This is a genomic window from Luteimicrobium album, from assembly GCF_030161555.1.
GTDB lineage: Bacteria > Actinomycetota > Actinomycetes > Actinomycetales > Cellulomonadaceae > Luteimicrobium > Luteimicrobium album.
This window is the reverse complement of sequence record NZ_BSUK01000001.1, coordinates 337,383-394,599: the sequence shown is the minus strand read 5'-3', so window position 1 is coordinate 394,599 and position 57,217 is coordinate 337,383. Positions and strand designations below refer to the sequence as shown.

The window sequence follows — 57,217 nt, the reverse complement described above, 5'->3', positions numbered from 1 at the left end:
GCCCTCCGGATGCGGGCCATCACCGTGATGATGGTCGTCGGCATGTCCGGGTTCATCCTCGGCCCGCTGCTCGGTGGCACCGCGCTCGCGCACGTCTCGTGGCAGTGGCTGCTCCTCGTCAACTTCCCGATCGCGCTGATCGCCTGGATCGGCGTCCGGCTCGGTGTCGCCGCCGACGCCAAGGACGGCCTGACCGACGACAGGCTCGACCTGCCCGGCGCCGCCTTCAGCATCGCGACGATCGGCCTCGCGTGCTACGCCCTCACGAGCGGCGTGCAGCACGGCTGGACCTCCGCGATCACGCTCGGCTGCGTCGTCGGCGCCGTCCTCGCCGCGGTGCTCTTCGTGCGGCACGAGCGCCGCTCCAAGGCGCCGATGCTCGACCTCAAGCTCTTCTCGAACGGCACCGTGCGCGGCGCGTCGATCGCGCAGATCGGCACCGCCGTCGCGATGGCGGGCGTCATGTTCGGCCTCATCCTGCACTTCCAGTACGCGTGGGGCTGGAGCCCCGTGAAGGCCGGGCTGGCGAACCTCCCGATGATCATCACGATGCTCGGCGCGACGCCCTTCTCGGAGTGGCTCGTCACGCGGTTCGGGCACCGGGTCGCCTGCCTCGTCGGCTCGGGCTTCCTCGCCGCGGGCGTCGGAGGTCTCGCGTGGGGCGTCGAGCACGGCTACGTCGCGATCGCCCTCGCGATGGTCGTCATGACCGTCGGCCTGCGCACGGTGATGACCGTGTGCGCCGTGGCCCTCGTGGACGAGATGCCCGCCAACCGCACCTCGATGGGCACCGCGCTGAACGACACCGCCCAGGAGGTCGGGACGAGCGTCGGCACCGCCGTCGTCGGGACGCTCATCGCGACCCTGGTCGCGAGCCAGCTCCCCGCCGGCACGTGGAGCAACGAGCTGGTCGCCTCGTTCTTCCACGGTGAGCGGGTCACCTACATCGTGCTGGCCGTGGTCGTGGGGATCGTCGCGGCGTTCGGCGCCTCGACGCTGACGAACTCGCGCTCGACCGAGGAGCACACCGACGACGAGGAGGCCACCGAGCCCGAGCGCGAGACGGTCTCCGCCTGACGGTCTGCTCAGCGTGGCTTGCGGGCCACGACGAGGTCGCGCTGGATCGCCTGGTCGACGCGGTGCTCGAACCCCTGCCAGGGGTCGGGCGCCGCGTCGTCGCGTCCCCCGCCGAGCACCTCGAGGCCGGCGTCGGTGAGCGCGTCGACGAGGTCGCGACGTGGCGCAACCTTGACGTTCCACGCGATCCCGACGGTGCCGCCCCGGCGCAGCAGGCGGACCCACCCGGGCAGCGCCCGGGAGAGGAGCGGGACCGGGGAGCGGGTCAGCTCGTCCCGGGACGTGGACCGGCCGTCGCGCCCGCGCGTGCCCGACGCCCGGTTGCCGTGCTGGACCCCGTACGGCGCGTCGGTGACGATCGCGTCGAAGTGCCCGGCGGGGAACAGCTCCGCGGCGCGGACCGTGTCCGCGTTGACCAGCTCGACGCCGATGGTCTCGCCGGCGCGGTACTCCGCGGGCGTCGCGCCGACGGTCGCGGCGAAGCGACGCCCGAGGCTCTTCCCGTCGCGGTGCTGTGTCTGGAGGGACGCGCCGTGCTTGAGCCGGTGGTTCTTGAGCCACGTGCGCAGGAAGACGGCGTACGCCTCGACGTCCTTGGCGTCGACGTCGATCCCCGCGGCGTCCCAGCCGCGCACGAGCGCCTGGTTGAGCGTGGTGCCGCGCCCCGCCATCGGGTCGAGGACCCGGAGCCGACGTCGGGCGCCGTCGGGCCGCGTGGTCCACGGGCCGGCGAGGTCGCGCGGCCGGTCCGTCGCCGCGACGGTGACGTTCACGAGCAGGCGCGTGAAGTCCTCGTTCGTCTTCCCGGCGTACTTCTGCACGGTCAGCAGGTCCGAGTCGAACAGATCGACGCCGGCCCGCGCGACGGGCCGGAGCACGGCTTCGCCGGCGTCGTCCCGGCCGCCCTCGACCCGGAAGAGCGCATAGACGGACGACAGCGTGGACACCAGCGCGAGGTCCGTGGCTTCGACGGTCGCTGCGTCGGGCCCGGCGGGGGCGTCGTCGAGCGCGAACGTCACGTACGGCAGCCCGCCGAGCGTCGTCGTGCCGACGTCGGTGAGCCGTCCGTCGAACGCACGCTCCGCGACCGCGCTCAGCTCCGCGAGGGCGAGCCGCGGCGCGGCCTGCGCGTACACGCGGTTGTGCGACGGCGAGACGAGGAAGGCGTACCGGGTCACGCGCGCCATTCTCCCGCCTGATCACGAGTGAGCGACGCGAGCGGCGAGGGAACGGACGAGGGCTGGTGGGCGGGGAGGTGTCGAAGGACGTCAAAGAGTCCGCACGGCCCCCGGGCCGCAGGACGACAGTCCGAGACACCTCGCCGCCCACCAGCTCGGCGGTGAGTCAGACGACGACCGGCACGATCACTCGTGCTGCCACGAGTGCCACAGCCGCGCGTAGTCCCCGCCCGCGGCCACGAGGTCGTCGTGCGGCCCGATCTCGGTGATCCGCCCCCGTCGACGACGGCGACGCGGTCCGCGTCGTGCGCCGTGTGGAGGCGGTGCGCGATCGCGACGACGGTGCGGCCCTCGAGCACGCCGTTGAGCGAGCGTTCGAGGTGCCGGGCGGCCCGCGGGTCGAGCAGGGACGTCGCCTCGTCGAGCACGAGCGTGTGCGGGTCGAGCAGGACGAGCCGGGCGAGCGCGATCTGCTGCGCCTGAGCCGCGGTCAGCGCGTGCCCGCCGGAGCCGACGTCGGTCCGGAGCCCGTCCGGAAGCGCCTCGGCCCAGGTGCGGGCGTCGACGGCCTCGAGCGCGTCGAGGAGCTGCTCGTCCGTGGCGTCGGTGTCGGCGAGGCGCAGGTTGTCGGCGAGCGTCCCGACGAAGACGTGGTGCTCCTGGGTGACGAGCGCGACGTGCCGGCGCAGGTCCTCGAGCGGCAGCTCGACGAGCGGCACGTCGCCGACGGTCACCGACCCGCCCGTGGGCGGGTGGATTCCCGCGAGCATGCGGCCGAGCGTCGACTTGCCGGCGCCCGACGGCCCGACGATGGCGAGGCGCTCGCCGACGCGGAGGTCGAGGTCGACGTCGTGGAGGACGTCGTGGCCCTCGCGGTACGCGTAGCGGACCTTCGTCCCGACGACGTGCTCGTCGGTGGGGACCGCGGTGCCGGCCTCACGGTCCTGGTCGACGAGCCGGACGCCGATCACGCGGGACAGCGAGACGCCGGCGACCTGGAGCTCGTCGAGCCAGAAGATGAGGTCGAACACGGGCCCGCCGAGCTGCATGCCGAACGCCATGACGCTCGTGACCGCACCGACGGACGTGTAGCCCTGCGAGAGCAGCCAGCCGCCCCACAGCAGCACGGCGACGGGCGCGAACGAGAACGCCGCGTCGACCGACGGGATGAGCACGCTGCGCAGCCGCAGCGTGTACCGCTCGGCCTCGAAGGCCTCGCGGAGGTTGCGGTCGACGCGGCGCCGCAGCCGGGCGCCGAGGTGCAGCGCGTCGGTGGTGCGGGCCCCCTCGACGGCCTCGGTGATGGTGCCGTTGACGGTCGCGTAGGCCGCGGACTCGCGCAGGTAGCCGGGGTCGCACGCGCCAGGTACCAGCGCGTCGTGACGACGATCGCGGGCACGCCGACGAGCAGCCCGATCGACACGAGCGGCGCGATGACGAACGACGCGGCGAGCGTGAGGACGATCGTCACGACGCACACCATGATGCGCGGCACCCCGAAGCGGACGGCGTGCTGGAGCCGGTTCACGTCGTTGGTCGTGCGGGCGACGAGGTCGCCCGTCCCGGCGCGCTCGACGGTCGACAGCGGCAGCCGCGTCACCGTGTCCATGAACTCCTCGCGGAGCTCGGCGAAGACCTGCTCGCCGAGCACCATCGAGGCCTGCTGGGCGAACCGGATGACGACGGCCTGCAGGAGCACGGCACCGAGGAGCACCGCGACCATCCGGTCGACCGCGGCGTCGGTAGTGCCCCCGTGACGTCGTTGACGATGCGCCCGAGCAGCCACGGGCCGACGAGCCCGGCGACGGCGGCCACGGTGTGCAGCACGACGACGCGCGTGAGCGCACGCCGGTGGGCGCGCAGCAGCGACACGGTCGCGCGGCGGGTCGTGGGTCCGTCCGCGATGGGCAGGACGGTGGCGGTCATCGGGTTCCTCCGGTGGTCTGCAGTCGGGCGGGCTCGTCCGGTTCCTGCTCGTCGTCGCCCATCCCGCGGCCGACGACGTCGCGGTAGCGCGTGGCGGCCGCATCGGTGCGCGCGAGCAGGTCGGCGTGGCGGCCGTGCGTGGTGACGAGGCCGTCCTCGAGGAGCACGACCTCGTCGACGTGGTCGAGCACGAGCGGGCTCGCGGTGACGACGAGCGTGGTGCGCCCGCGGCGGACCTCGGCGACGCGCTCGGCGATGCGGGCCTCGGTGTGCGCGTCGACGGCGCTGGTCGGCTCGACGAGCACGAGGATCTCGGGGTCGGTGAGCAGCGCGCGCGCGAGCGCGACGCGCTGGCGCTGGCCGCCGGACAGTGACCGGCCCTTCTCGGGCAGCTCGCCGGTCAGGCCGCCGGGCACGGAGTCGAGGACGTCCTGCGCGTCGGCCGCCATCATGGCGCCGAGCAGGTCCTCCTCGGTGGCCCGGCCGCGCGCGTCGAGCTCCTCGCCGAGGACGCCCGAGAACAGGTGGGTCGTCGCCTCGGACACGACGATGCGGTGGCGCAGCGCGTCCTTGTCGAGGTCGGCGAGCCGCACCCCGCCCAGGCGGACGGGGGTGTCGGCCTCGTCCTCGTCGTCGAACCGGCCGAGGCGCGTGGCGACGCGCGCCGCCTCGTCGGGGTCGGCGCTCACGAGCCCGACGACGCGACCCGGCTCGAGGCGCAGCCCGCTGGCGTCGTCGACGAGCTCGACGCCCGCGACCGGGGCCTCGGCGAGCGCCGCGTCGTCGGCGGTCTCGGTCGCGGACCGCGTGCCGAGGACGGCCTGGACCTTGCCGGCGGCGATGAGGCCGCGCGTCGTGATCTGGAGCATCTGGGTGGCGAGCTGGAGCGGCCACGACAGGAACGCCGCGTAGGCGTAGAAGGTCACGAGCTCGCCCGGGGTGATCTCGCCGGCGACCGCGGCGTGCGCACCGAGCCACAGCACGAGCGCGACCAGCAGGCCGGGCAGGAGGACCTGGAGCCCGTCGAACACGGACTGGACGGTCGCGACCCGGACGCCCTCGTGGCGCACCTTCTGCGACTGCTCGACGTAGCGGCCCGTGAAGACCTCCTCGCCGCCGATCCCGCGCAGGATGCGCAGGCCGGAGACGGTGTCGGCGCCGAGCGCGGTCAGGTGGCCCTGGGCCTCGCGCTGCGTCGCCTGGCGGGACTGCAGCGGCTTGACGAGCAGCGCCATGATGCCCGCCACGACCGGCAGCCCGACCACGACGACGAGCCCCAGCTTGAGCGACTGCGTGCACATGACGACGGCGACCGTCACGTAGGCGAGCACGCCGCCGACGAACCGGCCGGTCATGGCGAACACGTCGCCGATGCGCAGCGCGTCGTTGGCGACCGCGGACACGACCTCACCGGTCGGGAGCTTCTGGGTGATGCGGTGGCCGGTGCGCGAGGCCTTGTAGCCGACCATTTGCGAGAACGAGAACGAGGCGCGCAGCCAGTTCTGCACGTCGAAGCGGTGGCTGAACAGGCCGCCGGCCACCATGACGAGGCCGTTGAGCAGCATGATCAGGCACCAGCGCACCAGGTCGGCGCCAAACCCGTGGGTCAGCCCGTCGTCGATGGCGCGGCCGATGAACAGCGGCGTCAGGGCCTGCGACACCATGGTCGCGGTGCCCGCGACGAGCGACGCGAGCAGGATGCCGCGCTGGCGCCACGCCTGCCACCACAGGGCGCGGGCGGGCGATCCGAGCGGGGGTGTGCCCGGGTCGGGAAGGGGAGGGTTCGCACCTCGTAACATTAGGTCGGGCCGCCCACACGAAGCCCATGGTTTTTCCCACAGCGCACGTTCAGCCGCGCACCGTCGTGCGTGACACGAAGCCCGAGGCAGGCACCGCATGACCACCCCCACGACCCCCGTCGACAAGAACGCCGCCGACCCGTCGGCCGACGCCGCCCGCACCGCGATCCGCAAGGCGCGTGGCGCCCTGGCGCGGTATCGCGTCATGGCCATCGTCACCGGTGTCATGCTCCTGCTGCTGTGCGTCGAGCTGATCCTGAACTATGTCGTGAAGGTGTCCTGGGAGGACGCGATCCGCTGGATCCCCTTCGCGCACGGCTGGATCTACGTGATCTACCTGGTGACCGTCGTCGACCTGTGGTCCAAGATGAGGTGGACGTTCGGCCGGCTCGTCGCCCAGGTGCTCGCGGGCGTCGTCCCGGTCATGAGCTTCATCGTGGAGAAGCGGGTCCATCGCGACGCCGAGGCCAAGCTGCAGGCGCTCGCCGACCAGTACGGCGTCTGACGGTCCGCGGCCGGCGGGGAAGCCGGAAAGGGGAGAGCATGGCGACCGAGACCGACCTGACGCCCGACGAGCTCGCCCGCTACGCGCGCCAGCTCGCGCTCCCGGGCGTCGGGCTCGAGGGCCAGGAGCGCCTGCGCGACGCGCGCGTGCTCGTCGTGGGCGCGGGCGGCCTCGGCAGCCCGGTCCTGCTCTACCTGGCCGCGGCGGGCGTCGGGACGCTCGGCATCGTCGACGACGACGTCGTCGACACCTCCAACCTCCACCGCCAGGTGATCCACGGCGACGCGCAGGTGGGACACGCCAAGGTGGGGTCCGCCCGCGACGCCGTCGCCCGCGTCAACCCGCACGTCCACGTGGAGGAGCACGACCTCCGACTGGACGCGACGAACGCCCTCGACCTGCTCGCCCGGTACGACGTCGTCGTCGACGGGACCGACTCGTTCGAGGCCCGCTACCTCGTGTCCGACGCCGCCGAGCTCGTCGGCGTGCCCGCCGTCTGGGGTGCGATCCACCAGTACTCCGGCCAGGTCGCGGTGTTCTCCGCCGCCGGCCTGCCCGCGTCCGACGACGGCTCGCGCGCCGCGCTGCCCGGCGTCACCTACCGCGACGTGTTCCCCGAGCCTCCGCCGCCCGGCACCGTGCCCGACTGCGCGACCGCCGGCGTGTTCGGCGTCGTCTGCGGCACCGTCGGCACCGCGATGGCGACCGAGGTGGTCAAGCTCATCACCGGCGTCGGGCGGACGCTGCTCGGCCGTCTCGCCGTGTACGACGCGCTGGACGCGGAGTGGCGCTACCTGACCGTCCGGGCCGACCCCGCCCGCGAGCCCGTCACCGCGCTGGCCGACCCCGAGCCCGTCGTGTGCGCGGTGCCCGCCCCCGAACCCGCCACCACCCCCGACCGCATGGACGCCGACGAGCTCGCCGACCGGCTCGGGCGCGGCGACGTCGTCGTGCTCGACGTGCGCGAGGACTGGGAGCTCGCGGCCGAGCCCTTCGACCCCGGCGCCGACGCCGACGTCCGGCACCTGCCGTTCGGGCGGGTCGCCGCGGGAGACGCGCGGGCCGCGCTCGCGGACCTCCCGCGCGACGTCGTCGTCGCAGTGCTGTGCAAGGCCGGCCACCGCGCCGAGCGCGTGGCCGAGGTCGCCCGGGCCGAGGGCGTCGACGCCCGCACCGTCGACGGCGGGATGCTCGCCTGGCGCGCCCGCCCCGTCCCCGCGAAGTAGTACGGCGGCCTTACTGCTTCGCGGTCAGAGGGCGAGGTCGAGATTGCCCGCGCGCACGACGCCGTCCACGGGCGACGACGCGAGCGCCTGCTCCCGCCGCGGCACGCGACCCGCGTGGGCGGCGTCGTACCCGGCCTGGACCGCGAGGCGCATGGCGCGCGCCATCCGCACGGGGTCGGTCGCGCGCGTGACGGCCGTCGCCAGCAGCACGCCGTCGCACCCGAGCTCCATCGCGAGCGCCGCGTCCGACGCCGTCCCGACGCCCGCGTCGAGGATCACGGGCACGCCCGCGCGGGCCGCGATCGCCTCGATGTTGCGCGGGTTCGCGACCCCGAGCCCCGACCCGATCGGGGAGCCGAGCGGCATGACGGCCGCGCAGCCGACGTCCTCGAGCCGGCGCGCCAGGACCGGGTCGTCGTTGGTGTAGGGCAGGACGACGAAGCCCTCCCGCACGAGCGTCTCCGCCGCCTCGACCAGGCCGAGCGGGTCGGGCAGGAGCGTGACGTCGTCGGCGATCACCTCGAGCTTGACCCAGTCGGTGCCGCACGCCTCGCGCCCGAGCCGGGCGGTCAGGACGGCGTCGCGCGCGGTGAAGCAGCCGGCCGTGTTGGGCAGGGCGCGGATGCCGAGCCGCTCGAGGAGCGCCCAGACGCCGTGGTCGCCCGTCGCGGTCCCGGGGAGAACCGCCGCAGCGCGACCGTCGTGAGCTCGGTGCCGGACGCGACGAGCGCGTCCTCGAGCGCGAGCAGGCTCGATGCGCCGCCCGTCCCCATCACCAGGCGCGAGCGCAGCGGCACCCCGGCGATCGTCAGGTCAGCCACCCTGCACCGCCCCGACGATCTCGACCCGGTCGCCCGGCAGGACGGCGGTGCTCGCCCAGGCGCTGCGCGGCACGACGGCGTCGTTGACGGCGACCGCGATCCCGCGCGCCGTGCGGTCGGCCGCGAAGGCGGGCACGAGGTCGGCGACCAGCGCGTCGACGGGCAGCGGCGCGTCCAGGCGGCGTGGAGCGCCGTTGACGAGCGTCTCGAGGGTGGTCATGCGGTCCTCCGGTGGTCAGGGGCGGTGAGGCGGTCCGGGTTCGTGGCGGCGAGCGCACGGCCGAGGACGCCGCTCGGCAGCCCGGGCGTGACGGCTCCGAGCGCGTCCGCGAGCGCGACCCCCGTGAGCGGCGCGAGCAGGACGCCGCCCCGCCCGTGCCCGGTCGCGAGCCACAGCCCGGGCAGGCCGGACGGCCCGACGAGCGGGCGCCCGTCGGGCGTGGTGGGCCGGGCGCGCTGCGTGACGTCGACGAGCGTGGTCTCGTCGAGGCCCGGCACGAGGGCGCGGGCGTCACGCAGGAGGGCGAACGTCCCTCCGGCGCGCGGGCGCCTGGCGTCGGTCGTCTCCTCGCTCGTCGCCCCGACCACGACCTCGCGCGTCCCGTCCGGCCCCGGCGCCCGCGGCACCATGTACACGGGCCGGCCCTGCACCTGGCCGCGGAGGGTCCGGGTGAGCGGCAGATCCGGCCCGGCGGCGAGGCGGAGCGTCTGCCCGACGACGTCGCGCACCGGGACCGCCGGTGCGCCCGCGTCTGCGGCGAGGGTCCGCGACGGGGTGCCGGCCGCGAGGACGGTGAGGCCCGCGAGGTGCACGTGACCGGTGTCGTCGACCGCGCCGACGACGCGTGGGCCCTCGCGCACGAGGCGCACCGCCGACGCGGGGACCCGTCGCACCCCCGCCGCCCGGACGGCGTCGAGCAGCGCACGGTGCGTGGCGCGGGGGTCGGCGCGGTGGTCGTCGGGGGCGAGCGCCGCGCCGGCGACGGGCCCGAGAGCGGGTTCCTCCCGGCGCGCGTCGGCGACCGTGAGCGCGACGGACCGCAGCCCGGCGGCGGCGTGCTGGTCGAGGCGTCGGAGCAGGTCCGTGCGGTCCCCGGCGTCGTAGGCGAGCAGCAGCGACCCCGCCGGCTCGAAGCCCGGGTCCCGGCCCGACGACGCCCGCAGCTCGGCCGCGAAGCCCGGCCACAGCGCGGCCCCGGCGAGGTGCAGGGCGGTGGCGGCGCCGTCGTCGGGCTCGGCCTCGCCCACGGGCGCGAGCATGCCCGCGGCGGCGTGGGTGGCGCCGTCGCCGGGAGACCGGTCGAGGACCGTCACGTGGGCGCCGGACCGGGCGGCGTACCAGGCGCACGTCAGCCCGACGACACCGCCCCCGACCACAAGGACGTCGGGGACGCGCGAACGCGGCAGGGGGACGGCGGGCACGAGTATGCTCCCTTCGCTGGCATGACCCAGAGCAGGTTCGACGGTCGACGCCTTCGCCGGCGTCCTCTCAGCCCCGGCCCCGGACGGCGTCGGAGTTCCGACGACCGGGCGGGAGGGGCTCCCGTGCACGCGTCACACTACACTCGCGCCGCATGGCCGCCTCCTCCTCACCAGCGCGTCGGACGGTCGCCGACGCCCTCCTCTACCTGTGCACCGACGCGAGGCCGGGCGGCCGGGACCTCGGTGAGCTCGAGGCGTTCCTGGACGCCGCGCTGCGCGGGGAGTGGACGTCGTCCAGCTCCGCGACCGGTCGATCGACACCCGCGAGGAGCTCGAGCTGTGCGGGCTGGTCGCCGACGTGGCGGCGCGGCACGGCGCGCTCTGGGCCGTCAACGACCGCGCCGACGTCGCGATGCTCACCGCGGCTCCGGTGTTCCACACCGGCCAGGACGACCTGCCCGTGGCCGCCGCGCGCTCGCTCGTCGGGCCGGGGGTCGTGCTCGGCCGTTCCACGCACGACGACGCCCAGGCCGCAGCCGCGGACGCCGACCCCGACGTGGACTACTTCTGCGTCGGGCCCGTCTGGGCGACGCCGACCAAGCCCGGCCGGCCCGGCGTCGGGCTCGACCTCGTCCGCCGGGTCGCCGCGTCGCGGCCGTCGACGCCGTGGTTCGCCATCGGCGGCATCGACGCGGAGACGGTCGAGGAGGTCGTGGCCGCCGGGGCCACGCGCGTCGTCGTCGTCCGCGCCATCACCGCCGCCGACGACCCCGAGGCCGCCGCACGGACCCTGCGCACCGCCCTGGGATGACGTCGCGGCGTGGCGGACGCCCGGTCCGGCAGACGGCCGGCCCCCGTAGACTTGGTACGTGACCGAAGCCTCCGCCGCCCCGCTCGCCACCCCCACCGCCGAGGCCGCCGGGCCCGCGACGCCGCGCCCCGTGCTCGTCGTCGACTTCGGCGCCCAGTACGCGCAGCTCATCGCGCGTCGCGTGCGCGAGGCCAAGGTCTACTCCGAGATCGTGCCGCACACCTTCACCGTCGAGCAGATGCTCGCGAAGGACCCGGCCGCGATCATCCTCTCCGGCGGGCCGTCGTCCGTGTACGCGCAGGGGGCCCCGTTCGTCGACCCGGCGCTCTTCGACGCCGGCGTCCCCGTGATGGGCATCTGCTACGGGTTCCAGGCCATGGCCCAGGCGCTCGGCGGCGAGGTCGCCCAGACCGGCCTGCGCGAGTACGGCGGCACCGAGGTCGAGGTCTGCGAGGCCGGCGTCCTGCTCACGGGCACCCCGGGCCACCAGACCACCTGGATGAGCCACGGCGACGCCGTCCACCGCGCGCCCGACGGCTTCGAGGTGCTCGCCACCTCGTCCGGCTCGCCCGTCGCCGCCTTCGAGGACCGCAGCCGTCGCCTCTACGGCGTCCAGTGGCACCCCGAGGTCAAGCACTCCGCGCACGGCCAGACCGTCCTCGAGCACTTCCTGTACGACGGCGCAGGCCTCGCCCCCGACTGGACGCCCGGCAACGTCATCGCCGACCAGGTCGCCGCCATCCGCGCCCAGGTCGGCGACGCCCGCGTCATCTGCGGACTGTCCGGCGGCGTCGACTCGTCCGTCGCCGCGGCGCTCGTCCAGAAGGCCGTCGGAGACCAGCTCACCTGCGTGTTCGTCGACCACGGGCTCCTGCGCGAGGGCGAGGTCGAGCAGGTCGAGCGCGACTTCGTCGACGCCACCGGCGTGAACCTCGTGATCCGCGACGAGAAGGAGCGCTTCCTCACCGCGCTCGCCGGGCACACGGACCCCGAGACCAAGCGCAAGATCATCGGGCGCGAGTTCATCCGCGCGTTCGAGGACGCCGCGCGCGAGATCGTCGAGTCGGCCGGGGAGGCCGGCGGCGAGGTCAAGTTCCTCGTCCAAGGCACGCTCTACCCCGACGTCGTCGAGTCCGGCGGCGGCGAGGGCGCCGCCAACATCAAGTCCCACCACAACGTCGGCGGCCTGCCCGACGACCTCCAGTTCGAGCTCGTCGAACCCCTCCGCACCCTCTTCAAGGACGAGGTCCGCGCCGTCGGGCTCGAGCTCGGCGTCCCCGAGGTCATCGTCTGGCGCCAGCCGTTCCCCGGCCCCGGCCTCGGCATCCGCATCATCGGCGAGGTCACCGCCGAACGCCTCGACACCCTCCGCGCCGCCGACGCCATCGCCCGCGAGGAGCTCACGAAGGCCGGCCTCGACCGCGAGATCTGGCAGTGCCCCGTCGTGCTCCTCGCCGACGTCCGCTCCGTCGGCGTCCAGGGCGACGGCCGCACCTACGGGCACCCCGTCGTGCTGCGGCCCGTGTCTTCCGAGGACGCCATGACGGCCGACTGGACGCGCCTGCCCTACGACGTCCTCGCCACCATCTCCACCCGCATCACCAACGAGGTGGCCGACGTCAACCGCGTCACCCTCGACGTCACCAGCAAGCCGCCGGCGACGATCGAGTGGGAGTGAGCGGGTGGTCGTGACGGGGCTTCGGGGAGGTGGTGCCGGTCTACCATCCGCCTCCACTCGTTCCTCGCTCCGGCTCCCGCCAGCCCCGCCACGACCCGCACCACCTCCCCGAAGCCCCGCCTCGACCACAGGTCCGCAGGCGGCGCCCTTCATGCCCGCGTGGTTCGGCGGGTGCGCCGGTGGCTCCCGGTGCACGACGGCGTCGCGAGCAGTGACGCGGTGAAGGTGCCCCGGGTCTGACCGTGCTCGAGGAGCACGGCATGGACGACGCCCTCGTCACAGAGCACCCCGTCCCGCCCGGGACGCCGTTCGTCGACCGGCTCGAAGAGCTGCTGCCGGGCTCCACGCTCAAGCTGCTCGTGCGATCCGGGACGGTGCGCCCCGACCTGCACGCCGTCCTCACCGACGCGTTCGGGGCCCTCGCGACCGTGGCCGACTCCGGTGCCGCGGACCTCGGCGAGGTCTCACGCCCCGACGTCAGCAAGGCGTCCACGCTCGCGACCTGGCTCGCGTCGCGCGGGATCGGCGCCGAGGAGGTCTGGGCGTGCGGCGACGCCCCGAACGACCTGCCGATGCTGCGTTGGGCCGGGCGGTCGTTCGCGGTCGCCAACGCGCGCAGGTCCGTGCAGGACGCGGTCCACGAGGTGTGCCCCGCCAACACCGACGACGGCGTCGCCCAGGTCCTCGAGCGCGCCGTCGCCCTCGCCGGAGCGACCGCGCGTTGAGCCCGAGGTCGCCGGGCGTCAGAGCGCGACGACATCCTCCGGGGGCGGCACCAGCCACTCGACGACCTCGGGCCAGGCCGGGCCGAAGCCGTCCGACGGAGACAGGTGGCCACCCCCGGCGACCGTCACGACCTCCACGCCCAACGACGACGCGTACTCGTCCCACGGTCCGTCGGGGCTGAACCGGTCGCCCTCCCCGGTCACGATGAGCGCCGACCCGGCGCCCGTCGTCGTCGGAGGTACCGCCACGAACGGCGCGACCACCGTCGAGGCGAGGACGGTCGACGCCGGCGGCGAGACGAGGAGCACCCGCTCGACGGCGGGTACCCGCCGGTCGGTCACGGCCCGCAGCCACAACGGGACGGCGAGGCTGTGGCAGACCACGGTCGTGGCGGCCGGGTCGAGGAGCGTCAGCTCGGCCACGAGGGCGTCGAGCCACGCGTCCAGGTCGGGCCCGTCGGCATCCGGGAGCTGCGGGTACCGCACCTCGTGACCACGGGCGGCGAGCTCGACCGCGAGCCAGTGCTGCCAGTGCTCGGGCGGCCGGTGGTTTCCCCAGCCGTGCAGGACCAGGAAGCTGCGCGTCATGGCGTGAGCCTACGACGGGAGGTTCCCGCACCGGCCCGGGCGGCGGCAAGGCCCGGACCGGTGCGTCGCCGGTGGTCAGCGCACCGAGCACGCCTTCCCGTCCAGGCGGAACAGCATCGGCTGGTCGCCGGGCGCCTTCGGGGCCGTTCCCGTCAGCACGAACGCCGTCGTGGCGCCCGGCCGCAGCGCGAGGGTGGGCAGTACGGGCGAGGCCGTGACGTCGTCGTCGGACTGGTGCACGCGCGCGCCCAGGGGGAGCGCGACCTTCTGCCCGTCGGTGTACGACCACGTGAGCTGCCAGTCGCGCAGGGCCGACGTCCCCGTGTTCCGGAGCGACACCGTCCCGGCCCAGGCGCGTGACGTGACCTTCGTCGCACGGTAGGTGACCTGGCAGGTCGGCGCTGCGAACGACGGCGAGGCGAGGGACACGAGCTCGCGCGCCTGCTGCGCGAACCACGCGCCCGCGGCCGGGTCGGCGTTGCCGCCGCGCGCCGGGTCCGTCGACCGGCCGGCCGCGTCGGTGTCGCCGGTGCCGCGGTCGCACTGCCCGTCGGACTCGCCGGGCACCTTGATCCACAGGGAGGCGTCGACCAGCGGGACGCCGGGGTCGAGCGTCGGGCGCGCTCCGGCACCGCGGTCGGGCGGGTTGCACCACACCTGGGCGTCGGGCCAGCCGTTGTCCGCGGGCGGCGTCCACGGCCCGACGCCGTTGCGGCTCGTGTCGATGACGAAGTGCGCCTGGTGCGCGGGGTCGGGAGCGAGGCCGGTGGACGCGAAGTCGTCCGCGTACGTCTGGTCGGTGAGGGCCCAGGTCGAGAAGTCGCCGGGACTGGCCGGGTAGTACTGGCTGCCGCAGTAGCTCGGCTGGTACCAGGACGAGCGGGTGGACAGCTCGATGCAGTCGCTGATCCACGTGCCGTACTTCACCAGGTGATCGGTCGACTCGTAGTTCGAGGCGTTGAGGAAGAAGCCGTCGGCCCGCTCGACGCCCGCCTTGATCAGGCGGTCCGCGATGTCGCCCGCACCGAGCCAGCCGCTGTGCGTGCCGTCGAGGTAGACCTTGGTCTGCGTGCCGCCCTTGAGGGCGTCGACCGCATGGTTGAGCTGTGCGTACCGGTCGCTGACGGCCGTGGCCCGGTCGACGTCGGCGGGCTGGCACCACTCGGCGTTGCCGCTCAGGTCCGTGTTCCAGGGGATGACGCCGAGCCCGTCGGGCTCGAGGACGACGATCGCAGGCCGGTCGCCGATCCCTGCGGCGACGCCGTCGACGAACGCCTCGTACGCCGCGGTGTCCTGGGCGCCGCCCGCCGAGTACTGCGCGCAGTCCCGGTACGGGATGTCGTAGACGACGATCGTCGGAACGGCGTGGTCCCCTGCCGCTGCGGTCGTGATCCGTCGGGCCTCCGCCCTCGCCTGCGCGGGCGTGCCGGACGTGATCCAGCTCGCCGAGGCGAACGAGCCGAGGAGGACGGCGTCGTCCCGGGCCTGTCCGGTGAGCGTGCGCGCCGCCTGGACGGTGGTGCTGTCCGGATCGACCCAGAGGGTCGTCGGCGGGGACGCCTCGTGGGGCGTCGCAGCGGTCGCCGGCGGGCCGGTGAGGGCGGCGACGGCGAGCGCGCCGGTCAGCGCGGCGGCCGTGGTCCCGAGGAGGCGGCGCCGCCCACGCCGGGCGAGGTGAGGAGTGGTGCTCTGCAGGGTGCCGTTCGTCATGGAAGCGCTCCCACACTCGTGGAAGTCCGGGACGTCGTTGTCTCGGACTGCACGCCCGCAGGACGTGCGGCATGTGCCGCAGGTCACACGAGCGAGCGACGCCACGGTAGGCCGTCGCCGCTCGCCGGGTCAAGCCGACCCCTTTCAAGCCGTGTGGGCATCCGTCGGGCTGTTTCCGGGCGTTGGAAACAGCCGAACGGATGCCCACACGGAGCGTCAGGCGCGGTCGCGGCGCCGCACGCCCGTGACGATCGAGCCGAGGACGAGCGCGACGCCCGCCCCGCCGAGGATCGCGATCGCGACCGTGCCGCCGTCGATGCTCGCGCCCCTGGCCGCGGCGAGCGCGAGGACCCCGCACGCGACGACCACGAGACCCCAGACGACGGTCCCGACCCGGACCGAGCGGCGTCGGCTGCGCGTGGGCTCGGGCGCGGCCGCCTCGGGCGCCGACACCCCGGGCGTCGAGGACGGCGCGAGCGGCGGTCTCGCGAATGCCGGCTGCGGCGCGGCGGGCGACGGCGCCGCCTCCGGTGACCCCAGGTCCCACAGGGAATCGACGCCCGACGGTTGCGCGTCGGCGGGCAGGACGCGCGTCTCGCCGTCCTGCGCCTCGTTGGGAGGCAGCTTCTCGAGCCGCACGGTGTCGAGCCGCACGGTGTCGTCCTCAGCGGCGTCGGCCGCTGCCAGCGGGGCCGTCGGAGGCTCCTGCGGCGCGGTGGGCTCCGCGACCGGATCGAGGCGCTGCGTGTCGTCGTCGCCCGCGCGGTCGGGACGCTCCGGCTCGCTGCCGGGCTCGTGGATGGTCATCACTTCTCCTCGATGGTGACGGTGCCCGCGGCGCCGGTGACGTCCAGCACGAGCTGTGGTGTGCCGCCCGCGGCGACGGCCGGGGTCTCGTAGGTGATCGAGCCGGTGCGGGCGTCGTGGTCCGACCGGTACTGGTCCTCGCTGCCGACGTGCCAGTACACGTCGCCCGCCCACAGGTGCACGACGGCGCGGACCTCCGCGCCGTGCGGCACCTGGATGACCGTCTCCCCGGCGCCCAGACGGACGGGCACCTTCACCGGGTCGGCGCCGGCCGCAGGCAGCGGGAGCGACGTGAGGTCCAGGGTGAGGTCGCCGACCGAGTACGTGTAGCCGTCCTCGGCGGTGGCCACGTCGGTCGCGACGACCGTGGTGTCCGGGGCGATCGCCCGGACGTCGCCGTCGAACGCGCCGGTGTGGTCCAGCGCCGCGACCGGCAGCACGACGACACCCAGCAGGATCGCGAGCGTCGTCAGCCCGCCCGCCCCCGGCCACGGAGGCCAGCCACGACGATACCGAGGCCGAGGAGCACCAGGCTCACCCCGCCCCACACGAGCCACGGGGAGTCGACGTGGCCGGCCCGGTCCAGACCGAACACGATCGCGCCCGCGACCAGGCACAGCCCGACGACGGCGCTCGCCACCGCGCCCGACCGCCTGCCGTCACGGGGGCGGCCCTGCTTCGCGTCGCCGTGGTGCTTGGTGGCGACGGGCGACGGGATCGGCGGCGTGGGTGCCGGGGCGGCGTACGACGGCGCGGCGTACGCAGGTGCGGGCGGCACCGGCGCGGTGGGGTAGGGAGCCGGAGCGGTGAACGCGGCGGTCGGCGCGCCGGGCGTCGCGGCGGCAGGGACGTCGCCGGACGGCGTCGGTGCAGGCGGGAAGGGCTGGCTCGGGTACTGCTGGCCCGGGTACGGCTGCTGCGGGCCGGGGTAGGGCTGGCCCGGGTACGGCTGCCCCTGCTGCTGCGCGCCCTGAGTGCCGTTCCTGCCGCGCGACCCGAGGACGGCGGCCACGGCGACGGCGACGCCGGCGAACAGGCAGAGCCAGAAGATGCCGGCGACCCAGTCGTCGCCGCGCCACCAGCTCCACGCACCGAACCGCCAGTTCGCCCCGAGGACGAAGGCGATGATCGCGCCGACGAGCTCACCGCGGAACCGGCCGTGGACGGCGTCCTGGACGAGGCTGCGGCCGTCGCGGTCGTCCGGCAGGAGCGCCCAGCCGATCGCGTAGAGGATCAGGCCGACACCGCCGACGAGGCAGAGCACGAACCAGAGGCCGCGCACGATCAAGGGGTCGACGCCCAGCCGACGGGCGACGCCGCCCGCTGTACCGGAGAGCCAGCGCTCGTCGGTGCGGCGCAGGCCGAGACGGTCGATCCACTCGAAGAACGATTCGGTGCCGTTCCGTGGCCCGCCCGCGGGCGGCGTGCCGTCCGGCAGGGGAACCTGCCCCTGCGTCGCGCCCCCGGGCTCGCCGCCCGTCGGGGTGCCAGTCGTCGTGTCCATGGCCCCATCGTCGTCGGGCGGGGGTACGAGGGACCATGCGGTGGAGCCCTGATCTGACCCTGACCGGGTGCCGGAGGAGCGGGGCGGAGCCCTGATTTCGAGCCCGGGGGCGCCTCCGGATGCCCGCGCGCGCCGCCTCCCGTGCCACGATCGAGGCATGACCTCCCCGCCCGGACCGCCGCCTGCGCCGTCGCCGGCCGCCACGTCGGGCGCAGGCTCCGCCACGGTCGACCGGGCGCGTCCGCCGCTCCTGCGGCCCGAGGCCGGGCGACGCGTCGGCGGTGTCTGCGCGGGGGTCGCGGCACACGTCGGCATCCCGGTGCGGACGGTGCGGCTCGCGATGATCCTCGCCGGCCTGTCGGGCGTCGGGATCGTTCTCTACGTGTTCTGGTGGATCACCATCCCGGTCGGAGACCCGCACGTCGCGGCCGAGGAGTCCCGGCCCGCCGAGCTGCAGCGGCTCGCGCGCCGCCTCCGGAGCGAACGGCGCACCTTCCCGGTCCGCGACGTGCTCGCCGGGGCGATCCTCCTGGCAGCGGCCGGCGTGCTGGTGGGCGAGCGGCTCGGCTGGCACCTCGACGCGGGCTGGGCGCTCCCCGTCCTCGTGCTCCTCGCGGGCCTCGCGCTCGCCTGGAGCCAGCTCGACGCGGCGCAGCGCGGCCGCATGCTCTCACAGGCCGGCGGGCGCACCCCGGGATCCGTCCTGCGCCTCGGCGGCGGGCTGCTGCTCGTGCTCGTCGGGGTGCTGCTGCTGGTGGGGCGGACGTCGTCGACGGCCGACATGGCGCGTGCGTGGGTCGCGGCCGTCGCGGTGCTCGCGGGGGCCGCGCTCGTGCTCGCGCCGTGGTGGCTCCGGCTCGCCCGGGCGCTGGGGGACGAGCGGGCCGCCCGCGCGCGCGAGGCCGAGCGCGCCGACATCGCCGCGCACCTGCACGACTCGGTGCTCCAGACGCTCGCGCTGATCCGCGCGTCGGCGGACGACGCCGACCAGGTCGCCCGCCTCGCCCGCGCGCAGGAACGCGAGCTGCGCGAGTGGTTGTACACCGACCGTGCCGTCAGTGGTACATCGCTCGCCGCGGACGTCCGCGAGCTCGTCGGGCAGGTCGAGGACGCGCACGGCGTGCCCGTCGAGGTCGTCGTCGTGGGGGACTGCGTGCCCGACGACGGCACGTCCGCCCTGCTCCGCGCAGCCCGGGAGGCGCTGCTCAACGCGGTCCGTCACGGCGCGCCGCCGGTGTCGCTCTACCTCGAGGTCAGCGACCGCGCCGTCGAGGTTTTCGTCCGCGACCGCGGCGACGGCTTCGACCTCGACGACGTCCCGCACGACCGCTTCGGCGTGCGGGAGTCGATCGTGGGCCGGGTGCAGCGGCGCGGCGGGCGCGCCGTCGTCGAGAGCGGTTCCGGCTGGGGCACCGAGGTCCATCTCGAGATGCCCCGCGCGCCCCAGGCCGGATCGAACGGGCCCGCCGCGCGGGCGCCCGAGCAGCACGACGCGAACGAGGAGACGACCGCGTGACCACCACCGACACCCCCACGACCGAGCCCGTCGACGTGCTCATCGTCGACGACCACCTCATGTTCCGCGCCGGCGTGCGCGCCAGCCTCGACGAGCGGGTCCGGGTCGTCGGGGAGGCCGCGGACGTCGACGCCGCGGTCGAGGCGGCGCACGCGCTGCGCCCAGCCGTGGTGCTCCTCGACGTGCACCTGCCCGGCGGTCTCGGGGGCGGCGGCGCGGAGGTGGCCCGCCGGTGCGCGGACCTCGCGCCCGGCACGCGGTTCCTCGCGCTGTCGGTGTCGGACGCCGCCGAGGACGTCGTCGCCGTGATCCGCGCCGGGGCGCGCGGCTACGTCACCAAGGCGATCACGGGCCCCGAGCTGTCGGGCGCGGCGCAGCGCGTCGCGGCCGGCGACGCGGTCTTCTCGCCCCGGCTCGCGGGCTTCGTCCTCGACGCGTTCGGCACGGGCATGGGCGACGTCGCGATCGCCGACGACGAGCTCGACCGGCTGTCCGCCCGCGAGCAGGAGGTCATGCGGCTCATCGCGCGGGGCTACACGTACCGCGAGGTGGCGAGCAAGCTGTTCATCTCCGTCAAGACGGTCGAGACGCACGTCTCGGCTGTGCTGCGCAAGCTCCAGCTCTCGTCGCGCCACGAGCTGACGCGGTGGGCTGCGGCGCGGCGCATCCTCTGACTCCGCATCGGGGGACCCTCGGCACGCCTGCTCGCCGGCGGTGACGTCGTGTTCGCCGACGGTGACGTTGCGTTCGCCGACGGTGACGCTCGCGTGGTCGGGGCGGGTGGGGTGGGTGGGGTGCGGGGTGCGCGCGGTCTTCCATCCGCCTCGCTCGTTCCTCGCTTCGGCTCCCGCCAGACCCGCCACGACCGCGCGCACCCCACCCGCCCCACCCTTCGCCGTCGGGTCACGTCCACGACCGGTCGCCCACCCACGCCCCGCCGGCACGAGACTCTGCGTCGGCGACACCCAGTTCCCCGCTTCCAAGCGCCGCCGACCATGCGATCAGCCACCCCCGGGATCGCCGACCATGGGAACAGGCACCCTCCCGATGCCGAGCAGGGGTGTGCTCGCATGTTCGGCGCGGGCGACGGTGGCAGATCGCATGCTCGGCGGGCGGACCTGCACCGACGACGGCGTGGCCCGGGCTCGAGAGGTCAGGATCGGCAGCCTCGGAGCGGGCCCGATGCCGGTCTTGACCGGCTCACGGGCGGCGCCGAGGGCATCAGGTGTCGCCGAGTCAGCGCGAATCACCTGAGTCAGCGTGAACTTCGCGCTGACTGGGGGAAACGCGCTGACTCGCGGTGAAGGTGAGACGACGGCCGCGCGGGCCGGCGCGGCGCACGTGAGCAGGGGCGGGCGCAGGGAGGTGGGACGACGACCGCGCGGATGCCGGGACACGGGGAAAGTGAGCGGACGGCCGAGCGGGTGGGTGCGGGGAGGTGGTGAAGGGCGTCAAGGAGTGCGCACGGCCCCCGGGGCCGAAGCACGACAGCCCGAACCACCTCGCCGTGCCCACCCGCGACCCGACCACGTCACCGTCACCGTCACCGTCGGCGTCGGCGTCGGCGAACGCAACGTCGCCGTCGGCGAAGGGACAGCCCCGCCGCCGCGCGACCCTCCGGGCCCGGTCTACTTTGGTGTCAGGGCAGGTCAGACGCCCGCCCAGCACTGGCACGTGAGTGACCCACCACACGAGGGGAACGGAAATGTCCAGCAGCGTCACTGTCCGGCCCGTGCGCGGAGTGCGCGGGATCGGCCTCTTCGCGATCATCGTCGGGATCATCATGATCCTCGCCGGCGGCACGACGTACGGGATGGTCACGTCCCAGCTCCGCGACGAGAACATCACCGTGTCCGACGACGCGCAGTTCCTGGCCGGTTGGCGGGTCCAGGACCCGCTGACCGCCTACTCCCAGGCTGAGGTCATCAACAAGCACGCGCTCGCGATGACCGACGGGCAGACCTACGCCCAGCTCCCGCAGGACGACCCGCGCCGCGCGACCGTCATGAACGCGTCGTTCCTCCGGGCGTCGCTGTTCACGTCGGTCGTGGCGTTCGGCGTCGCGGTCCTCGTGGTCGTGCTGGGTGTCCTGTTCCTGCTCGTCGGGATCGCGCTGAGGCGGCTGGGCAAGGGCGAGGTGAGCGTGCTCGACGTCGTCCCGGCGAGCCAGGCCGCGTCCGCCGGGCCGGTCGCTCCCGCGGCGCCCGTCGTGCCCGCGCAGCCCGTGACGCCGGCCCGTCCGACCGAGACGGTGGCGCGGGTCGTCCCGCCCGAGCGGACGTCCTCGCGCCACGCTGCTCCCGCGGAGGCCGTCGCGCCGACCCCGGTGCAGCAGCCGGCACCCCCGGTCGCCGAGAGCCCGACGACCGCGGAGCCGGAGCCGCCGGCGACTCCGTCCGCCGCCCCGCGCGGCCCGCTGCCGACGGAGCCCGAGACGCCGTCGGCCGGGACCGATGAGGAGACGGCCGTCCAGTCGCCGACCGAGGCCGGCCCGATGGAGCCCGCACCGACGCGCCTCGAGGACGGCACGGCGCCCGAGGGGGCGCAGCGGGCGAGCCTCGCGCCTGACCGTCGCCGAGCAAGCGGGCCCGACGCCGAGCAAGCGGGCGGGGACCGCTTGGTCGACCCGCGGACCGCTTGCTCGGCGATCCCGCGCGCACCCTAGGGTGGGCGTCGTGACGACGACCCCCACCCTCGTGGGCTGCTCCCACGGCACCGCCAACCGTGCCGGCCAGCTCGCGATCCGCAGCATCCTCGACGACGTGCGCGACGCCCGCCCCGGGCTCGCGGTGCTCGAGACGTACGTCGACGTGCAGCACCCGCAGGTCGGCGAGGTCCTCGGCACCGTTCCCGACGGGAGCCCCGCGGTCGTCGTGCCGCTGCTGCTCTCGGCGGGCTTCCACGTCTACGTCGACATCGCGGAGGCCGCGGGCGCGCGTCCCGACACGGTGACGGCCGACGCCCTCGGGCCCGACGACCGGCTCGTCGCGCTGCTGCGCCGTCGTGCGGTGGAGGCGGGTGCGGAGCCCGGGGACGCCGTCGTCGTCGCGGCCGCCGGCTCGAGCGACGCGCGCGCCGTCGCGGACGTCGAGGCCGTCGTCGAGGCGTTCGCGCGGACCTGGGACGGGCCGGTGACCGTGGGCTACGGGTCGATGGCGCGACCCACGGTCGCGCAGGCGGTGGCCGCCGCGCGCGCCGCCGGGGCCTCGCGCGTCGTCGTCGCGTCGTACCTCCTGGCGCCCGGCTGGTTCCACGACCAGCTCGCGGGCGCGGGAGCGGACGCGGTGTCGGCGCCGCTCGCCCCCGACCCCGAGCTGGCTCAGGTCGTGCTCGACCGCTTCGACGCTGTCTCGTCGCTCTGACGAGGGGGCGAGCGGGAGTGGGTGGCACCGAGGTCCTGGACGTCCGGAGCGTCGGCTTCACGCCGGTCAAGGGCACCCGCCACGTCCCGCAGCCCGAGGCGTCCTTCGACGCCGACGGCCCGGTGGGGGACCGGCTCTACTGCCTCGTCGACACCGAGCGGCGACGCGTGCTCAAGACCGTACAGAACCCCTCGTTGCTCGCTGTGGAGGCGCGGTGGGACGGGACGACCCTGGCGCTCGCGACCCCGGACGGGCCGACCGTGCGCGCCGTGCCGGAGCCCGCCGGCGAGACGCTCGTCTGCAGCTACTGGGGCCGGCCCGTCGAGCTGGCGCTCCTCGACGGCCCCCACGCCGGGCTGTTGTCGCAGTGGCTCGGCCGACCGGTGCGGCTCGCGCTGGCGCCGCGCGGGTGCGTGGTCTACGGAGCTCCGGTCACGCTCGTGGCGACGGCGTCGCTCGACGACCTCGGCGGCCGCGCGGGCCATCCGGACCTGGTCGCGGAGGCGTCCCGCTTCCGCGCGACGTTCGTCGTCGAGACCGAGGTCCCGTACGTCGAGGAGACCTGGTCGGGCCGCGAGGTGGTCGCGGACGGCGTCCGGCTGAGGGTCGGTGCGGCGGTTCCCCGGTGCGCCGTCGTCGACCTCGACCCCGACACGGGTCGTCGCGGCAGCGGCGTGCTCAAGGCGCTCGCTGCGTACCGTCCGGGCAACGCCGCTGGGGAGCCGTACTTCGGCGTGTACGCCGAGGTCGTGGAGGCCTCGGCGCGCTGACCGTCTGGGCGTGCGCCCGCACGGGCGCCGGGCCACGATCGAGACGTGACCACGGAGCCTGAGCGACCGCTCGCGACCCTCGACCCGCCGCGCGCCGTCGACGACGGACCCCGGCCCGTCCTCGCCCGCCGGATCGGGACGGTCGCACTGGTCCTCGTCGTCGTGGCGGGTGCCCTCAACCTCTTCGGGCTCTGGACGACCACCACCACGACCTCCGAGGACGGCTGGACGGTGAGCGTCCACTACGCCCGGATCGCGCGCGCCGGCCTCGACGCACCCTGGGAGGTCACCGTCGAGCACCCGGGCGGCTTCGGCAAGGACGTCGAGCTCCGGGTCACGACGGCGTACTTCGACATCTTCGAGAGCCAGGGCCTCGACCCCGAGCCCAGCGACGAGACGTCCGACGGTACCGACGACACCTGGACGTTCGAGACGCCGGAGGGCGACACGTTCGAGGTCGCGTTCGACGCTTACATCCAGCCGTCGAGCCACCGGGGTGCGTCGGACCGGGTCGCCGTGCTCGTCCACGGGCGTGAGGTCGCGTCCACGCCGTTCCGCACCACGTTGCTGCCCTGACACCGAGGAGGAGCCATGGAGATCGTCGTCCGCGCCCTGGTCATGTTCTGCTTCCTGTGGTTCGTCACGCGCGTGGTGGGCCGCTCGACGCTCGGCGAGCTGAGCACGTTCCAGCTCGTCCTGTTCGTGACGATGGGCGACCTGGTGCAGCAGGGGGTCACGCAGCAGGACTACTCGGTGACGGCCGTCGTCCTCGCGGTGGGGACGTTCGCCGTGCTCACGATCCTGCTCACGTGGATCGGCGTCCGGTTCCCGCGCACGCGGACGGTCGTGCACGGCACGCCCGTCGTCATCGTGTCCGACGGCGAGCCCGCCTACGAGGTGATGAAGCGCGAGCGCGTGTCGATCGACGACCTGCTCGATGCCGCCCGCCAGCACGGGGTGGAGCACGTGCGCGACATCCGGGTCGCGGTGCTCGAGGCGAACGGGCAGATGTCGTTCTTTCACGCGCGACGAGGAGCGCGAGCAGGAGCCGGTCGACGTGCCGGAGAGCTAGGCGCGGTCCCGCCAGGCGGGGCTGAGCGTCACGACGTCCCCCACGACGACGACGGCTGGTGGTCGCACGTCCGCCTCCTCGACGGTCCGGGCGAGCGTCCCGAGGGTGGCGACGGTCGTGCGGAAGCCGGGGCCGTAGCCGTCCTCGACGACGGCGGCCGGCGTGTCGGGCGAGCGGCCGTGCGCGACGAGCGCGTCCGCCGTGGCGGCGAGGTGCGAGACGCCCATGAGGAGGATCAGGGTGTGGTCGGGCGCGGCCGGGACGGCGCCGACGGACTCGTGCCCGGTCAGGACCGTGAAACCTCGCGCGAGCCCGCGGTGCGTCACGGGGATCCCGGCGGCCGCGGGCACCGCGACCGCGCTCGTCACGCCGGGCACGACCTCGACGGGCACGCCGGCGGCGCGGCACGCCTCGGCCTCCTCGCCGCCCCGCCCGAAGACGTAGGGGTCGCCGCCCTTGAGCCGGACCACCCGGCTTCCGGCGAGCGCCCGGTCGACGAGGACCCGGTTGATCTCGTCCTGGGGCACGGGGTGGTGGCCGCTGGTCTTGCCGACGTCGACGACCTCGACGTCCGGTGCGAGGCGTGCCAGGACGCCACGCGGCGCGAGCCGGTCGACGACGACGACGTCCGCCTCGGCGAGGAGGTGCCGCCCGCGGACGGTGAGCAGGCCGTCGTCGCCGGGGCCGCCGCCGACGAGCGCGACGCTCCCGGTGGTACCCGGCCGGGTTGCGCGCAGCGGGAGCTCGCCGGTCTCGAGCGCGACGGCGACCGCGTCGCGGACCGCCCGTGCCCGGCCCGGGTCCCCGCCCGCGTTGACGGCGACGGTGACCTCGCCGCCGTCGTCGAGGGTGGTCCGCGCGACGGCGGGGGTCCAGGCGGTCGCGAGCCCCGCGTCGGCGGCGGTCACGCACCAGGTCCCCTGGGCCTCTGCGTCGCCCGCCACCGCCGCGTCGACCGCCGGGTCGCCCGTCGCGACGTGCACGAGCCACGCCCCGACCAGGTCCCCGGGGCGGTACGCGCGGCGCTCCCAGCGCAGGCGGTCGGCGCCGGCGTGCGCGGCGACCTCGTCCACGGCGTCGGGCGCGACGACGAGCACGTCCGCGCCCGCGTCGAGGAGCCCCGGAGCCGCCGGGCCGCGACCGGCCCGGCCCCGACGACGACGACGCGCCGGCCCGACACCCGCAGGCCCAGCGGGTACAGGGCGTGGCTCATGGCGCTCAACCCACGCGTCAGATCGCGTACTGCACGGGGCGCTGCTCCGGGTGGCGCGTCGCGGCGAGCGCGTCCCCGACCATCCCGGCCGCGAGCGTGCCGCCGTCGTGCGCGTCGATCAGCAGGAACGCGCCCGTCCGGCGCGAGGTCAGGTACTCCTCGGCCGCGACGGGCGAGGCGAGCCGGAGGGTGACGCGCCCGATGTCGTTGAGGTCGAGCTGCTCCGCCGGCGTGAGCTCGGCGGCGTCCAGGTCGAGCCGCCCGACGACGTCGCGGACGACGGCCTGCACCGTGCGGGTCGTGTGTTTGAGCAGCACCCGGGCGCCCGGGCGCAGCGGTCGGTCCGACAGCCACGCCACGGTGCCCTCGACGTCCTGCGTGAGGTCGGGTACGTCCACCGCGGAGGCGATCAGGTCGCCTCGCGTGACGTCGATCTCGTCGGCGAGACGCAGCGTGACGGACTGCGGCGCCCACGCCTCGGTCAGGCCCGCGAACGGGTCGGCCGCGTCGTGCAGGGTGTCGGCGGTGTCGATGCCCGTGACGCGCGTGCGCCGTCCGGACGGGAGCACGACGACCTCGTCACCGACCCGGACGACGCCCGACGCGACCTGGCCGGCGTAGCCGCGGTAGTCGCGGAATCGCTCGTCGGGTGCGGCGCCCTGCGGACGCAGCACCACCTGGACGGGCAGGCGGAAGGCCTCGGCGTAGGGGTCGTCGCCCGCGGGGAGCTCCTCGAGGAGCTCGAGCAGGGTCGGTCCGTCGTACCAGGGCGTGCTCTCGCCGTGGTCGACGACGTTGTCGCCGACCAGCGCGGACACGGGGATCGTGTGCACGTCGGCGACGCCGAGGGACCGCGCGGTCTCCCGGATCTGCGCCGCCAGCTCCTCGTACCGTTCCTGCGAGTAGTCGACGAGGTCGATCTTGTTCACGGCCACGACGACGTGCGGCACGCGCAGCAGGCTCACGACGGCCAGGTGACGGCGGGTCTGCTCGAGCAGGCCCTTGCGGGCGTCGATCAGCAGCACGACGGCGTCGGCCGTGGACGCGCCCGTGACCGTGTTGCGCGTGTACTGGACGTGCCCGGGGCAGTCCGCGAGCACGAACGAGCGTCGCGCGGTCGCGAAGTAGCGGTACGCGACGTCGATCGTGATGCCCTGCTCGCGCTCGGCGCGCAGGCCGTCGGTGAGGAGCGCCAGGTCGGTGGTCTCGAGGCCGCGGTCCCGGGAGACGCGCTCGACGGCGTCGAGCTGGTCCGCGAGGACGGACTTGGAGTCGAACAGGAGGCGCCCGACGAGCGTGGACTTCCCGTCGTCGACCGAGCCGGCCGTGGCGAGGCGCAGGAGCGTGCCCGTGGGGAGCGTAGGGGTGCCCATTTAGAAGTAGCCCTCTTTCTTGCGGTCCTCCATGGCGGCCTCGGAGATCCGGTCGTCGGCGCGGGTGGCCCCGCGCTCGGTGATGCGGGTGGCCGCGACCTCGGCGATGACGGCGTCGACGTCGCGGGCGTCGGAGTCGACCGCACCCGTGCAGGACATGTCGCCGACGGTCCGGTAGCGGACGGTCTCGGTGCGCACGCTCGCGGCCTCGGCGTCGTTCCTCGGCTGCGAGTACGGGCCGACGGCCAGCAGCATGCCGTCCCGGTCGAACACCTCGCGCTCGTGCGCGTAGTACAGCTCGGGAAGTGCGATGTCCTCCGCGGCGATGTACCGCCAGACGTCGAGCTCGGTCCAGTTCGACAGCGGGAAGACCCGGACGTGCTCGCCCGGCCGGTGCCGCCCGTTGTACAGGTTCCAGAGCTCCGGGCGCTGGTTGCGCGGGTCCCACTGCCCGAACTCGTCGCGCAGGGAGAACACGCGCTCCTTGGCGCGGGCCTTCTCCTCGTCGCGCCGTCCGCCGCCGAACACGGCGTCGAACCGGTGACCCGCGATCGCGTCGAGCAGCGGCTGGGTCTGGAGCGGGTTGCGCGTGCCGTCGGCGCGCTCGCGCAGCCGGCCGTCGTCGAGGTAGTCCTGGACGCTCGCGACCTCGAGCCGCAGGCGCAGCCGCTCGACCGTGGCGTCGCGGAACGCGAGCACCTCGGGGAAGTTGTGCCCGGTGTCCACGTGCAGGACGGGGAACGGCACGGGCGACGGCCAGAACGCCTTGGCCGCGAGGTGCAGCATCACGACGGAGTCCTTGCCGCCCGAGAAGAGCATCACGGGACGCTCGAACTCGGCGACGACCTCGCGGATGATGTGGATCGCCTCGGACTCGAGCGCCTCGAGCTGGGTGAGACGGTGCTCGTCGCCGGTCGTGGCGCCGTCGGGCGTGGTGCCCTCGGGCGTGGTGGCGACGGTGGCGTCGATCGTGTCGGTGAGTGTCATACGTGCAGTCCGCATTCCGTCTTGTCGAGGCCGGCCCAGCGGCCCGAGCGAGGGTCTTCTCCGGGGGCGACGCGCCGGGTGCAGGGCGCGCAGCCGATCGACGGGTAGCCGTCGTTCAGGAGCGGGTTGAGGATCACGCCGTGCTTCGTCGCGTAGGCGAGCAGCTCGTCGAACGTCCAGGCGGCGAGCGGGTTGATCTTCACCAGCCCGTTCTTCTCGTCCCAGGTCACAAGGGGGTGGCCGACCGGGTCGGTGCCTCTTCGCGGCGCACCCCGGTGACCCACACCTCGTAGCCGGCGAGCCGGTCGTGCAGCGGCTCGACCTTGCGGAGCTGGCAGCACAGGCCCGGGTCGCGGGACCACAGGTCCTTGCCGTGCGCGGCGTCCTGCTCGGCGACCGTCTGCCGGGGCGTGACGTCGACGATCGTCACGTCCATCCCGGTCTCGACCGCGTCGCGCGTCCCGTAGGTCTCGGCGAAGTGGTAGCCGGTGTCGAGGAACAGGACGTCGACCCACGGCTTGATCGCCGCGATCACGTGGGGGAGGACCGCGTCGGCCATCGAGCAGGCGACGGCGATCGAGTCGCCGAACTCGCGGGCGGCCCAGGCGACGACCTCCTCGGCCGTGGCCTCGCGCGTCGCGTCGGGCGACGCGCCCGGCCAGCCCGGCCCGTGCAGCTCGGCCTGTCCGCGCCGGACGATCTCCTTGAGCTCGGCAGCGGAGCGCTTCGGCCGGGCCTCGGCGGCGCGGCGCTCGGCGTCGGCGGCCTTGGCGGCGTCGCGGGCGCGGGTCCGCTCCTGGGCCGCGGCACGCAGCGCGGCGAGCGGGTCGGTCGGGGCAGCGGCGGTCGTCGGTTCGGTCGTCACCGGAGTGCCTCCTCGTCCGCGCGGTGCGCCCAGGACGCGAAGCTCTCGTCGGGCTCTTGTTCCTTCTCATAGCGGCGCACGAGGCGTTCGACGTAGTCGGGCAGATCCGCAGCGGTGACCTTGAGGCCGCGGACGGTACGACCGAGCCCGGCCTCGTCGCGTTCGGTCGATGCCAGCCCCCGCCGAGGTGAACCTGGAAGCCCGGCTCCTGGGTCCCGTCCTCGTTCGTGAGGATCTGGCCCTTGAGGCCGATGTCGGCCGTCTGGATGCGCGCGCAGGAGTTCGGGCAGCCGTTGACGTGCAGCGAGATCGGTCGCAGGTGCGACGTGTCGCCGAGCCGTTCCTCGAGCGCGGTGATCGTGCGTGCCGCGGTCTGCTTGGTCTCGACGATCGCGAGCTTGCAGAACTCGATGCCGGTGCACGCGATGGTGGTGCGGCGGAACGGGCTCGGGTAGGGGTCGAGTCCGTTGCGGGTCAGCCCGCGGACCATGTGGGAGACGTGGTCAGCGGGGACGTCGAGGACGAGGAGCTTCTGGTGGGGGTGAGCCGGACACGTCGCGAGCCGTGCCGTTCGGCGAGGTTGGCGACATTCTTGAGGACCGTGCCGGACACGCGACCCACCGTGGGGGCGGCGCCGATGTAGAAGCGGCCGTCGCGCTGCTCGTGGACGCCCACGTGGTCGCCGGGCTGGACCGGTGCTGGTGCGGCGACGCCATCGGGGAGCGCCCGTCCGAGGTACTCGCCTTCCAGGACCTCCCGGAACTTGGCAGGCCCCCACTCGGCGAGCAGGAACTTCAGTCGCGCCTTGTTGCGCAGCCGTCGGTAGCCGTAGTCGCGGAAGATGCGGACGACCCCGTGCCAGACGTCCGCGACCTCGTCAGGCCGGACGAACACGTCGAGGCGTTCGCCGAGCCGCGGGGCCGTGGACAGCCCACCGCCCACCCACAGGTCGTAGCCGACGCCCAGCTCGGGGTGCCGCACGGCCACGAAGGCGATGTCGTTGATCTCGTGCACGACGTCCAGGCTGGGGTGGCCCGTGATGGCGGTCTTGAACTTGCGAGGCAGGTTGGACAGCTCGGGGTCCCCGATGAACCGGTCGTAGATCTCCCGGATCTGCGGGGTCGGGTCGAGCAGCTCGTCCTTGGCGATGCCTGCGACGGGGCTGCCGAGGATGACGCGCGGCACGTCGCCGCAGGCCTCCGTGGTGGACAGCCCCACAGCTTCGAGTCGTCGCCAGATCTCCGGGACGTCCTCGACGCGGATCCAGTGGAGCTGGATGTTCTGACGGTCGGTGATGTCAGCGCTGTCGCGCGCGAACTCGATCGAGATTCCGGCGATGGTCTTGAGCTGCTTGGTCGTCAGCGCGCCCCCGTCGACCCGGACCCTGAGCATGAAGTAGCGGTCCTCGAGCTCCTCGGGCTCGAGCGTCGCGGTCTTGCCGCCGTCGATCCCGGGCTTGCGCTGCGTGTACAGCCCCCACCAGCGGAAACGGCCGTGCAGGTCGTCGCCAGGGATGGAGTCGAAGCCCTCCCGCGCGTAGATCTCCTCGATCCGCGCGCGGACGTTCAGGCCGTTGTCGGCGGCCTTCAGCTCCTCGTTGGAGTTGAGCGGGGCCGGGCCGTCGACCTTCCACTGGCCGTTGGGCCGGTTGTTGCGGGACGGGCGGACGGCCGATGTCGCGGGGGCGGACGTCGTGGTCATCGGGCTCCTTGGGGCCGCGAGCACGCGCGGGGCGGGAGCCTCAGCCGGCAGGACCGGGGGAGCCGAGGACCGCTGTCGCGCGCCCTCGCTCGGGGGATGGTGCCGCTGCAGCGGCAGGACCGAGTTCGGGCTGGTCAACAACAACACGGGGCGACCGGGCGCATACCCGGGCGCGTGCCCGCGCACACCACGGCAGCCGGGATTACCGGCGCGAGGGGGCGTGCGGATGCGGTCATGGGCTAGACGCTAGTCGCCCGGCCGAGCGATGCCTAGGCGCTGTCCGGATGGTGGAACGGAATCTCGGGATCTGGGCCCAGGTTTCGCGCATCCCCGGGTGAAACGTAACGTCGCGTCGCGATTTGGCCGAATCGTTTGGAGTGTCTGGTGGCGTGAAACCCACCAAGGTGTCACCGTAGGGGCACGTCGAGCGACCGGCGGGACGAAAAACGAGGCGTCCTTTCGGCCGGTGACGTGAGCAGGGCCCGCCGAGGGCGGCGGCAGGAAGAGGGGCAACTTCATGACCGACATGCCGCGGCGTTCGGCCGCGACACGACACACGACCGACCACGAGGAGATCCGGGCCTGGGCCTCGGTGCACGGGGCGCTGCCCGCGGTGGTGTACGCCGGCCGGCGGGGCAGGCGTGCGGAGCCGACCTTCGCGCTGCCCGGTGACGGCGCCGGTCTGACCCTCGTCGACTGGCCCGCATGGTTCCGGCTGTTCGACCGGTCGTCACAGGTGTTCAGCTATCGCCTCGACGCCGCGGCGTCGCCGGTGGGCGCGCCCGACGTCACCGCGGCGCGCGCGGACCGCGACGAACGCCCGGCCGTCGGGCCCGCCCGGCGCTTCGCGCGCGCCGTCGTGACCGGCGGCGCGGGCTTCGTCGGGAGCCACGTCTGCGAGGCGCTGCTGGCGCAGGGCGTGGAGGTGCTCTGCCTCGACGACTTCTCGACCGGCGCCGAGCACAAGCTCACCGGGTTCGCTTCCGAGCCGCGGTTCGGGTGCGAGGAGATCGACGTTCGCCGTCTCGCGCTCGAACGCGCGGAACGGCTCTTCGCGGGCGCGGACCTCGTGGTCCACCTCGCGACGGCGGCCTCGACCGTCGACTCGGCGCGTCACCCCGTGGAGACGCTCGAGGCCGGTGCCGTCGGCACCCGGAACGTGCTCGCGGCAGCGAAGTCCGTCGGCGCGCGCTTCGTACTGGGATCGTCCTCGGCGCTCGACACCGATCCCGAGTTCGCCTACCGCCTCTGCTCGACCTGGACGACCGCCGACGGCGCCGCGCCCCAGTCGGTCTACGTCGAGGCCAAGCGGTTCGCCGAGGCGCAGACCGGGACGTGGCTCGCGTCGCGCGGGCTCGACGGCGGGGTCGTGCGCATGCACAACGTCTACGGGCCGCGCATGCGGACGGACGACGGGCGGATGATCCCGACGTTCGTCGACCAGGCCAGGCATGGAAACGCTCTCACGGTTCCGGGGGATGGTGGGCACAGGCGCCAGGTGTGTTTTGTCGACGACGTCGTTAACGGCCTCCTCGACTACGCCGCGAGCGAGCGTCGTGAACCGGTCACCGTCGGGGCCGGGCCGCGTCTGAGCGTTCAGCGCATCGCGGAGGACGTCGGATCGGTGCTCGGCGTCGACACCCGGATCGAGCACGTCCCGCTCCCGCCCGACGACGTCGACACGCTCGTGCCGGGCCTCGCCGTCGGCAGGCTCGTCTCGCCGGCAGTCACGACCCCTGGGTGGAGGGGCTGACACGGACGGTCGCGGCCCTGAACTGACGTGGCGCATCCCACGCCGCGCCCGTTTCACGACACGAGTGTCAGAAAGATACGATCGCGCCCATGAAGGTCCTCTTCGACATCTTCCTGATCCTCCACTTCGTCGGCTGGGCGATCGTCCTCGGCGGGTACCTCACGAGCATGCGCAAGCCGGGGCTGCCCGTCGGCGTGTTCCACGGCGCGGCGACCGCCGTGGTGGCCGGCATCGTCATGATGGGCATCTACGAGTCCAACAAGGACCTCCTCGGCTACCACCTCTCCGAGGCGGCGCTCGGCGTGAAGCTCGTGTTCGCGCTGATAGTCGCGGTGCTCGCGTTCGTCGCGCAGCGCAAGAAGGAGCAGACGCCCGCGTGGGTCAAGCATGGCGTCGGCGCCCTCGTGCTCGTCAACATCGTCATCGCGGTCTTCTGGCTCTGAGCTCCTGAGCCAAGGCACGTCCTCTGACCGGCCGCCCGTCCTCGCGACGGGCGGCCGTCGTCGTTCAGGGCTCCAGCACGACGAGCTGCTGGGTGGCGCGGGTCATCGTGACGTACCGGTCGACCGCTGCCGTGACCGCGCCCTCGCCGGCGCCGAAGCCCTCGGAGTCGACGAGGACCACGAGGTCGAACTCGAGACCCTTGGCGGTGACGGGATCGAGCCACCGCACCCGCTGCCGATCGGGCTCACGGGAGAACCGCCGCGCGTCGTCGGGCGCGAGAGAGACGACGCACGCGACGCCGTCGTGCGCTGCGAGCCAGCCGTCCAGGACATCGTCGAGGTCGCCGACGCTCCCGCGCACGACGGGGAGCCCGCTCGATCGCACCGACGTCGGGACGTTGGCGTCGGGGATCGCGGCGCGGATCACGGGTTCGGCCTCCGCCATGACCTCCGACGGCGTCCGGTAGTTGATGCCCAGCCCCGCCACCCGGGCGCCCGAGATCCCCGCGCCCGCCAGCCGGTCCTGCCAGGTCTGCGTGAACCCGTGCCGCGCCTGCGCGCGGTCGCCGACGATCGTCAGGCTGCGCGACGGGCACCGTGCGAGGAGCAGCTGCCACTCGGCGTCCGTGAGCTCCTGCGCCTCGTCCACGACGACGTGTGCGAACGGCCCCGCGAGCCGGTCGGCGTCGACCCGCGGCGCCGACTCGGTCACGCCGAGCGCGTCACGCAGGTCGGACCCGCGCAGCATGCCCATCACCTGCATTTCGGAGCCGTCGGTCTCGATCAGGTCCGCGACGACGTCGTCCATCCGGGCCGCAGCAGCGTCGGCCTCCGCTCGCTCCCGACGTCGCCGACGCGACGCGGCGGGGTCCCCGAGCCGCTGCCGGGCCGCGTCGAGGAAGGGCAGGTCGGCCGTGGTCCAGGCCTGCGGCTCGCGGCGCTGCAACGCACGGACCTCGTCCGACGACAGCCACGGCGCGCACAGCCGCAGGTACGCGGGCACGGACCACAGGTCCCCGACGACGTCGGCCGCGTCGAGCAGCGGCCACGCCTCGCCGAGGGCGTCCCGGAGCTCGGCGTCCTGCTCGAGGGTGCGGCGCACCTGCTCGGGCGGCGCCTCGTCGTCGTGCTTGTCGACGAGGATCGCGACGAGCGCGTCCCAGACCTCGTCGCGGCCGTCGTTGTGGGGCGTTCCCGGCTCGGGCGCGGCGAAGGCGTCCGCCCAGTCGCCCGCCGTAAGGCGGACGTCGGCCCACGGCGTGGAGACGGTGCGTCCGCGCGTCGGCGGCTCCTCGTAGAAGCGGATCCCCGTCTCGACCGCCCGGACCAGCTCGGCCGACCCCTTGAGCCGCGCGACCTCGGGGTCGGTCTCGACGCCGGCCCGCGCGCCCTCGGGCACGAGGTCGCGGAGCGTCGTGAGCTGCACGCCCTCCTCGCCGAGGCTCGGCAGGACGTCGGCCACGTAGTCGAGGTACGGCTGGTGCGGCCCGACGACCAGCACCCCGCCGCGCCGCGCGTCCACCAGAGGCTCCGCGTACAGGAGGTAGGCGGCGCGGTGCAGCGCGACCACGGTCTTCCCGGTGCCGGGCCCGCCGTCGACGACGAGCGGCCCGCGGCGCGCGCGCGGATGACCGCGTCCTGGTCCGAGGCGAGCGTGCCGAGCACGTCCCGCATGCGCGCCGACCGGGCGCCGCCGAGGCTCGCGACGAAGGCCGACTGGTCGTCGAGCGAGGCGGTGCTCAGCGGGCCGCGGACGCCGTCGAGCCCGTGCGTCGCGAAGACCTCGTCCCAGTAGTCCGTGATCCGGCCGGCGGTCCAGCGGTAGCGGCGCCGGCTCGCGAGGCCCATCGGGTCGGCGAGCGTCGCACCGAAGAACGGCCCGGCCGTGGGGGAGCGCCAGTCCACGAGGAGCCGGCGTCCGTCGTCGTCGGTCAGCCCGAGCCGCCCGACGTAGACGGGCTCGGGGTCGTCGGTGCGGACCATCCGGCCGAGGCACAGGTCGGCGCCGAACCGGCGAAGCGTGCGCAGGCGCGCGGTGAGGCGGTGGACCTCCTGGTCGCGGTCGAGCGCCTGCTGGCCACCGCCGACCCGTGCGCGCCGGGCGGCGTCGAGGCGGTCGGAGAGGTCGGCGACGGTCTTGTCGAGGCACGCGGCGACGTCCGCGAGGTGCCGCGCGTCGCGCGCGACGAGCTCGGGATCGGCCTTGGCGGCGAGGTGATGGGGGAGGGCGAACAGGTCCGTGGAGGGGTGAGTCACGTCTCGGCTTCCGCTCGGGGGCCGCGGCCGGACGGGCCGCGGCCAGCGATTCTCCGCCGCCGCCGGGGTCTTGCCGCAAGACCCCTGTGCGTTATACGTTGAAAGTGGAGAGGTGAGGTCCAATCCGCGGCAGGATGGTCGTCCATGGTGACCGTGGCCGACTGCGAACGGGTCCAGAGCTCCTGGTTCCGGCTCCGTGCAACGACGCTCGGCGGCACGGTCAGCGACGACGACGGCCTCGTGTGGACCGACGGCCTCGACGGCTTCAACCTCCTCTTTCCCCGGGCCCTGACGACGGTGGCCGTGCGTCGCGGCCTCGACCGTGCGCGCGCCGTCGGGCGGACGTCTATGGGCGCGTGGCTCAGCGCGGACACCGATGCCTCCGCCCTGGCCGAGGCAGGCTTCGAGCGCGGCTGGTCGCCGTGGTGGATGGTCGCCGACCTGGCGGAGGTCGCGGAGGCCGCTCGGAAGCCCGACCCGCGCGTCGCGCTCGAGGAGGACACCGACGACTACGGGGGCGAGCACGCGGAGTACCGCGAGCAGCTCGCGCTCGCCCGCCTGCGCCCACGCGTCGCCTGGTACGCAGCGGCGCACGTCGGTCCGGGCCGCCGGTTCGCCGGGCGCTCGTGGTCGTTCCTCGACGGCGGGCTCGCGGGCGTCTTCGACATGGCGGTCTGGCCGCCCTTCCGGCGCAGGGGCCTCGGGACGGCGCTGCTCGGCGCCGTCTGCGCGGCCGCGCGTGACGCCGGGGCGACGCACGCCGTCCTCAACGCGACCCCCGAGGGAAAGCTGCTGTACGAGACGTGCGGGTTCCGGCAGATCGGCGAGGGCACGACCTGGTGGTGGCACGGGCCCGCCGTGCCGGTGGAGGACGCCCCGGGCGTGGGCGGCGACGCCTAGGCTTGTCCCCGAGATGAACCCGCTCTTCGAGAACCTGCCCCTGCCCGGCCTCAGCACCTTCGGCGCGACCACCACCGGGCTCTCCGGCGTCCCCGACGAGGCACGCCTGCCCTCCTCCGCCGGTTCGTCCGCGCGTCCGCTGCCCGACGACGAGGCCCAGCCGTCGTACGCGGCCGCGCCCCGCGCGTCGGGCGGGGAGCGGCCGGCGGCCGGCGCGACCCGGAGACGCTGCTCGAGGGGCTCAACCCGCAGCAGCGCGAGGCCGTCGTGCACGAGGGCGGGCAGCTCCTCATCGTCGCCGGGGCAGGGTCGGGCAAGACGCGCGTGCTCACCCACCGCATCGCGTACGCCCTCGCGACCGGGCGCGCGACGCCCGGCGAGGTGCTCGCCATCACTTTCACCAACAAGGCCGCCGCGGAGATGCGCGAGCGCGTCGCGGCGCTCGTCGGACCGGTGGCCCGCCGCATGTGGGTCTCGACCTTCCACTCCGCGTGCGTGCGGATCCTGCGGGCCGAGCACGACCAGCTCGGCCTCAAGTCCACGTTCTCGATCTACGACGCCGCCGACAGCCAGCGCCTCGTGACGCTCGTGTGCCGCGAGCTCGACCTCGACGTCAAGAAGTACCCGCCGCGCTCGCTCGCCAACAAGATCTCCGACCTCAAGAACGAGCTCGTCGACCCCGAGACCTACCGGACGACGTCAGGGGCGAGCAGCGAGAGCGCCAACGCGTTCGACGGCGTCCTGGCCGACGTCTACGTGCGCTACCAGCAGCGCCTCCAACAGGCCCACGCGCTCGACTTCGACGACCTCATCATGACGACGGTCAACCTGCTCCAGGCCTTCCCCGCGGTCGCCGAGCACTACCGCCGCCGGTTCCGGCACATCCTCGTCGACGAGTACCAGGACACCAACCACGCCCAGTACGTGCTCGTGCGCGAGCTCGCCGGCGTGGGCGCCGAGGAGACCGAGGCGGTCGAGGGCGACGACCGGGAGCAGCACCACGTGGCGCCCGTCCCGCCCGCCGAGCTGACCGTCGTCGGCGACGCTGACCAGTCCATCTACGCGTTCCGCGGCGCCACGATCCGCAACATCCTCGAGTTCGAGGCAGACTACCCGAACGCGCGGACCATCCTGCTCGAGCAGAACTACCGGTCCACCCAGACCATCCTGTCGGCCGCCAACGCCGTGATCGCGCGCAACCCGGACCGCAAGCCGAAGCGCCTGTGGACCGACTCGGGCGCCGGGACCAAGATCATCGGCTACGTCGCCGACAACGAGCACGAGGAAGCCCGGTTCGTCGCCGAGGAGATCGACCGGCTCGGCGACAGCGACGGCGTCCGCCCCGGCGACGTCGCCGTGTTCTACCGAACCAACGCCCAGTCCCGCGCGCTCGAGGAGGTGCTCATCCGCGTCGGCCTGCCCTACAAGGTCGTGGGCGGCACCCGGTTCTACGAGCGCCGCGAGATCAAGGACGCCATCGCGTACCTGCGCGCCGTCGACAACCTCGACGACGACGTCAACCTCCGTCGCGTCCTCGGCGTCCCCAAGCGTGGCATCGGCGAACGGTCCGAGGCCCTCGTCGCGTCGTTCGCCGAGCGCGAGCGCATCTCGTTCGGCGCCGCCCTCGGCCGCCTCGACGAGATCCCCGCCATGACGACGCGCACCCTGCGCCCGCTCGAAGGGTTCCGCGACCTCATGGCCGGCCTGCGCGAGCTCGCGGCCACTGGCGTCGGGCCCGCCGAGGTCCTCGGCGCCGTCCTCGACCGGTCCGGCATGCTCGCCGAGCTCCGCGACAGCGACGACCCGCAGGACGCCAGCCGTGTCGAGAACCTCGCCGAGCTCCACGCCGTCGCCGTCGAGTTCGAGCAGGACGAGCCCGACGGCACCCTCGCCGACTTCCTCGAGCGTGTGTCCCTCGTCGCCGACTCGGACCAGATCCCCGCGGGCGACGGCGCCGACGACGGCGAGACGCGCGACCCCGGTGTCATCACCCTGATGACCCTCCACACCGCCAAGGGCCTCGAGTTCCCCGTCGTCTTCCTCACCGGCCTCGAGGACGGCACCTTCCCGCACATGCGCTCGTTGCACGACGACGGCGAGCTCGCCGAGGAACGACGCCTCGCCTACGTCGGCATCACCCGGGCGCGCGAACGGCTCTACATGTCGCGGTCCGCCGTGCGCTCCGCGTGGGGATGGCCAACGAGTTCCCGGCGTCCCGGTTCCTCGACGAGATCCCGGAGGAGCTCGTCGACTGGAGGCGCGCGGAGTCGTCGATGCAGACGCTGCGCGCCGGCGGGTCGCTGTACGGGTCGGGTTCGTCGTGGTCTGGGTCGCGGTCCTGGGGGGACGACGACGGATCTTCCATCCGCGGCCCTCGTTCCTCGGGCCGCTCCCGCCAGACCCGCCACGATCCGTCGTCGTCCCCCAGGACCGCGCCGGCTACGGGTCGCCGACACGTCGCGGTGGGTCCGCCGCGGGCAACGGGCGCTCGTCGAACCGCTTGGGCGCACGGGAGGAGCCGGCGCCGTCGTTCGGGTCCGCCACGCCTCGGGACGACGCGAGCATCCCTTCGCTCGGCGTCGGGGACAAGGTCACGCACGACGCGTACGGGCTCGGGACCGTCGTCGCGCTCGAGGGTTCCGGGCGGAACGCGGTCGCCAAGATCGACTTCGGCGCCGACGGGACCAAGCGGCTGCTGCTGCGGTTCTCGCCCGTCACCAAGCTGTAAGAGAGCGTTTGGGAACTCGGTGCCGTGCCGCGGCGGTGACCCCGCTCGGGACCTCGAAGGCCGTACCTTGCACCGCGCCGTAGCGGGGTGCTGGTACGTCGAGACGGGGAACTCTGTTCTTCAGTGCCCCGCCGAAGCGCAGATCCGCCCGTCGCGGTGGCCCGGCAGTCCCGCGGAACTCTCGGGGTAGGGCCGAGAAGCCGGGGCAACGTCGCGCTACGGGTTCGCCTCTGTCCGCCCGACGGGCGTCACGAACTGCCTCGTGCGCCTGACCGTCGCGCCGATCTAGCGACGGCCCCGCTCCCGGGGTCGTCCGCGTGGCGCCGACGGGCTGTTGCGGGCGCTCGTTACGCTGAGGGCTGCGCCTGCCGGGAGGGAGAGCCGTGGACGACGTCGACGGGACCGCGACGCGCGGTGGAGTCGGCCCTGTGCCACCGCCACCACCTCCTTCGCCCGCGCTTCAACGGCCCAGCCTGCGCGTCGCCGACGACGTCCGGATCCATCCCGCCACCGACCGCGACGTCACGCCCACCGTCGCCGGTCGCGCCGTCTCCCGGCAGGCCCGCGGCCGCATCGCCGGGCTCGACGGTCTCCGCGCGCTCGCGGTCGTCGCCGTCGTCGTCTACCACGTCCAGCCGAGCTGGCTGCCGGGCGGGTTCCTCGGCGTCGACGTGTTCTTCGTGGTCAGCGGGTTCCTCATCACGACGCTGCTCCTGCGCGAGCTGCAGCGCACCCGGCGGCTCAGCCTGCCGTCGTTCTGGCTGCGCCGGGCCCGTCGGCTCCTGCCGGCGCTGGGCGTCGTCGTCGTGACGAGCATCCTCGCGGCCCGCGTCGTCGAGCCGGACCTGCTCGTCGGCATCGGCCGGCAGACGCTCGGTGCGCTCACGTTCTCCAGCAACTGGGAGCAGATCGCGTCCGGAGCGAGCTACTTCGACCGCACCGCGCCCGACCTCTTCATGACGTTCTGGTCCCTCGCCATCGAGGAGCAGTTCTACGTCCTGTGGCCCCTGCTCCTCGCGCTCCTCGTCGCGCTCACCACGTCCGGCCGCACCCGGGCGCGCGTCGCGCTCGCCGGCGCGGTCGCGTCCGCCCTGCTCATGGCGGGCCTTTACACGCCCGGGACGGACCCCACGCGCGTCTACTACGGGACCGACACCCACGTGTTCGGGCTGCTGCTCGGCGTGGCCGCCGCGTTCTGGTGGACCACGCGCCCGCGGCTGCTCGCGGCGCCCTGGGCACACCGCTGGGTGCCCGTCCTCGGGTTGGCCGGCCTGCTCGTCCTCATGTTCACCCTGCACGACGACGCCGACCTCACCTACCGCGGCGGGATCGCCCTCGGGTCCGTGCTCGCCCTGGGCGTGGTGGCGGGCTGCACCGGGGGCGCCACCACGACGGTGCGCGTCCTCGAGCTCCGGCCCGCCCGCTGGGTGGGGGAACGGTCCTACGGGATCTACCTGTGGCACTGGCCCCTGCTGCTCCTCGCGTGGGCAGCCGTCCCCGCGGAGCCCGGCACCGCGCGCTGGTGGTGGTCGAGCGTCGCCGCCGTCGCGCTCACGTTCGCGCTCTCCTGGGCGTCCTACCGCTGGGTCGAGACCCCGATCCGCCGTGACGGGTTCCGTGCGACCGTCGCCCGCGTCACCGCGGCCGTGCGACGCCCCGGGGCGCGGGTCGTGCCCGCCGTCGCGGTCGTCGGCGTGCTGGCGGTCGTGGGGGCCGGGGGCGTCGTCGTCACCGCACCGACCGAGTCCGGGGCGCAACGGTCCATCGAGCAGGGGCTGAGCGCCATCGACACCACGGGTGTCGGCGCCACCGACCCTGCGCTGCCCCCGCTGACGATCCCCGGGGCGACCCCGGGCGGGCCCGCCACCGGCTCCCGGCCCAGCCCCGGACCCACCCGACCCGGTGCAGGCGGGGGAGCGGCGTCGTCGGGCCTGCCCCCGCTTCTCGTCAAGGGAAAGGTCGACGGGAGGCAGGTCGTCGGGTTCGGTGACTCCGTGCTCTCGGGCGCCGCGCCCGCCATGCTCAGCCACTTCCCCGGCATCGGGCTCGACGCCAAGCCGATCCGCAAGTGGGTCGACGCGCCCGCCCTCGTGCAGAAGGCCGCCGACGCCGGGAAGCTCCGGCCCTACGTCGTCCTCAACTTCGGGACCAACGGCGGGTTCCAGTTCAAGGGCTCGGACACGGCGCTCGAGAAGGTGCTCGACGTCCTCGGGCCCGACCGCCGCGTGGTGCTCGTGAACACCGTCGGCATCAGCTACTGGGTGCCGTCCGCGAACAAGGAGCTCGCGAAGATCGCCGCGAAGCACCCGAACGTCGTCGTCGCGGACTGGAACGCCGCCGTCCGCGGGAAGCCCGGGCTGCTGCACGCCGACCGGACGCACCCGAACATGAAGGGGATCGACGTGTACGCGGACGTCGTCGACGCCGCGCTGCGCGAGGTCGCCGGCGCGTAGTCGGGGCGCGGCTATCGTCGTCGGCGTGCCTGTCGCCTTCTGGGTCTGCGGACTCGTCACCCTGGTCAGCGCCGCGGTCAGCCTGGCGTACTCGGTCGTTGCGCTCCGCGCGGCCGGCGGCCCGGCCGAGCTTCTGGCCTCCCGCTACGCCGCCGTCCGGAGCGTGGCGCTCGCGGCCGTCGCCGTCGCCGGCCTCTTCTCGGGGTCGGTGGGGTTCGCCGTCGCGGTCGGGTTCGCGATGGTCGTGGTCCAGGCGCTCGACGCCGTCGTCGGGACGACGATCCCCGACCGGCTCAAGACGGTGGGGCCGGCGGCCACCGCCGTCGTGAACCTGGCCGCGGTCGTGTGGCTGCTCGCGTCGTGATGCTGCGCTGAGGCGTCGGCCGAGCAAGCGGGTCCGGCGTCGAGCAAGCGGACACAGGGTGCTTGCTCGGGCTGAGACCCGCTTGCTCGGCGGTCGAACGGTCGGCGGCGCGGGGTTCAGGCGGCGTCGGTGCGGCGCGACGACTCCGCCGACGCGCGGAGTGCACCCAGGTCGGCGCCCGCCGCCGCCAGCGTGCGGGCCGCGGGGGAGGACGGGTCGCGCAGCAGGCCGAGCAGCAGGTGAGCGCTCGTGATCTGCCGGTCGTGCAGGCGCACCGCCTCTCGGAGCGCCAGCTCGAGGGACTTCTTGGCGTCGGGGGTGAAGCGGGCTCGACGGACCCGTCCGGGGCGGCGCGCCTCACCGAGCGTCGGCACGTCGAGCGCGCCCGGGCCGAACACCTCGTCGGCCCGGGCGCGGATCGCGTCGAGGTCGATGCCGAGCGAGGCGAGCGCGGCCGGGTCGAGGTCCGGGTCCCGTGGCCGGGCCGCGTCCGGGGAGGCGTGGCCGGCGTCGCGGCCGCCGGGCGCTCCACGGTCGAGGCCGCCTCTTCGAGGCGAGCCCGGTCGAGGCCGGCGTCGTGCAGGACGGCGGCGCCAGGCCCGCCGTCGACGCGAGGGTCGAGCCAGGCGAGGGCCAGCAGGAGGGAGACGCCGTCGACGACGGCGGCACCGTGCTCACCGCCGGTCACGGCCAGGTTCACGACGGTTCGTGCGTCGCGCGTGAAGCGTTCGAACATCATCGGTCCTTCCGGGTCCGGGCGCCGCGGCCGTCGAGCAGCGTGGCGCCGTGCTTCTTGTGGACGGCCTGGCGGCTCACGCCGAGCTCGTCGGCGATCTCCTGCCACGACCAGCCGAGCGACCGGGCGCGGCCGACCTGGAGGGCCTCGAGCCGCTCGGCGAGGGTGGCGAGCGACCGCACCGCACGGAGCCCGACGGCGGGGTCGTCGGAGACGGCGGCGGTCGCGTCGGGCGGGGCGGGGCCGGGGTCTCGGGGGCTCGCGTCGATCATGGTGTCAACTTAGGTTGACACCGCTTGTGTTGTCAACCTTTATTGACAACAGGGTTGGCGCACTGCAGCCCGCCGAGCAAGCGTGTTCCACGCCGAAGAAGCAGAAGAAGGATGCTTGCTCGACGGGAAACCCGCTTGCTCGGCGTCGACGATCGTGGGTTGTGGCCCGCGCCCGGTGTGGCGCTCGTCACGCGCGGTACCAGGGCGGACGGAAGGGCGGTGCACCGGGGGCTACCCTGGATCGCGGTGTCTTGACGTCGAGACACCCGCAAACCTGTCGATGGAAGGACGCACCAGGGTGGACCTGTTCGAATACCAGGCGCGCGACCTCTTCGAGAAGCACGGTGTACCGGTGCTGGGCGGCGTCGTCGCGACGACCCCCGAAGAGGCTCGCGAAGGCGCAGTGAAGCTGACGGGCGAGGACGGCGGAGTCGTCGTCGTCAAGGCCCAGGTGAAGGTCGGCGGCCGCGGCAAGGCCGGCGGCGTCAAGCTCGCGAAGTCCCCGGACGAGGCCGCTGAGCGCGCGTCCGAGATCCTCGGCATGGACATCAAGGGCCACACGGTGCACCGCGTGATGATCGCGCAGGGCGCGCAGATCGAGGAGGAGTTCTACTTCTCCGTGCTCCTCGACCGGGCCAACCGCTCCCTGCTCGCGATGGCGAGCAAGGAGGGCGGCATGGAGATCGAGCAGCTCGCGGTCGAGCGCCCCGACGCGCTCGCGCGCATCGAGGTCAACGCCCTCACCGGCATCGATCAGGCCAAGGCCGACGAGATCGTCGCGGCCGCGGGCTTCGACGCCGAGGTCGCCCCGAAGATCGCCGACGTCATCCAGAAGCTGTGGACCGTCTACAAGGAGGAGGACGCGACGCTCGTCGAGGTCAACCCCTCGTCAAGACGGCGTCCGGCGACATCGTCGCCCTCGACGGCAAGGTGTCGCTCGACGACAACGCGGCGTTCCGCCACCCGGACCACGAGGCGCTCGAGGACAAGGCTGCGGCCGACCCGCTCGAGGCCAAGGCCAAGGAGAACGACCTCAACTACGTCAAGCTCGACGGCGAGGTCGGAATCATCGGCAACGGCGCGGGCCTCGTCATGAGCACGCTCGACGTCGTCGCGTACGCGGGCGAGAACCACGGCGGCGTGAAGCCGGCGAACTTCCTCGACATCGGCGGCGGCGCGTCCGCGGAGGTCATGGCCGCGGGTCTCGACGTCATCCTCGGAGACGCCCAGGTCAAGAGCGTGTTCGTCAACGTCTTCGGCGGCATCACCGCGTGCGACGCCGTCGCGAACGGCATCGTCAAGGCCCTGCAGATCCTCGGCGACGAGGCCAACAAGCCGCTCGTCGTCCGCCTCGACGGCAACAACGTCGAGGAGGGCCGGCGCATCCTCGCGGAGGCCGCGCACCCGCTCGTCACGCTGGCGAGCACCATGGACGAGGGCGCCGACAAGGCCGCCGAGCTGGCTGCGAAGTAAGGAAAAGAACGATGTCTGTCTTCCTCAACAAGGACTCCAAGGTCATCGTCCAGGGCATCACGGGCGGCGAGGGCACCAAGCACACCGCCCTCATGCTCAAGGCCGGCACGCAGGTCGTGGGCGGCGTCAACGCCCGCAAGGCCGGCACGACCGTGACGCACACCGACAACGCAGGCGCCGAGGTCGAGCTCCCCGTCTTCGGGGCCGTCGCCGAGGCGATCGAGAAGACCGGCGCGGACGTGTCGATCATCTTCGTGCCCGCCGCGCACACCAAGGCCGCCATGATCGAGGCCATCGACGCCGAGATCCCGCTCCTCGTGGTCATCACCGAGGGCGTGCCGGTCGAGGACGCCGCCGAGGCGTGGGCCTACGCGATCGAGAAGGGCAACAAGACCCGGATCATCGGCCCGAACTGCCCCGGCATCATCACGCCTGGCGAGTCGCTCGTCGGTATCACGCCCGCGACGATCACGGGCTCGGGCCCCATCGGCCTCGTGTCGAAGTCGGGCACGCTGACCTACCAGATGATGTACGAGCTGCGGGACTTCGGGTTCTCCACAGCCATCGGCATCGGTGGCGACCCGATCATCGGGACCACGCACATCGACGCGCTCGCCGCGTTCGAGGCCGACCCGGAGACCAAGGCGATCGTCATGATCGGCGAGATCGGCGGCGACGCCGAGGAGCGCGCGGCCGCGTTCATCAAGGAGAACGTCACCAAGCCGGTCGTCGGCTACGTCGCGGGCTTCACCGCCCCCGAGGGCAAGACGATGGGTCACGCGGGCGCCATCGTGTCGGGCTCGTCCGGCACGGCCGCCGCGAAGAAGGAGGCCCTCGAGGCCGCAGGGGTGAAGGTCGGCAAGACGCCGTCCGAGACCGCCTCGCTCATGCGGGAGATCCTCACCGCGCTCGGCTGAGCCCGAGCCGGATCGCGCCGAAGCCCGGTCCGCCCTTCGTGGGCGGGCCGGGCCTCCGTGCGTCTGGGGGAGCGAACCCGGGCCCGACGGCGCGGCCTGCCCCGCGCGCACCACGTCGTCGGGGACGATGGGGTCGTGAGCTCCACCGGCACCCCCACGCGCTCGCCCCGCGCGCGCACGCTCGACGCGCCCGACGGCGACCGGCGTCGCCGGGGACCGTCCGAGCTCGTCGCGTCGTTCCTGTCGGCCGTGGTGGTCGTCGTCGAGTGCGTCGTCCTGACGATGCTCGTCCTGGTGCTCGTCGTGGGGGCGGTGCTCGTCGCGAGCCCCACCGGTGCGGGCTGGTCCGGCGCGGCAACGGTCACGGCGTCCACGTGGCTGCTGGGTCACGGCGTCCCCGTCGAGGCGAGCGGCGCGACCCTCACGATCGTCCCGCTCGGGGCGACGGCGCTCGCGCTGTTCGTGGCGTTCGCCGTCGGACGGCGGACCCTGCGCCCACGCGCGGCTGCCCTGGCGTTCGCGGTGCTCGGGTATGCCGCGGTCGTCACAGCCGTCGCGGTCGTGACCGGCACGGTCGCGCCCGGCGGCGTCCTCTGGGCACCGGTCGGCGGGGCGCTCCTCGCGCTCGCGGGCCTCGGCCTCGGACTGACCACCCGCCCCGACGCGCCACCGCTCGGCGAGGTGGCCGAGCGGCTGCAGGAGGCGCTCGAGCCCCGGCTGCCCGTGCCCGCCGTCGCGCTCGACGGCGTCCGCCGGGGCGCCGCGGCCGGCGTGGTCGCGGTGCTGCTCGCCGTCGCGGCGGCGGGCGTCCTGCTGGTCGTCTGGGCGGTCTCCGGCCGCTCGACCATCGGCGACGTCCTGCGGGCCCTCGACCCCGGGACGGCCTCCGGGCTGCTGCTCGGCGTCGCGCAGCTCGCGTTCGTGCCGAACCTGCTCGCGTGGGCGCTCGCCTGGCTCGTCGGCCCCGGCTTCGCCGTCGGCGTCGGGTCGTCGTACGCGCCGTCGTCCCACGTCGACGGCGCCCTCCCGCTCGTGCCGCTCGTCGGGACGCTCCCGGGGGCGGGGTGGGCGAACCCGGTCGCGCAGGCGTCGGTGGTCGTGGTCGTCGCGGCCGGCGTGGTCGCCGGGGTCTACCTGTGGCGCGCGCACGCGTTCGCGGGCGGCACCACGTGGACCGGGCTCGTGACGTCCGTCGTGACCGCGGCCGTGGTCGCGGGCCTCCTCGTGGCGGGCCTCGAGGGCGTCGCGGGCGGCGCCGTCGGGCCGGGCGCGATGCGGCACGTCGGCGCGGAGCCGTGGCTCGTCGGCGCCCTGGCGGCGCTGTGGGTCGGCCTCGGCGTCGCGTTGACGGTGGGGTGGCGCCTCCTCGACCTGCGGGGCCGCTCGCGGCGCTGAGCCGCCGCTAGGGTGGGGCCGTGCAGACCCCCTCCGGCCACCCCGTGGACGTCACGACCTCCGCCCGCCTCGTCGTCCTCGTGAGCGGCGCCGGCTCCAACCTCGCTGCCCTCCTCGCCGCGCACGACGACCTCGCGTACGGGGCGCGCGTCGTCGGCGTCGTCGCGGACCGGCCGGGCATCCGGGCGCTCGAGCTCGCGCAGGAAGCCGGGGTCCCGACCGCGGTCGTCAGCCTCAAGGACTTCCCCGACCGCGGGGCGTGGGACGAGGCGCTGACCGAGGCGGTCGCCGTCTTCTCCCCGGACCTCGTCGTGGCCGCCGGCTTCATGAAGCTCGTCGGCGCGCCGTTCCTCGCGCGCTTCGGCGGCCGGATCCTCAACACGCATCCGGCACTGCTGCCGTCGTTCCCCGGCGCCCACGGGGTCCGCGACGCGCTCGCGTACGGGGTCAAGGTCTCCGGCTGCAGCCTGATCGTCGTCGACGAGGGCGTCGACAGCGGCCCGATCGTCGCCCAGGTGCCCGTCGTCGTCCAGGACGGCGACGACGAGGACAGCCTGCACGAGCGCATCAAGGTCGCCGAGCGCGCGCTGCTCGTCGACGTCGTCGGGCGGGCCGCGCGCGAGGGGCTCGTCGTCGAGGGACGCCGCACGCGCTTCGGACGCTGACGTGACGCCGCCGCTCCCGCTCGTCGCGCGTGGTGGAGGCGGCGCCCTCGCCGGCAGTCTCTGGCTGCCCGACGGCGCGGTCCGGGGCCTCGTGCTCATGCACCCCGGTTCGGGGCCGTCCGACCGCGACAACGACGTGTTCTTCCCGCCGATCCGCGCCGCGCTGCTCGCCGTGGGGGCCGCGGTCGCGTCGTACGACAAGCGTGGCGTGGGGGAGTCGGAGGGGTCGTGGCTGACCGCAGGGATCCGCGACCAGGCCGACGACGCACTCGCGGGGCTCGCGGTGGCTCGGGCCGCGTTCGCCCACGAGGTCGGTCGAGGCGCCTCTGACGTGCCGGCGATCCTGTTCGGACACTCGCAGGGCGGATGGGTCGTGCTCGAGGCGGCCGGCCGCGCCGACGTCGACGGCGTCGTCACGAGCTCGGGCCCGGCGGTGCCGCCCGGCGAGCAGGAGCGGTACTCGACGGTGACGACGCTGCGCCGCGCGGGATGGCCGCCCGCGGACACCGACGCGGCGCTCGCGGTCTTCGACGGCCTGATGGCGCTCGCGGAGCGGGGCGCAGGCTACGACGAGGCGCGGGCGTGGTCCGACGCCCCTGAGCGGCGCGACCTGCTCGATCGGCTGGGGGACCTGGGCGCGTTCGTGCCGCCGTCGCAGGAGATCTGGGGCCTGGCCGTGCTGCTGGTCGGGCACGACCCCGTCCCTGCGCTGCGGCGCCTCGACGTCCCGCTCCTGGCCGTCTTCGGGTCCGCCGACGGCGTCGTCCCCGTCGAGCGCAGCGGGGCCGTCCTGCGCGCGGCCGTCCGGCCGGACCTGCTCGACGTCGCCGTGCTCCCCGGCGGCGACCACCGGCTTCAGGACGCGGACGACGCGTTCGTGCCCGGGTACCCGGACGTCGTCGTCGGCTTCGTCCAGCGGGTCGCCCGGGACGCGTCGGCCTAGGGCCTGTTTCGGAATGGGTTAGCGCCGGCGGATCCAGGTGAGGATGTCTTCGGCGATGGTGTGGGGGTCGGCGGCGGTGGTGATGTCGTGGGCGCCGGCGGCGGGATCGAAGCGGTCGAGCTCGAAGCCGCCGAATGCGCTGATCTTCTTGGAGACGGCGTAGGACCACTCGAGGTCGTCGTCACGTGGGAAGACGATGAAGAACGTGTTGGTGTCGGTGTCGAGCTCGTTGACGAGGTCGATCAGGTCGCCCCGGTCGGGCTGATCAACGTCGTCGCGTCCTTCGGGGGCGGCGTAGTACTCCACGCCCGCAAGGATGCCAGCGCTCAGGCGGCCCGGACGATCGCGGCCACCCAGTCGTCGATCGCGGCAACGGTCACGGTGGTCTCGTAGCGGACCTGGAGCTTGTCGAACCGGGTGGCCACCGCCCGCCACCGCTTGAGGCGGTTGAACATGCACTCGACCGCGGACCGCAGCTTGTAGTCGGTGAAGTCGACCTTCGGCGGTCGCCCACCGGCCGAGCCCTTCTTCTTGCGGTTGGCCTGCTGATCGACCTTCTCCGGGATCGTCGCGGCGATCCCACGGGCACGCAGCAGGGCCCGGTTGGTGGCCGAGGTGTACGCCCGGTCGGCGCGGACTCGGTCCGGGCGGGTGCGCGGGCGACCGACCCCACCGGGACGGGCCACCTTGACGGTGGCGAGCACGGGCGCGAACTGCGGGCTGTCGCCGCGGTGCCCGGCCGTGACGACCATGCCCATCAGCTTCTGCCCCTGCTCGGCGGCCGCGTGCACCTTCGTGGTCCACCCGCCCCGGGAACGCCCCAGCCCGTGGTCGACCGGCTCGGCGCCCGGCGGCTCGGTCTGCGCCTGCGGGTCACGGCGAGCACCGGCGGCGTGCTGGTGAGCGCGAGCGATCGTGGAGTCGATGTTCAGGTCCCACCCGATCAGCCCGGCCCCGTCGCTGATCGTGCGCAACCGGTCGATCACCTGCCCCCAGGTCCCGTCGCGCTGCCAGTCCCGGAACCGGCGATAGCAGCTACCCCACGGCCCGTACCGGTCGCCAGGAACGTCCCGCCACGGGCACCCCGTGCGGACCCGGAACCGGATCCCGTCGATCTGCCGACGCAAGAACCGCGCCTTGCGTCCACGCGCCCTGACCGGCAGCAACGGCGCCAGCACCGCCCACGCCTCATCGCTCAGATCATGCCGCCCCGGCCCATCGCCCACGACCTCAATCATGACGAAACCGCAGGTCACATCACAATTCCGAAACAGGCCCTAGGCCCAGCCCGCGAGCGGGCTACCGGGCGAGGAGCGCGAGCGCGACCGCCGCGGCGTCCTCGCCGAGGGCGGCGGGCAGGTCCGGCCAGCCGCGCTCGGCCGCGAGCCGTCGCCAGGCGGCGCCGCCGAACGTCCCCGCCGTGGAGGCGCCCGCGCCGAGCGCCGCAGCCGCCGCGAGGGCCGGGACCGAGCGGGCGCCCGACCTGCGCGCGAGCGTCACCGCCCCGACGGCCCCGGCGCCGGCCCGCGAGGCCGGCCCTGGCGGGTCGAGGCGGCTCGGGGCCGTCGGAAGCTTGTCGCCGACGAGCTCCGCGCCTACCGCGAGCAGACCGAGGACGCGGAGGCCGCGGCGCCGGGCGGTGAGGAAGGGCTGAGCGAGCCCGAGCGTGCTGCGCGAGCCGGCGGCGACGCCCACGAGCGCGGACCGGACGACGAGGTTCATGGCTCCACGCTCGCCTCGGGCGACTCGCTGGGCAACCGCACTACCCGGGTGAAACATCGTTGTCCTGGTTGCGTAACACCCGTATTGCACGGATCCTCGAAATGGAGCAGCAGCTCGTTCGTCGACGACGTCGAAGGGGGCCGGGGTGCCGCAGCACGCGCCGCGCACGCCGGGGGCGACACGCCTCCGGCGGTGGACGCTGCGCGCGGTAGGCGCCGCGGCGGGGCTCGTCGGAGGCGCTGCGCTCGGTGTGGTCCTGGCGTCGTCGGCGTCCGCGCACGAGCACACCGACCCGGACCTCGGAGGCCTCCTGTCGCCGGTGACGCAGACGGTGCAGCAGGTCACCGACCACGTGGTGGGGCCCGTCGTCGACGGCGTCGTGACGACCGTCGCGCCGTCATTCCCGAGGACCTCGGGTCCGTCGGCCGACGAGAAGCACGCACACTCCGAGAAGCTCGCGCCTCCCGCCCGGCCCGCGCCTGCGACGAAGGCGCCGTCGTCGTCCAGCTCGACCACCCACGCGACCGCCCCTCACGGCACCGCGACGACCGACCGCCCGAGCAACGCGTCGTCCACGGGGACGCACACCGGCGCGAAGGATGGGTCGAGCGCGGCGCCACGACAGCCGGCCACCGTGCGCACGCCAACGACCACGGCGTCCCCGCACCGCGAGCGACCGTCCGCAGGACACCCGGTCACCGACGTGGTCGGGTCGGTCGCCGACGCCGTCGCCCCGGTGCCGGAGCGTGTCGGCGCGGCGGTGCACCCGGTGACGTCGTCCGTCGCGGACGTCGCCGCACCCGTCACCCCGGTGATCGACTCCGTCGTCTCGACGCTCCGCCCGACGCTCGACGTCGTGACGCGCCCCGTCGCTCCGGTGCTCGACTCGGTCCTCCGACCCGTCGCCCGGGTGGTCGCGCCCGTGACGGACTCGCTGACGCCCGCGCTGCGGCCCGTGGCCGACGCGCTCGATCCCGTGCTCGGCGTCGTCGCTCCCGTGACCGACGCCCTGTCCCCGGTGACCGACCCGCTCCGCCCCGTCACCGACCCGATCGTGCCGGGCCTTCCCGGCCCCGGGGCGACGCCCGGCGGGACGGCTCCGGCGCAGACGGTCGCGGTGGTGGCAGCCACGATCCTGGCCCGTACCCTGGTGCGTCGACCCCCTCGGCGCCCGCCGTCCCGCGAGGCGCCGAGCCCGCGGCCCCTTGGCGAGCGTCCGCGCACCCGGCGCCCATGCGACGATGACGGCCGCGCGCACGACCCGCTCGGCGAGCGCCGGGGCGTCCGCCGCGACGCTCGACGGCGCGACCTCGGGGCACGACGCGGCCGCCGTGACGGCGTCGCGCGAGGACGTCACCGCCCGTCCGCGGACGGTCGCGGGCGCCACGGCGCCTCCCGGGGCGGGCAGCGCGCCCTCGACGCCGCCCGCCCAGCCCGCGGCCCCCGGTGGGGCGTCCGCTGGTGCTGGGTCCGACGGCGCGGGCGTCCGTTCCGCCCGCGGCTCGGACGCCGCACTCCTCACCAACACCCGGCTGACCGGCCTGGCCTCGTGGGTCGCCGGTGCCGCCGAGTCGTTCGCCCGTCGTCTCAGCGTCTTCCTCGAGGTTCCCGCCTCTCCTGCCTGACGTCCGGCCGGCCGCTCCCTCGGAGCGGCGCGAGCCACTGGCGACACCCGTCGCCGGATCGACGTCAGACCAGGAGAACTCTCATGCGAATCATGCTCAGGCGAGCGCTGCAGACAGCGTTCGTCGCCGGCGGGTTCTGCCTCGCCGGGACGGCCGCGGCCCACGCCGCGGACGGTCCCACGGCCGAACCGACCCCTTCGGGGGCGGCGACGCACCAGTCGACGAGCCTGCTCGGCGGGCTCCTTCCGGACGTGTCCGTTGACACGCCCGTCTCCCTGCCCGTGACCGTGCACGATGTCGTCGCGTCGGTCGGCGGGACCGCGAAGGCCATGACCCACGCGTCGTCACCGACGACGACGGGCCACGGGGCCACGCACCCGGCCGGAGCCTCGACGGGCGCGGCGGCGTCCGGCCCGTCGTCGGCGTCGGCCGGCGCGACGAAGGGCGTCCACGTCACCGCGCCCGTGCGCGTCCCCGTGAAGGTGCACCACGTCGCGGTCGGCGTGCTCGGTGACGCCCGGGCCACGCACCGGTCGTCGGGCTCGGGTGCTCGGGCCGCAGCGACGAAGTCGGCCACCACGGCCGCGACCACGAGGCGGGCCTCCGCGACGGCCGTCGCGGCCCGGCCCGCTCCCACCCGGACCACGGCCACGCCGGACGCGCAGCCCGCGGCGGCGTCGTCGGGCACCGGAGCCACGGGGGTGGACGTCGCGGCTCCGCTGCGCGTGCCCGTCACGGTGCACCAGGTCGCCGTGGCCGTGCTCGGGGACGCGAGCGCCGGCTCGCCGACCGGGTCGGACCGCGACGGCCTGGTGCCCCGCGTGCTCGGCCGGACCGGCACCGGCGTGGAGGGCGTGCTCGACGCGGCGCTCGGCACGGGAGGGCTCGTCGACGACCTCACCTCCGGCGACGCGACCGCGGAGGACGTCCTGACGGACGTCGTCGGCAGCGCCACCTTCCCGGACGTCGAGCACGCGCTCGGGTCGGTCCGGGACGAGGCCGACCAGGTGCTGGGCGACGGCGGCACCGTCGATCGCGCGGTCACGGACGTGCTCGGAACGGACGGTGTGGTCGACGACCTGCTCTCGCGGGACGGTGCGGTCGCCCGTGCTGCCGACGGGACCCTCGGCGAGGACGGCTCCGTCGAGCAGCTGCTCACGGGCAGGACCGACCCGGCCGACGTGGTGCGCTCGGTCGTGGGCGACGGTGGCGCCGTCGACGACGTGCTGTCGAGCGGCCTCACCGACCTGCCCGCGCAGTCGGTGCAGGCGCCCGTGACCGTCCCTGTCACGGTCTCCGGGGTCGCCGCGGCGGTGCTCGGCGACGCGTCGGCGAGCGACGACACCACGGCGCCCGCGGCGGCCACGGGCGAGAAGGGGATCCTCGGCTCGCTCGTCGACCAGCAGGGCCTCACCCGGTCGCTGCTCGGCGACGACGGCACCGTGGACCAGCTCCTCGACGCCGACGGCCCGGTCGACGCGGTCGTGGCGCCCGCAGGCCTGACCGACCAGCTCCTCGGGCCCGACGGCCTCGTCCAGCAGGTCGCCGAGCCCGGCGGGACGACCGACGCGCTGCTCGCTGACGGCGGACTGCTCGACCACGCGACCGACGACGGGCTGAGCCTCGACTCGGCCGTACCGGACGCCCTCGGTGCCGTGCCGTCCGTCGCGCTCGACGTCCCGGTCACCCTCCCGGTGACCGTGGGCTGCACGGCCGTCGCCGTCCTGGGCGACGCCGCGGGCTGCGGCACGGACGCCGTCACGCCCGGTGACCCCGGCGACCCCGGTAACCCCGGGGCTCCTGGTGACCCCGGCACGCCTGGGACGCCCGGCAACCCGGGCGCGCCGGGTTCGGCGAGCGGCTCGACGACGCCGTCCGGCTCGGGCACGGGAGGCACGCAGACCGCGGCCTACGTGACGCCCGGCGCCCCGTCGGACGCGTCGCCGGCGGGTGCCGTCGCGGGGACGGGCATCACCGCGTCCGACATCGCCGCGGCAGTCCCGACGGCGCTCGCGCACACGGGTGCCGGCGACCTGTGGCTCCTGTGGCTGGCGCTCGCTCTCGTGCTGCTCGGCGCGGGCTTCGAGGGGGCTACCGGCGCTGGTCGCGGGACACGATCGACCGGGTGATCGACGGGCGGCCGCTGATCCGGTCGCCGCGCGGCTGACCGCCACGGGCCGGCCCGGCGACGTCCGCCGGGCCGGCTCGGCCGGCCCGATCCGTGCCCGCTAGACTGGCGGCGGCCGCGACTGGCGTTGACAGGTGGGATCGACCACCGGGGAGCGGCCGGAACCTTCTGAGACCCGACGTCGTCCGCCTGGGCGCCGGGGACCCGCCCGACGATCGTCGGGCGACCGCCACCGCTCAGGAGGAACCATGTCCGGCGCCCCGTCGCTGCCCCCCGTCCAGCTCGCCGACGATTCCCGTCGTGAGGTCCGTCGTGCCCTGCTGTCCGTCTACGACAAGACCGGCCTCGTCGAGCTGGCCCGCGGCCTGCACGTCGCGGGCGTCGAGCTCGTGTCCACCGGTTCGACGGCCGCGACGGTCGCGGCCGAGGGCATCCCGGTCACCCGCGTCGAGGACCTGACGGGCTTCCCCGAGTGCCTCGAGGGCCGCGTGAAGACGCTGCACCCGCGCGTCCACGCCGGCATCCTCGCCGACTCGCGCAAGCCCGAGCACCTCGCCCAGCTCGACGAGCTCGGCGTCGCGCCGTTCGAGCTCGTCGTCGTGAACCTCTACCCGTTCCGCCAGACGGTGCTCTCGGGCGCTACTCCCGACGAGTGCGTGGAGCAGATCGACATCGGCGGCCCCTCCATGGTCCGCGCGGCCGCAAAGAACCACCCGAGCGTCGCCGTCGTCGTCGACCCGGCCGCGTACGGCGACGTGCTCGCCGCCGTGACCGAGGGCGGCTTCACGTTCGCGGCCCGCAAGCGCCTCGCGGCGCAGGCGTTCGCGCACACCGCGGCGTACGACGTGGCGGTCGCGTCCTGGTTCGGCAGCGCCTACGCGCCCGACGCCGAGGGCCAGGGCTTCCCGGCCTTCACCGGTGCCACGTGGGACCGGTCCGCGGTGCTCCGCTACGGCGAGAACCCGCACCAGAAGGCCGCGCTCTACACCCACTGGCGCGGCGGGCTCGCCACGGCGACCCAGCTCCAGGGCAAGGAGATGAGCTACAACAACTACGTCGACGCCGACGCCGCCCGCCGTGCCGCGTACGACCACGCCGGGCCCGCGGTCGCCGTCGTCAAGCACAACAACCCGTGCGGTGTCGCGACCGCCGACGACATCGCCGACGCTTACCGCAAGGCCCACGCGACCGACCCCGTGTCCGCGTACGGCGGGGTCGTGGCGTCGAACCGCTTCGTCACCACCGAGCTCGCCGAGGCCCTCAAGCCCGTGTTCACCGAGGTGATCGTGGCGCCCGGGTTCGAGGAGGGGGCCCTCGAGGTCCTCGCGAGCAAGAAGAACCTCCGCGTCCTCGTGCTTCCCGCGGACGTCACGGAGGACCCCATCGAGTTCCGCGCGATCTCGGGCGGCGTGCTCGTCCAGACCGTCGACAAGGTGGACGCCGTCGTGCGTGACACGGAGGGCCAGGTCACGGGCGGCGACGACCCGCAGAGCTGGCGCCTCGTGGCCGGTGACGCCGCCGACGAGGCGACCCTCGCGGACCTCGCCTTCGCGTGGACGTCGATCCGCGCGGTGAAGTCCAACGCGATCCTCCTGGCGGACCAGCAGGCCGCCGTCGGCATCGGCATGGGCCAGGTCAATCGGGTCGACTCGTGCAAGCTGGCCGTCGAGCGCGCCAACACCCTTGGCGAGGGCGAGGAGCGTGCGCGCGGCTCGGTCGCGGCGTCGGACGCGTTCTTCCCGTTCGCCGACGGCCTGCAGATCCTCCTCGACGCGGGCGTGCGCGCCGTCGTCGCGCCCGGGGGCTCCATCCGCGACGACGAGGTGATCGCGGCGGCCCAGGAGGCGGGCGTCACGATGTACTTCACCGGCACGCGCCACTTCGCCCACTGAGGCTTCGCGGCGGCCGGGCTCTCGTGGTCCGGTCGCCGCGCCCGACCCGAGCGCACACCTCCCGACACGGCGCCGGCCACCACCACGACGCGGGCGCCACCGCACCCCCGTAGGCTGACGTGCATGGATACCGAAGAACGTCTGGCCGTCTTCCTCGACTACGAGAACCTGGCGCTCGGGGCGCGGGAGCACCTGGGCGGGATGACGTTCGACTTCGGGCCGATCGCTGACGCGCTCGCGGTGCGCGGCCGGGTCGTGGTGCGACGCGCGTACGCGGACTGGTCGTACTTCGACGAGGACCGTCGCGCCCTGACCCGCCACCAGGTCGAGCTCATCGAGATGCCGCAGCGCATGGGTGCGTCCCGCAAGAACGCCGCGGACATCAAGATGGTCGTGGACGCGATCGAGATGGCGTTCGAGCGGGACTACATCTCGACGTTCGTCATGTGCACGGGCGACAGCGACTTCTCGCCGCTGGTGCACAAGCTGCGCGAGCTGAACAAGCGTGTGATCGGGGTGGGCGTCGAGCTGTCGACGTCGCGGCTGCTGCCGCCCGCGTGCGACGAGTTCCTGTTCTACGACCGGCTCGAGGGCGTGGACGTCCCGGAGCCGGGGAGTCGAAGTCGTCGCGCGCGTCGTCGTCGCGTCCGGCCCGCCGCGGCCGGGGCAAGGCCAAGGCCGTGCCCGACGGCGCAGCCGAGGCCGCGGTGGAGGCTCCGGCGGGTGCGGAGCCGGTCGCCGAGCCGGCGGAGACCGAGACCTCGGCGGAGGCGCCCGCGAAGAGCGCCGGCTCGGGTGCCCGGCGCTCGACCCGTAAGGGCTCGAAGGCCCAAGCGCCGGCCCAGCCCGAGCCTGTCGAGGCCGAGGAGCCCACCGCGGACCGCGTCGCCGACGACACCGACGAGAACGACGACGAGGTGGCCGAGGGCCCGACCATGGAGGTCCGGGTCGCGCAGACGCTCGCAGACCTCGAGTCGTCGACGAGCGGGGACGTCACGGCGTCGGCGCTCAAGCGGGCGCTGCTGCGCAAGGACCCGACGTTCTCGGAGTCGGAGTACGGGTTCCGGTCGTTCGGGGAGTTCGTGCGCTACCTCGCGGACCGGGGGATCGTCGAGCTCGGGACGGGGCCCGCCGCGGGTGACCCGTCGGTGTCCCTGCCCGCCCAGGGGGACACGGCCGGGGCGTTCTCGTTCCTGCGGTCCGTCGTCGCGGAGGACGGTGGCTCGGCCGTGATGTCGGGCCTCAAGGACCAGCTCCGCAAGCGCCGTCCGGCGTTCAGCGAGAAGGCGCTCGGGTTCCGGGGCTTCCTGCAGTTCTGCAAGGCCGCCGCGGAGGCGGGCGTCGTGGAGCTGCGGTGGGACGAGGACGAGGACGCCTACATCGTGACGGCCGCCTGACGCCGGGCCTGCCCGCCGTGGTCCCGCGTCAGGGGAGGATGACGACGGCGTCCTTGAGGGGCCGTGAGGGGTCTGCGGCGGCCTCGACGTCCACGAGCGGCAGGCCGGCGCGCAGCAGGCGCCGCAGCGCCCCGACCTCGCGGTGCCGGTCGACGACGAGCACGCCGCGCAGCCGTGCGACCGGCCGCCCGTCGTGGGTCTGCGCGTTGTCGCCGTCGAGGTAGAGGGCGGCCCAGCCGTCGTCGTGCCCGGGCAGCCCGCGGAGCACGACCTCGTCGAACGCCGACGGCGTGCCGAAGAGCGCGAGGTCGTGTCCGAGCTGCTGGCTGAAGACGTAGGGCGCGTGTCCCGGCACCCCGCTCTCGGCCCCGGCGCCCGGCCCCAGGTCCGAGAGCAGCGCCCGCACGGTGCTCTCGGGGTCGTGCAGCGCGGCGGACCAGTGCCCTCCCGGCACGTCGCCGTACACGGTGCCGTGCCGGGTCACGCAGTCGCCCACCGCGTAGACGCGTGGCGCGACCC

The 57,217-nt window shown here is 74.3% G+C and carries 45 protein-coding genes, 10 pseudogenes and 1 riboswitch (2 of these 56 only partly in view); of the genes and pseudogenes, 30 read left to right on the top strand and 25 right to left on the bottom strand.

Features of this window, described 5'->3' with window-relative positions; translation table 11 throughout:
* A protein-coding gene (locus tag QQK45_RS01995; RefSeq protein WP_284291780.1) for an MFS transporter crosses the window boundary here: on the top strand, window positions 1–1,077 show its 3' portion. It extends 432 nt beyond the left edge of the window; 1,077 of the gene's 1,509 nt are visible here — the last part of the coding sequence; its start codon lies off the left edge, out of view; the stop codon is at window positions 1,075–1,077.
* Window positions 1,078–1,085: 8 nt separating this feature from the next.
* Here QQK45_RS01995 and QQK45_RS01990 read toward each other — a convergent pair whose 3' ends face one another.
* From QQK45_RS01990 to QQK45_RS01980, 3 genes and pseudogenes are all read right to left on the bottom strand, one after another.
* On the bottom strand, window positions 1,086–2,264 hold the full coding sequence (locus QQK45_RS01990) for a TRM11 family SAM-dependent methyltransferase (RefSeq protein WP_431310211.1): 1,179 nt from the start codon (window positions 2,262–2,264) through the stop codon (window positions 1,086–1,088).
* Window positions 2,265–2,441: 177 nt separating this feature from the next.
* A pseudogene (locus QQK45_RS01985) lies at window positions 2,442–4,181 on the bottom strand (ABC transporter ATP-binding protein).
* A complete protein-coding gene (locus QQK45_RS01980) occupies window positions 4,178–5,980 on the bottom strand; it encodes an ABC transporter ATP-binding protein (RefSeq protein ID WP_284291776.1) in 1,803 nt (600 codons plus the stop codon). The pseudogene QQK45_RS01985 and the gene QQK45_RS01980 overlap by 4 nt, the downstream one beginning before the upstream one ends.
* 97 nt (window positions 5,981–6,077) lie before the next feature.
* Here QQK45_RS01980 and QQK45_RS01975 point away from each other — a divergent pair, with 97 nt between their 5' ends.
* Both QQK45_RS01975 and QQK45_RS01970 read left to right on the top strand, forming a co-directional pair.
* Complete coding sequence (locus QQK45_RS01975; protein WP_284291774.1) at window positions 6,078–6,485, top strand: DUF3817 domain-containing protein; 408 nt, start codon at window positions 6,078–6,080, stop codon at window positions 6,483–6,485.
* Between the two features lie 38 nt (window positions 6,486–6,523).
* The gene (locus QQK45_RS01970) at window positions 6,524–7,711 is read left to right on the top strand and encodes a ThiF family adenylyltransferase (protein ID WP_284291772.1); all 1,188 of its coding nucleotides are present in this window, start codon (window positions 6,524–6,526) and stop codon (window positions 7,709–7,711) included.
* 24 nt (window positions 7,712–7,735) lie between these two features.
* On the opposite strand, the pseudogene QQK45_RS01965 reads toward QQK45_RS01970, so the two are convergent.
* From QQK45_RS01965 to QQK45_RS01955, 3 genes and pseudogenes are all read right to left on the bottom strand, one after another.
* Window positions 7,736–8,484: pseudogene (locus tag QQK45_RS01965) on the bottom strand (thiazole synthase).
* 40 nt (window positions 8,485–8,524) lie between these two features.
* Window positions 8,525–8,752, bottom strand: coding sequence for a sulfur carrier protein ThiS (thiS, locus tag QQK45_RS01960; protein ID WP_284291770.1), 228 nt, complete (start codon window positions 8,750–8,752; stop codon window positions 8,525–8,527).
* On the bottom strand, window positions 8,749–9,954 hold the full coding sequence (locus QQK45_RS01955; protein ID WP_284291768.1) for an FAD-dependent oxidoreductase: 1,206 nt from the start codon (window positions 9,952–9,954) through the stop codon (window positions 8,749–8,751). Before QQK45_RS01955 ends, thiS begins: the two co-directional genes overlap by 4 nt.
* A 283-nt stretch (window positions 9,955–10,237) precedes the next feature.
* On the opposite strand from QQK45_RS01955, the gene thiE reads away from it, so the two are divergent.
* The 3 genes from thiE (at window position 10,238) to QQK45_RS01940 (ending at window position 13,168) form a co-directional block, all read left to right on the top strand.
* Window positions 10,238–10,765, top strand: a complete 528-nt coding sequence (gene thiE / locus QQK45_RS01950; protein WP_348525121.1) for a thiamine phosphate synthase — start codon at window positions 10,238–10,240, stop codon at window positions 10,763–10,765.
* Between the two features lie 58 nt (window positions 10,766–10,823).
* Window positions 10,824–12,443 carry a glutamine-hydrolyzing GMP synthase gene (guaA, locus tag QQK45_RS01945; protein WP_431310210.1) on the top strand — a complete coding sequence of 540 codons (1,620 nt, stop codon included), beginning with the start codon at window positions 10,824–10,826 and terminating at the stop codon, window positions 12,441–12,443.
* 260 nt (window positions 12,444–12,703) lie between these two features.
* On the top strand, window positions 12,704–13,168 hold the full coding sequence (locus QQK45_RS01940; RefSeq protein ID WP_284291766.1) for an HAD family hydrolase: 465 nt from the start codon (window positions 12,704–12,706) through the stop codon (window positions 13,166–13,168).
* Window positions 13,169–13,186: 18 nt separating this feature from the next.
* On the opposite strand, the gene QQK45_RS01935 is transcribed toward QQK45_RS01940, so the two are convergent.
* The 5 genes from QQK45_RS01935 to QQK45_RS01915 all read right to left on the bottom strand — a co-directional run bounded on the left by QQK45_RS01935 (window position 13,187) and on the right by QQK45_RS01915 (window position 17,777).
* On the bottom strand, window positions 13,187–13,756 hold the full coding sequence (locus QQK45_RS01935; protein WP_284291764.1) for an RBBP9/YdeN family alpha/beta hydrolase: 570 nt from the start codon (window positions 13,754–13,756) through the stop codon (window positions 13,187–13,189).
* A 75-nt stretch (window positions 13,757–13,831) separates the two neighbouring features.
* Window positions 13,832–15,466 (bottom strand): glycoside hydrolase family 6 protein, encoded by a 1,635-nt coding sequence (locus QQK45_RS01930; protein ID WP_284291761.1) that lies wholly within the window; start codon window positions 15,464–15,466, stop codon window positions 13,832–13,834.
* 216 nt (window positions 15,467–15,682) lie between these two features.
* Window positions 15,683–16,273, bottom strand: coding sequence for a hypothetical protein (locus QQK45_RS01925; RefSeq protein WP_284291759.1), 591 nt, complete (start codon window positions 16,271–16,273; stop codon window positions 15,683–15,685).
* The gene (locus tag QQK45_RS01920; protein ID WP_284291758.1) at window positions 16,273–16,713 is read right to left on the bottom strand and encodes a LiaF domain-containing protein; all 441 of its coding nucleotides are present in this window, start codon (window positions 16,711–16,713) and stop codon (window positions 16,273–16,275) included. The genes QQK45_RS01925 and QQK45_RS01920 overlap by 1 nt, the downstream gene beginning before the upstream one ends.
* A gap of 29 nt (window positions 16,714–16,742) precedes the next feature.
* A complete protein-coding gene (locus QQK45_RS01915) occupies window positions 16,743–17,777 on the bottom strand; it encodes a PspC domain-containing protein (RefSeq protein WP_284291756.1) in 1,035 nt (344 codons plus the stop codon).
* Between the two features lie 157 nt (window positions 17,778–17,934).
* Here QQK45_RS01915 and QQK45_RS01910 point away from each other — a divergent pair, with 157 nt between their 5' ends.
* The 7 genes and pseudogenes from QQK45_RS01910 to QQK45_RS22810 all read left to right on the top strand — a co-directional run.
* Window positions 17,935–19,293 (top strand): ATP-binding protein, encoded by a 1,359-nt coding sequence (locus QQK45_RS01910; RefSeq protein ID WP_284291754.1) that lies wholly within the window; start codon window positions 17,935–17,937, stop codon window positions 19,291–19,293.
* Between the two features lie 59 nt (window positions 19,294–19,352).
* A complete protein-coding gene (locus QQK45_RS01905; RefSeq protein WP_431310317.1) occupies window positions 19,353–19,967 on the top strand; it encodes a LuxR C-terminal-related transcriptional regulator in 615 nt (204 codons plus the stop codon).
* 1,031 nt (window positions 19,968–20,998) lie between these two features.
* The gene (locus QQK45_RS21750) at window positions 20,999–21,958 is read left to right on the top strand and encodes a hypothetical protein (protein WP_348525120.1); all 960 of its coding nucleotides are present in this window, start codon (window positions 20,999–21,001) and stop codon (window positions 21,956–21,958) included.
* Between the two features lie 10 nt (window positions 21,959–21,968).
* On the top strand, window positions 21,969–22,655 hold the full coding sequence (locus tag QQK45_RS01895; protein WP_284291750.1) for a sirohydrochlorin chelatase: 687 nt from the start codon (window positions 21,969–21,971) through the stop codon (window positions 22,653–22,655).
* 17 nt (window positions 22,656–22,672) lie between these two features.
* A complete protein-coding gene (locus QQK45_RS01890; RefSeq protein WP_284291748.1) occupies window positions 22,673–23,425 on the top strand; it encodes an MOSC domain-containing protein in 753 nt (250 codons plus the stop codon).
* 45 nt (window positions 23,426–23,470) lie between these two features.
* Window positions 23,471–24,001, top strand: a complete 531-nt coding sequence (locus tag QQK45_RS01885) for a hypothetical protein (RefSeq protein ID WP_284291746.1) — start codon at window positions 23,471–23,473, stop codon at window positions 23,999–24,001.
* Between the two features lie 15 nt (window positions 24,002–24,016).
* Window positions 24,017–24,439, top strand: a pseudogene (locus tag QQK45_RS22810) (DUF421 domain-containing protein); the annotation flags it as partial.
* Between the two features lie 54 nt (window positions 24,440–24,493).
* On the opposite strand, the pseudogene cobA reads toward QQK45_RS22810, so the two are convergent.
* From cobA to QQK45_RS01860, 5 genes and pseudogenes are all read right to left on the bottom strand, one after another.
* Window positions 24,494–25,710: pseudogene (cobA, locus tag QQK45_RS01880) on the bottom strand (uroporphyrinogen-III C-methyltransferase).
* Between the two features lie 17 nt (window positions 25,711–25,727).
* Window positions 25,728–27,083 (bottom strand): sulfate adenylyltransferase subunit 1, encoded by a 1,356-nt coding sequence (locus QQK45_RS01875; RefSeq protein WP_284291744.1) that lies wholly within the window; start codon window positions 27,081–27,083, stop codon window positions 25,728–25,730.
* Window positions 27,084–28,070 carry a sulfate adenylyltransferase subunit CysD gene (gene cysD / locus QQK45_RS01870; protein ID WP_284291742.1) on the bottom strand — a complete coding sequence of 329 codons (987 nt, stop codon included), beginning with the start codon at window positions 28,068–28,070 and terminating at the stop codon, window positions 27,084–27,086.
* Window positions 28,067–28,770 (bottom strand): annotated as a pseudogene (locus QQK45_RS01865) (phosphoadenylyl-sulfate reductase). The gene cysD and the pseudogene QQK45_RS01865 overlap by 4 nt, the downstream one beginning before the upstream one ends.
* A 161-nt stretch (window positions 28,771–28,931) precedes the next feature.
* A pseudogene (locus tag QQK45_RS01860) lies at window positions 28,932–30,636 on the bottom strand (nitrite/sulfite reductase).
* 517 nt (window positions 30,637–31,153) lie between these two features.
* On the opposite strand from QQK45_RS01860, the gene QQK45_RS01855 reads away from it, so the two are divergent.
* Together QQK45_RS01855 and QQK45_RS01850 are read left to right on the top strand one after the other, a co-directional pair.
* The gene (locus tag QQK45_RS01855; RefSeq protein WP_284291740.1) at window positions 31,154–32,389 is read left to right on the top strand and encodes an NAD-dependent epimerase/dehydratase family protein; all 1,236 of its coding nucleotides are present in this window, start codon (window positions 31,154–31,156) and stop codon (window positions 32,387–32,389) included.
* 89 nt (window positions 32,390–32,478) lie between these two features.
* Complete coding sequence (locus tag QQK45_RS01850) at window positions 32,479–32,832, top strand: hypothetical protein (RefSeq protein ID WP_284291738.1); 354 nt, start codon at window positions 32,479–32,481, stop codon at window positions 32,830–32,832.
* 64 nt (window positions 32,833–32,896) lie between these two features.
* Here the strand turns inward: QQK45_RS01850 and helR are convergent, their stop codons facing one another.
* Window positions 32,897–34,402, bottom strand: a complete 1,506-nt coding sequence (gene helR, locus QQK45_RS01845; protein ID WP_348525119.1) for an RNA polymerase recycling motor ATPase HelR — start codon at window positions 34,400–34,402, stop codon at window positions 32,897–32,899.
* Between helR and QQK45_RS21745 the strand changes: the two genes are divergently transcribed.
* Window positions 34,388–34,627, top strand: a complete 240-nt coding sequence (locus tag QQK45_RS21745; RefSeq protein WP_348525118.1) for a hypothetical protein — start codon at window positions 34,388–34,390, stop codon at window positions 34,625–34,627. The two genes, helR and QQK45_RS21745, sit on opposite strands and share 15 nt — an antisense overlap.
* Window positions 34,628–34,665: 38 nt before the next feature.
* On the opposite strand, the pseudogene QQK45_RS23560 reads toward QQK45_RS21745, so the two are convergent.
* A pseudogene (locus QQK45_RS23560) lies at window positions 34,666–35,088 on the bottom strand (AAA family ATPase); the annotation flags it as partial.
* 144 nt (window positions 35,089–35,232) lie between these two features.
* Between QQK45_RS23560 and QQK45_RS01840 the strand changes: the two are divergent.
* From QQK45_RS01840 to QQK45_RS01825, 4 genes and pseudogenes are all read left to right on the top strand, one after another.
* Window positions 35,233–35,988 carry a GNAT family N-acetyltransferase gene (locus QQK45_RS01840; protein ID WP_284291736.1) on the top strand — a complete coding sequence of 252 codons (756 nt, stop codon included), beginning with the start codon at window positions 35,233–35,235 and terminating at the stop codon, window positions 35,986–35,988.
* A gap of 228 nt (window positions 35,989–36,216) precedes the next feature.
* Window positions 36,217–38,716: pseudogene (locus QQK45_RS01835) on the top strand (UvrD-helicase domain-containing protein).
* A gap of 383 nt (window positions 38,717–39,099) precedes the next feature.
* Window positions 39,100–41,169: an acyltransferase family protein gene (locus QQK45_RS01830; RefSeq protein ID WP_284291734.1), complete on the top strand. Its 2,070-nt coding sequence runs from the start codon at window positions 39,100–39,102 to the stop codon at window positions 41,167–41,169.
* A 25-nt stretch (window positions 41,170–41,194) separates the two neighbouring features.
* Window positions 41,195–41,533, top strand: coding sequence for a hypothetical protein (locus QQK45_RS01825; protein WP_284291731.1), 339 nt, complete (start codon window positions 41,195–41,197; stop codon window positions 41,531–41,533).
* A 116-nt stretch (window positions 41,534–41,649) separates the two neighbouring features.
* On the opposite strand, the gene QQK45_RS01820 is transcribed toward QQK45_RS01825, so the two are convergent.
* Window positions 41,650–41,931, bottom strand: coding sequence for a Clp protease N-terminal domain-containing protein (locus tag QQK45_RS01820; protein ID WP_284291729.1), 282 nt, complete (start codon window positions 41,929–41,931; stop codon window positions 41,650–41,652).
* 337 nt (window positions 41,932–42,268) lie between these two features.
* Window positions 42,269–42,541 carry a helix-turn-helix domain-containing protein gene (locus QQK45_RS01815; protein ID WP_284291727.1) on the bottom strand — a complete coding sequence of 91 codons (273 nt, stop codon included), beginning with the start codon at window positions 42,539–42,541 and terminating at the stop codon, window positions 42,269–42,271.
* A gap of 298 nt (window positions 42,542–42,839) precedes the next feature.
* Between QQK45_RS01815 and sucC the strand changes: the two are divergent.
* The 5 genes and pseudogenes from sucC (at window position 42,840) to QQK45_RS01790 (ending at window position 47,934) form a co-directional block, all read left to right on the top strand.
* A pseudogene (gene sucC, locus QQK45_RS01810) lies at window positions 42,840–44,014 on the top strand (ADP-forming succinate--CoA ligase subunit beta).
* An 11-nt stretch (window positions 44,015–44,025) separates the two neighbouring features.
* On the top strand, window positions 44,026–44,931 hold the full coding sequence (sucD, locus tag QQK45_RS01805; protein ID WP_284291725.1) for a succinate--CoA ligase subunit alpha: 906 nt from the start codon (window positions 44,026–44,028) through the stop codon (window positions 44,929–44,931).
* Window positions 44,932–45,066: 135 nt separating this feature from the next.
* The gene (locus tag QQK45_RS01800; protein ID WP_284291723.1) at window positions 45,067–46,326 is read left to right on the top strand and encodes a cell division protein PerM; all 1,260 of its coding nucleotides are present in this window, start codon (window positions 45,067–45,069) and stop codon (window positions 46,324–46,326) included.
* 20 nt (window positions 46,327–46,346) lie between these two features.
* Window positions 46,347–46,991, top strand: coding sequence for a phosphoribosylglycinamide formyltransferase (gene purN / locus QQK45_RS01795; RefSeq protein ID WP_284291721.1), 645 nt, complete (start codon window positions 46,347–46,349; stop codon window positions 46,989–46,991).
* 1 nt (window position 46,992) lies between these two features.
* Window positions 46,993–47,934: an alpha/beta hydrolase family protein gene (locus QQK45_RS01790; RefSeq protein ID WP_284291719.1), complete on the top strand. Its 942-nt coding sequence runs from the start codon at window positions 46,993–46,995 to the stop codon at window positions 47,932–47,934.
* A gap of 18 nt (window positions 47,935–47,952) precedes the next feature.
* Here QQK45_RS01790 and QQK45_RS01785 read toward each other — a convergent pair whose 3' ends face one another.
* The 4 genes from QQK45_RS01785 to QQK45_RS01770 form a co-directional block, all read right to left on the bottom strand.
* Entirely contained in the window at window positions 47,953–48,240 is a 288-nt protein-coding gene (locus QQK45_RS01785) for a hypothetical protein (RefSeq protein WP_284291717.1), read from the bottom strand.
* 20 nt (window positions 48,241–48,260) lie between these two features.
* Complete coding sequence (locus tag QQK45_RS01780) at window positions 48,261–49,172, bottom strand: IS5 family transposase (RefSeq protein WP_284291714.1); 912 nt, start codon at window positions 49,170–49,172, stop codon at window positions 48,261–48,263.
* 61 nt (window positions 49,173–49,233) lie between these two features.
* Window positions 49,234–49,656 (bottom strand): hypothetical protein, encoded by a 423-nt coding sequence (locus QQK45_RS01775; RefSeq protein WP_284291712.1) that lies wholly within the window; start codon window positions 49,654–49,656, stop codon window positions 49,234–49,236.
* Between the two features lie 531 nt (window positions 49,657–50,187).
* On the bottom strand, window positions 50,188–50,787 hold the full coding sequence (locus tag QQK45_RS01770) for a hypothetical protein (protein WP_284291710.1): 600 nt from the start codon (window positions 50,785–50,787) through the stop codon (window positions 50,188–50,190).
* 110 nt (window positions 50,788–50,897) lie between these two features.
* Here QQK45_RS01770 and QQK45_RS01765 point away from each other — a divergent pair, with 110 nt between their 5' ends.
* The 5 genes and pseudogenes from QQK45_RS01765 to QQK45_RS01745 all read left to right on the top strand — a co-directional run bounded on the left by QQK45_RS01765 (window position 50,898) and on the right by QQK45_RS01745 (window position 56,698).
* Window positions 50,898–51,281, top strand: a complete 384-nt coding sequence (locus QQK45_RS01765) for a hypothetical protein (protein WP_284291708.1) — start codon at window positions 50,898–50,900, stop codon at window positions 51,279–51,281.
* Between the two features lie 83 nt (window positions 51,282–51,364).
* Window positions 51,365–53,410: a collagen-like protein gene (locus QQK45_RS01760; RefSeq protein ID WP_284291705.1), complete on the top strand. Its 2,046-nt coding sequence runs from the start codon at window positions 51,365–51,367 to the stop codon at window positions 53,408–53,410.
* 106 nt (window positions 53,411–53,516) lie between these two features.
* A riboswitch (ZMP/ZTP riboswitch) is annotated at window positions 53,517–53,611 on the top strand.
* Window positions 53,612–53,657: 46 nt separating this feature from the next.
* A complete protein-coding gene (gene purH / locus QQK45_RS01755) occupies window positions 53,658–55,301 on the top strand; it encodes a bifunctional phosphoribosylaminoimidazolecarboxamide formyltransferase/IMP cyclohydrolase (protein ID WP_284291703.1) in 1,644 nt (547 codons plus the stop codon).
* 123 nt (window positions 55,302–55,424) lie between these two features.
* Window positions 55,425–55,820: pseudogene (locus QQK45_RS01750) on the top strand (NYN domain-containing protein); the annotation flags it as partial.
* A 161-nt stretch (window positions 55,821–55,981) separates the two neighbouring features.
* Complete coding sequence (locus QQK45_RS01745; RefSeq protein ID WP_284291701.1) at window positions 55,982–56,698, top strand: OST-HTH/LOTUS domain-containing protein; 717 nt, start codon at window positions 55,982–55,984, stop codon at window positions 56,696–56,698.
* A gap of 28 nt (window positions 56,699–56,726) precedes the next feature.
* Here the strand turns inward: QQK45_RS01745 and QQK45_RS01740 are convergent, their stop codons facing one another.
* Window positions 56,727–57,217: the 3' portion of an NAD(P)/FAD-dependent oxidoreductase gene (locus QQK45_RS01740; protein ID WP_284291699.1), read on the bottom strand. 811 nt of this gene lie beyond the right edge of the window; 491 of the gene's 1,302 nt are visible here — the last part of the coding sequence; its start codon lies beyond the right edge, outside the window; its stop codon occupies window positions 56,727–56,729.

Bases quoted from the DNA above. Each gene is read 5' to 3' on its own strand.
- QQK45_RS01940 (WP_284291766.1), top strand. From the start codon at position 12,704: ATGGACGACGCCCTCGTCACAGAGCACCCCGTCCCGCCCGGGACGCCG.
- QQK45_RS01775 (WP_284291712.1), bottom strand. From the start codon at position 49,656: ATGAACCTCGTCGTCCGGTCCGCGCTCGTGGGCGTCGCCGCCGGCTCG.
- QQK45_RS01990 (WP_431310211.1), bottom strand. From the start codon at position 2,264: ATGGCGCGCGTGACCCGGTACGCCTTCCTCGTCTCGCCGTCGCACAAC.
- QQK45_RS01855 (WP_284291740.1), top strand. From the start codon at position 31,154: ATGACCGACATGCCGCGGCGTTCGGCCGCGACACGACACACGACCGAC.
- QQK45_RS01915 (WP_284291756.1), bottom strand. From the start codon at position 17,777: ATGGACACGACGACTGGCACCCCGACGGGCGGCGAGCCCGGGGGCGCG.
- QQK45_RS21750 (WP_348525120.1), top strand. From the start codon at position 20,999: ATGTCCAGCAGCGTCACTGTCCGGCCCGTGCGCGGAGTGCGCGGGATC.
- QQK45_RS01925 (WP_284291759.1), bottom strand. From the start codon at position 16,273: ATGACCATCCACGAGCCCGGCAGCGAGCCGGAGCGTCCCGACCGCGCG.
- QQK45_RS01840 (WP_284291736.1), top strand. From the start codon at position 35,233: ATGGTGACCGTGGCCGACTGCGAACGGGTCCAGAGCTCCTGGTTCCGG.
- QQK45_RS01935 (WP_284291764.1), bottom strand. From the start codon at position 13,756: ATGACGCGCAGCTTCCTGGTCCTGCACGGCTGGGGAAACCACCGGCCG.
- QQK45_RS01905 (WP_431310317.1), top strand. From the start codon at position 19,353: ATGTTCCGCGCCGGCGTGCGCGCCAGCCTCGACGAGCGGGTCCGGGTC.
- QQK45_RS01970 (WP_284291772.1), top strand. From the start codon at position 6,524: ATGGCGACCGAGACCGACCTGACGCCCGACGAGCTCGCCCGCTACGCG.
- purH (WP_284291703.1), top strand. From the start codon at position 53,658: ATGTCCGGCGCCCCGTCGCTGCCCCCCGTCCAGCTCGCCGACGATTCC.
- QQK45_RS01910 (WP_284291754.1), top strand. From the start codon at position 17,935: ATGACCTCCCCGCCCGGACCGCCGCCTGCGCCGTCGCCGGCCGCCACG.
- cysD (WP_284291742.1), bottom strand. From the start codon at position 28,070: ATGACACTCACCGACACGATCGACGCCACCGTCGCCACCACGCCCGAG.
- QQK45_RS01780 (WP_284291714.1), bottom strand. From the start codon at position 49,172: ATGATTGAGGTCGTGGGCGATGGGCCGGGGCGGCATGATCTGAGCGAT.
- QQK45_RS01765 (WP_284291708.1), top strand. From the start codon at position 50,898: ATGACGGCCGCGCGCACGACCCGCTCGGCGAGCGCCGGGGCGTCCGCC.
- QQK45_RS01815 (WP_284291727.1), bottom strand. From the start codon at position 42,541: ATGATCGACGCGAGCCCCCGAGACCCCGGCCCCGCCCCGCCCGACGCG.
- QQK45_RS01930 (WP_284291761.1), bottom strand. From the start codon at position 15,466: ATGACGAACGGCACCCTGCAGAGCACCACTCCTCACCTCGCCCGGCGT.
- QQK45_RS01975 (WP_284291774.1), top strand. From the start codon at position 6,078: ATGACCACCCCCACGACCCCCGTCGACAAGAACGCCGCCGACCCGTCG.
- QQK45_RS01850 (WP_284291738.1), top strand. From the start codon at position 32,479: ATGAAGGTCCTCTTCGACATCTTCCTGATCCTCCACTTCGTCGGCTGG.
- QQK45_RS01760 (WP_284291705.1), top strand. From the start codon at position 51,365: ATGCGAATCATGCTCAGGCGAGCGCTGCAGACAGCGTTCGTCGCCGGC.
- sucD (WP_284291725.1), top strand. From the start codon at position 44,026: ATGTCTGTCTTCCTCAACAAGGACTCCAAGGTCATCGTCCAGGGCATC.
- QQK45_RS01980 (WP_284291776.1), bottom strand. From the start codon at position 5,980: ATGTTACGAGGTGCGAACCCTCCCCTTCCCGACCCGGGCACACCCCCG.
- thiS (WP_284291770.1), bottom strand. From the start codon at position 8,752: ATGACCACCCTCGAGACGCTCGTCAACGGCGCTCCACGCCGCCTGGAC.
- QQK45_RS01875 (WP_284291744.1), bottom strand. From the start codon at position 27,083: ATGGGCACCCCTACGCTCCCCACGGGCACGCTCCTGCGCCTCGCCACG.